This window comes from Pantoea sp. UBA5923 (genome assembly GCF_002431095.1).
Classification (GTDB): domain Bacteria; phylum Pseudomonadota; class Gammaproteobacteria; order Enterobacterales; family Enterobacteriaceae; genus Pantoea; species Pantoea piersonii.
In genome coordinates, this window is sequence record NZ_DJDN01000004.1 from 56,825 (window position 1) to 98,341 (window position 41,517).

At 58.0% G+C, this 41,517-nt stretch carries 33 protein-coding genes, 2 pseudogenes and 1 riboswitch; of the genes and pseudogenes, 12 read left to right on the top strand and 23 right to left on the bottom strand.

The window, feature by feature from the left end:
* Positions 1 to 29: 29 nt before the first annotated feature.
* Positions 30 to 989, bottom strand: a complete 960-nt coding sequence (locus B3797_RS00380; RefSeq protein WP_311790061.1) for a DMT family transporter — start codon at positions 987 to 989, stop codon at positions 30 to 32.
* An 80-nt stretch (positions 990 to 1,069) separates the two neighbouring features.
* On the bottom strand, positions 1,070 to 1,897 hold the full coding sequence (locus tag B3797_RS00385) for an AraC family transcriptional regulator (protein WP_311790076.1): 828 nt from the start codon (positions 1,895 to 1,897) through the stop codon (positions 1,070 to 1,072).
* Positions 1,898 to 2,022: 125 nt separating this feature from the next.
* On the opposite strand from B3797_RS00385, the pseudogene B3797_RS00390 reads away from it, so the two are divergent.
* Positions 2,023 to 2,547, top strand: a pseudogene (locus B3797_RS00390) (isochorismatase family protein).
* A 71-nt stretch (positions 2,548 to 2,618) separates the two neighbouring features.
* Here the strand turns inward: B3797_RS00390 and ssb1 are convergent.
* Positions 2,619 to 3,167, bottom strand: coding sequence for a single-stranded DNA-binding protein SSB1 (gene ssb1, locus B3797_RS00395; RefSeq protein WP_311783324.1), 549 nt, complete (start codon positions 3,165 to 3,167; stop codon positions 2,619 to 2,621).
* Between the two features lie 227 nt (positions 3,168 to 3,394).
* On the opposite strand from ssb1, the gene uvrA reads away from it, so the two are divergent.
* Positions 3,395 to 6,223, top strand: a complete 2,829-nt coding sequence (uvrA, locus tag B3797_RS00400) for an excinuclease ABC subunit UvrA (protein WP_311790062.1) — start codon at positions 3,395 to 3,397, stop codon at positions 6,221 to 6,223.
* A 264-nt stretch (positions 6,224 to 6,487) separates the two neighbouring features.
* Positions 6,488 to 7,552: an NAD(P)-dependent alcohol dehydrogenase gene (locus tag B3797_RS00405; protein WP_311783326.1), complete on the top strand. Its 1,065-nt coding sequence runs from the start codon at positions 6,488 to 6,490 to the stop codon at positions 7,550 to 7,552.
* 38 nt (positions 7,553 to 7,590) lie between these two features.
* Here the strand turns inward: B3797_RS00405 and B3797_RS00410 are convergent, their stop codons facing one another.
* From B3797_RS00410 to dnaB, 6 genes are all read right to left on the bottom strand, one after another.
* Positions 7,591 to 7,926 carry an MmcQ/YjbR family DNA-binding protein gene (locus B3797_RS00410; RefSeq protein ID WP_311790063.1) on the bottom strand — a complete coding sequence of 112 codons (336 nt, stop codon included), beginning with the start codon at positions 7,924 to 7,926 and terminating at the stop codon, positions 7,591 to 7,593.
* Positions 7,923 to 8,345 carry a secondary thiamine-phosphate synthase enzyme YjbQ gene (locus B3797_RS00415; RefSeq protein ID WP_311783328.1) on the bottom strand — a complete coding sequence of 141 codons (423 nt, stop codon included), beginning with the start codon at positions 8,343 to 8,345 and terminating at the stop codon, positions 7,923 to 7,925. Before B3797_RS00415 ends, B3797_RS00410 begins: the two co-directional genes overlap by 4 nt.
* A 254-nt stretch (positions 8,346 to 8,599) precedes the next feature.
* Positions 8,600 to 9,793: an amino acid aminotransferase gene (locus tag B3797_RS00420; RefSeq protein WP_311790064.1), complete on the bottom strand. Its 1,194-nt coding sequence runs from the start codon at positions 9,791 to 9,793 to the stop codon at positions 8,600 to 8,602.
* 48 nt (positions 9,794 to 9,841) lie between these two features.
* Positions 9,842 to 10,456, bottom strand: coding sequence for a YitT family protein (locus B3797_RS00425; RefSeq protein ID WP_120455166.1), 615 nt, complete (start codon positions 10,454 to 10,456; stop codon positions 9,842 to 9,844).
* 241 nt (positions 10,457 to 10,697) lie between these two features.
* On the bottom strand, positions 10,698 to 11,189 hold the full coding sequence (locus B3797_RS00430; protein WP_311783330.1) for an Lrp/AsnC family transcriptional regulator: 492 nt from the start codon (positions 11,187 to 11,189) through the stop codon (positions 10,698 to 10,700).
* Between the two features lie 123 nt (positions 11,190 to 11,312).
* Positions 11,313 to 12,719, bottom strand: a complete 1,407-nt coding sequence (gene dnaB, locus B3797_RS00435; RefSeq protein WP_311790065.1) for a replicative DNA helicase — start codon at positions 12,717 to 12,719, stop codon at positions 11,313 to 11,315.
* A 95-nt stretch (positions 12,720 to 12,814) separates the two neighbouring features.
* Here dnaB and B3797_RS00440 point away from each other — a divergent pair, with 95 nt between their 5' ends.
* Positions 12,815 to 13,798, top strand: a complete 984-nt coding sequence (locus tag B3797_RS00440) for a quinone oxidoreductase (RefSeq protein WP_311783331.1) — start codon at positions 12,815 to 12,817, stop codon at positions 13,796 to 13,798.
* A gap of 190 nt (positions 13,799 to 13,988) precedes the next feature.
* Here the strand turns inward: B3797_RS00440 and pspG are convergent, their stop codons facing one another.
* The 3 genes from pspG to B3797_RS00455 all read right to left on the bottom strand — a co-directional run bounded on the left by pspG (position 13,989) and on the right by B3797_RS00455 (position 16,788).
* Entirely contained in the window at positions 13,989 to 14,255 is a 267-nt protein-coding gene (gene pspG, locus B3797_RS00445; RefSeq protein ID WP_311783332.1) for an envelope stress response protein PspG, read from the bottom strand.
* Between the two features lie 176 nt (positions 14,256 to 14,431).
* Positions 14,432 to 15,427, bottom strand: a complete 996-nt coding sequence (dusA, locus tag B3797_RS00450) for a tRNA dihydrouridine(20/20a) synthase DusA (RefSeq protein WP_311790066.1) — start codon at positions 15,425 to 15,427, stop codon at positions 14,432 to 14,434.
* A 110-nt stretch (positions 15,428 to 15,537) separates the two neighbouring features.
* Positions 15,538 to 16,788 (bottom strand): conjugal transfer protein TraF, encoded by a 1,251-nt coding sequence (locus B3797_RS00455; protein WP_311790067.1) that lies wholly within the window; start codon positions 16,786 to 16,788, stop codon positions 15,538 to 15,540.
* Between the two features lie 445 nt (positions 16,789 to 17,233).
* Here B3797_RS00455 and zur point away from each other — a divergent pair, with 445 nt between their 5' ends.
* Entirely contained in the window at positions 17,234 to 17,755 is a 522-nt protein-coding gene (gene zur / locus B3797_RS00460) for a zinc uptake transcriptional repressor Zur (protein ID WP_311790068.1), read from the top strand.
* A gap of 47 nt (positions 17,756 to 17,802) precedes the next feature.
* Here the strand turns inward: zur and B3797_RS00465 are convergent, their stop codons facing one another.
* The 4 genes and pseudogenes from B3797_RS00465 to B3797_RS00480 all read right to left on the bottom strand — a co-directional run bounded on the left by B3797_RS00465 (position 17,803) and on the right by B3797_RS00480 (position 20,707).
* A complete protein-coding gene (locus B3797_RS00465) occupies positions 17,803 to 18,015 on the bottom strand; it encodes a CsbD family protein (RefSeq protein WP_033749146.1) in 213 nt (70 codons plus the stop codon).
* 180 nt (positions 18,016 to 18,195) lie between these two features.
* Positions 18,196 to 19,495, bottom strand: a pseudogene (gene dinF / locus B3797_RS00470) (MATE family efflux transporter DinF).
* 122 nt (positions 19,496 to 19,617) lie between these two features.
* Entirely contained in the window at positions 19,618 to 20,232 is a 615-nt protein-coding gene (gene lexA, locus B3797_RS00475; protein ID WP_033749144.1) for a transcriptional repressor LexA, read from the bottom strand.
* A 106-nt stretch (positions 20,233 to 20,338) separates the two neighbouring features.
* Positions 20,339 to 20,707: a diacylglycerol kinase gene (locus B3797_RS00480; RefSeq protein ID WP_311790069.1), complete on the bottom strand. Its 369-nt coding sequence runs from the start codon at positions 20,705 to 20,707 to the stop codon at positions 20,339 to 20,341.
* 127 nt (positions 20,708 to 20,834) lie between these two features.
* Here B3797_RS00480 and plsB point away from each other — a divergent pair, with 127 nt between their 5' ends.
* On the top strand, positions 20,835 to 23,258 hold the full coding sequence (plsB, locus tag B3797_RS00485; protein WP_311790077.1) for a glycerol-3-phosphate 1-O-acyltransferase PlsB: 2,424 nt from the start codon (positions 20,835 to 20,837) through the stop codon (positions 23,256 to 23,258).
* A gap of 135 nt (positions 23,259 to 23,393) precedes the next feature.
* Here the strand turns inward: plsB and ubiA are convergent, their stop codons facing one another.
* The 3 genes from ubiA to psiE form a co-directional block, all read right to left on the bottom strand.
* Positions 23,394 to 24,260, bottom strand: coding sequence for a 4-hydroxybenzoate octaprenyltransferase (ubiA, locus tag B3797_RS00490; protein ID WP_311790070.1), 867 nt, complete (start codon positions 24,258 to 24,260; stop codon positions 23,394 to 23,396).
* 30 nt (positions 24,261 to 24,290) lie between these two features.
* Entirely contained in the window at positions 24,291 to 24,803 is a 513-nt protein-coding gene (gene ubiC, locus B3797_RS00495) for a chorismate lyase (RefSeq protein ID WP_311790071.1), read from the bottom strand.
* 69 nt (positions 24,804 to 24,872) lie between these two features.
* The gene (gene psiE / locus B3797_RS00500; RefSeq protein ID WP_120455146.1) at positions 24,873 to 25,283 is read right to left on the bottom strand and encodes a phosphate-starvation-inducible protein PsiE; all 411 of its coding nucleotides are present in this window, start codon (positions 25,281 to 25,283) and stop codon (positions 24,873 to 24,875) included.
* Between the two features lie 289 nt (positions 25,284 to 25,572).
* On the opposite strand from psiE, the gene B3797_RS00505 reads away from it, so the two are divergent.
* Positions 25,573 to 27,198, top strand: coding sequence for a Na/Pi cotransporter family protein (locus B3797_RS00505; protein ID WP_311783338.1), 1,626 nt, complete (start codon positions 25,573 to 25,575; stop codon positions 27,196 to 27,198).
* 26 nt (positions 27,199 to 27,224) lie between these two features.
* Here B3797_RS00505 and panS read toward each other — a convergent pair whose 3' ends face one another.
* Both panS and lysC read right to left on the bottom strand, forming a co-directional pair.
* Complete coding sequence (gene panS, locus B3797_RS00510) at positions 27,225 to 28,142, bottom strand: ketopantoate/pantoate/pantothenate transporter PanS (RefSeq protein ID WP_120455145.1); 918 nt, start codon at positions 28,140 to 28,142, stop codon at positions 27,225 to 27,227.
* Between the two features lie 249 nt (positions 28,143 to 28,391).
* Positions 28,392 to 29,744: a lysine-sensitive aspartokinase 3 gene (gene lysC, locus B3797_RS00515; protein ID WP_120455142.1), complete on the bottom strand. Its 1,353-nt coding sequence runs from the start codon at positions 29,742 to 29,744 to the stop codon at positions 28,392 to 28,394.
* A gap of 110 nt (positions 29,745 to 29,854) precedes the next feature.
* Positions 29,855 to 30,047, bottom strand: a riboswitch (Lysine riboswitch).
* Positions 30,048 to 30,409: 362 nt separating this feature from the next.
* Between lysC and pgi the strand changes: the two genes are divergently transcribed.
* The 5 genes from pgi to B3797_RS00540 all read left to right on the top strand — a co-directional run bounded on the left by pgi (position 30,410) and on the right by B3797_RS00540 (position 36,362).
* On the top strand, positions 30,410 to 32,056 hold the full coding sequence (gene pgi / locus B3797_RS00520; RefSeq protein ID WP_311790072.1) for a glucose-6-phosphate isomerase: 1,647 nt from the start codon (positions 30,410 to 30,412) through the stop codon (positions 32,054 to 32,056).
* 512 nt (positions 32,057 to 32,568) lie between these two features.
* Positions 32,569 to 32,817, top strand: a complete 249-nt coding sequence (yjbE, locus tag B3797_RS00525) for an exopolysaccharide production protein YjbE (protein ID WP_033749135.1) — start codon at positions 32,569 to 32,571, stop codon at positions 32,815 to 32,817.
* A gap of 73 nt (positions 32,818 to 32,890) precedes the next feature.
* The gene (locus B3797_RS00530) at positions 32,891 to 33,538 is read left to right on the top strand and encodes a YjbF family lipoprotein (protein WP_311790073.1); all 648 of its coding nucleotides are present in this window, start codon (positions 32,891 to 32,893) and stop codon (positions 33,536 to 33,538) included.
* The gene (locus B3797_RS00535) at positions 33,535 to 34,272 is read left to right on the top strand and encodes a capsule biosynthesis GfcC D2 domain-containing protein (RefSeq protein WP_311790074.1); all 738 of its coding nucleotides are present in this window, start codon (positions 33,535 to 33,537) and stop codon (positions 34,270 to 34,272) included. The genes B3797_RS00530 and B3797_RS00535 overlap by 4 nt, the downstream gene beginning before the upstream one ends.
* Complete coding sequence (locus tag B3797_RS00540; protein WP_311783341.1) at positions 34,272 to 36,362, top strand: YjbH domain-containing protein; 2,091 nt, start codon at positions 34,272 to 34,274, stop codon at positions 36,360 to 36,362. Before B3797_RS00535 ends, B3797_RS00540 begins: the two co-directional genes overlap by 1 nt.
* Positions 36,363 to 36,557: 195 nt before the next feature.
* Here B3797_RS00540 and metH read toward each other — a convergent pair whose 3' ends face one another.
* Both metH and metA read right to left on the bottom strand, forming a co-directional pair.
* Complete coding sequence (gene metH, locus B3797_RS00545; protein ID WP_311790075.1) at positions 36,558 to 40,241, bottom strand: methionine synthase; 3,684 nt, start codon at positions 40,239 to 40,241, stop codon at positions 36,558 to 36,560.
* Between the two features lie 132 nt (positions 40,242 to 40,373).
* A complete protein-coding gene (metA, locus tag B3797_RS00550) occupies positions 40,374 to 41,303 on the bottom strand; it encodes a homoserine O-acetyltransferase MetA (RefSeq protein WP_311783343.1) in 930 nt (309 codons plus the stop codon).
* Positions 41,304 to 41,517: the final 214 nt, after the last annotated feature.

Sequence of the window (41,517 nt, forward strand, 5' to 3'; positions counted from 1 at the left end):
ACATATTAAATTGCGCGACAGGGTGCCGATTAATGCTCAATTGACGTCAGCAACGGTTCCGGCTTAATACGCATCGCCCAAAGTACGCCGAGGATCAGGCAGAAAATGCCTGTCAGCGTCAGCAGCGGCGGCCAGCTTTGTCGCCAGAGAAAAGTCCACAGCAGGCCTGACAGCGTTTCGAATACGATAAGCGGGCCCATAAATACCGTGGGTAGCCGCTGGCTGGCGGCATTCCAGCAGAGCGTGCCCAGCCAGGAGCAGAGCAGCCCAATCACCAGCATCAGCGGCAGAAAGAGCTGCGGCTGCGGGCCAAACGGCAGCGCGAAGGATGGGCTATGCCACGCCAGCTGCGCGCTTACCCCCGCATACATAACCAGCGCCAGCGGCAGCGTCACAATCCCCTGCGCCGTCGCCCAGGTGGCTGGTTTATGCTGCGGATGGGTGCGCAGCCAGCGCGCGTTGCGCAGCGGATACCAGGTCCAGCACACCACTGCCAGCACCGCCAGCGCAATGCCGCTCAGGTAGCGCATCATATCCCAGCCGCCGCTCTGCCCGCGCAGCTCGGCAATATTTACGCACACCAGACCTGCGCCGATCGCCAGCAGCGCAGGCGTCAGCCGACGCCAGGCCAGGCGTCCTTCAAGATGGCCGTAACAGAGGTTGGCGGTGATCGCCATTACCACCGGCAGCGTGCCGATAATCATGGTGGATACCGGCGCGCCGGTGCGCTGAATCGCGCTGGCGAGAAAGGTGTAATAAAGAAGGTTGCCCACCAGCGAAAGCTTTAGCGCCTCCCGCCAGTCGGCAGAGAGCAGCTTACGCAGACGGTGGCGATCGAGCCAGGCCAGCGGCAGCGCAATCAGGCCAAACGCGACATAGCGTCCGGCAGACTGGAGCGCGCCCGGATAGTCCGGCACCAGCAGCGGCCCGACGAAAATCAGTCCCCACATCAGCCCTGCGGCAAGGGCAAACAACACGCCAGCTAACATCGTCTCTTCCTTTATTAAAGTGCATAAGGAAGTGTGGCGGAAAAAGCGGGGAAAAATCTTGTAGCAGATTGCGGTTCGCCCTAAGCGCCACGCACCTGTTTCTGATAGCGCACCGGCGTAATGCCGTAACGCTGAGCGAAGGCGCGGGTCAGATGCGCCTGGTCGCTCAGGCCGACACTCGCCGCCACGCTGGCCGCCGACAGGCCGCGCGCCAGCAGCTGCTTGGCCTCGTATAACCGATACGCCATCAGCATCTGATGCGGCGTAACGTGAAAATGCGCGCGGAAAGCGCGCAGAAAATGCCACGGCGAGAGCGAGGCCAGCGCCGCCAGCTCCTCCAGCCTGACCGGCTCGGCAAGATTGTCGCGCAGGTAATCGCGTACCTGGTCGAAGCGGTGCCCTTTCTCTTCCTTGCCTCTTTCCGCCATACGCGCCAGCGGCCGCAGCTGCGCCAGCACATCGGCTAACAGGCTTTGCCGCGCCAGCGGGCTATCGGCCTGCCACAGCGCCGCCAGCGTTCGCGATAGCGGCAGCGCCAGCCGCGAGTCGGTGCGCAGCGCTTCGCTAAACCACCAGCCGCCATCGCCGGTGAGCTGCCTCATGTCGTCCGGCTGGATATAGATCATCTGATAACGCCAGCCCTCTTCGCAGGCCGACTCGCCGGTGTGCAGCTCATCCGGATTCATCATCACCAGCGAATGGGTCGGCGCAGTGTACTGTGCGCCGCGATAGCGGAACCGCTGCGCGCCCGACTCGATGGTGCCGATGCCGAAGGCTTCGTGCGTATGCGGCTCGAAGGCATAGCGGGAGATATGCGCCTGATAAAGCTCTACGCCAGGCAGCTCGTCAAACTGGCGAAACTGCGCGCGATCTTTTTCGCAGGGAAAAACAGCCGGAACGCCCTCCACCTCGATCTCCTCGTTAATCAGACAGGCTTTCAGCATGCCAGCGATGGCTGGCGGATTGCAAAACAGTTTTGCCATTTCGCCGCGGCGCGGTGAAACTGAAGCGCAGAACAGAAAAGGAGAAAGCGATGACTCAGCGAGTTGTTGTGGTAGTGGATATGCAAAACGGCGTTTTCGCGACGCCGCGCTTCGATCGGGCCTGATGCGCGGCGCGGATCAATCAGCTGACCGCAGCGGCTGACAGCACTCTCTTTATTACGCACCGCGAAGGCGAGATGCAACCCGGCACGCAGGCGTTTGAACTGCTGCCGGAGCTGCATCAGCCTGCCGGTAGTTTTTACGTCACTAAAACCGCCTGCGACAGCTTCTGGCAAACCGAACTGGCCGCCACGCTGGCGCAGCTGAAAGCCGACGCCTTCGTTATTTGCGGCTGCGCGACCGATTACTGCGTCGACACCACGGTTAAGGTCGGTGCAGGTCTGGGCTATCGCATTACCGTCGCCGCCGATGCGCATACCACGGCGAATCGCACCTGGGTCAGCGCGGAGCAGCTGATTGGGCAGCATAACGAGGTCTGGGCTGGTCTGTCGCTGCCGGGCAATGTGCCGCAGGTGCTCACTACGGCGGAGATAGTGTCAGGCTGGAGTTCTTAGCCGCCTGAACAGAAGACGAAAAAAAGCCCCGCCTGAGCGGGGCCTGAGAGACAGTGCCGACCCAAAGAGGATCAGAACGGAATATCGTCGTCGAAGTCCATCGGCGGTTCGTTGTTGTTGCTCGCCGGGGCGCTCTGCGGCTGAGGACGCGACTGCGCGCCGCCGCTGAACTGATTGCCGCCCTGCGGCTGCTGCGGCTGACCCCAGCCGTTGTTGTTGCCACCGCTCTGACCGCCGCCCATCGGCGCGCCACCAGCGCCAGCGCCCTGCTGACGACCGCCCAGCATCTGCATGGTGCCGCCGACGTTAACCACGACTTCCGTGGTATAGCGATCCTGGCCGCCCTGGTCCTGCCATTTACGGGTGCGCAGCTGGCCTTCGATATAAACCTGAGAACCTTTACGCAGATATTCGCCAGCGACTTCCGCCAGCTTGCCGAACAGCACAACGCGGTGCCACTCGGTGATCTCTTTGTTTTCACCGGTCTGCTTGTCACGCCAGCTTTCCGACGTGGCCAGCGTAATGTTGGCAACCGCGCCACCATTCGGCATGTAGCGCACTTCCGGATCCTGACCCAGATTCCCGACAAGAATCACTTTATTTACGCCACGACTGGCCATGTTGCTCTCTCCCGATGAGTTAATGCTAAGAGTCTAAACGATCAATTCTATCACGTCCTGCTATGCGATTCCCACTTTCGAGCCGGCTCGCAGAAGCGCTCATTTTACACCCAAAATGCAAAAAATACTGGATATTTAATCAGTCTATTTTTTGTGCCATAATACCCTGTTTACGCTAATCGTGTCCGTAAGGGTACGGGGCGTGCTGCTCAATCCGGGAAAGGTGAATGGATAAGATCGAAGTTCGTGGTGCCCGCACCCATAATTTGAAAAACATCAACCTGATCATCCCTCGCGACAAACTCATAGTGGTCACCGGCCTGTCAGGCTCCGGCAAGTCCTCTCTGGCGTTTGATACGCTCTATGCGGAAGGTCAGCGCCGCTACGTAGAGTCGCTCTCTGCCTACGCGCGTCAGTTTCTTTCTCTGATGGAGAAGCCGGACGTCGACCATATTGAAGGTCTGTCGCCCGCTATCTCTATCGAGCAGAAATCCACTTCACACAACCCGCGTTCTACGGTCGGTACCATCACCGAGATCCACGACTATCTGCGTCTGCTGTTCGCCCGCGTCGGCGAGCCGCGCTGTCCGGATCATGACGTGCCGCTGGCGGCGCAGACCGTAAGCCAGATGGTGGACAACGTGCTGGCCCAGGAAGAGGGTCGTCGCCTGATGCTGCTGGCGCCAGTAGTGAAAGACCGTAAGGGCGAACATACCAAAACGCTGGAAAACCTGGCGGCGCAGGGCTATATCCGCGCGCGTATCGACGGCGAAGTGTGCGATCTTTCCGATCCGCCGAAGCTGGAGCTGCAGAAAAAGCACACTATTGAAGTCGTGATCGATCGCTTCAAAGTCCGCGAAGATCTGGCGACCCGTCTCGCTGAATCCTTTGAAACCGCGCTGGATCTCTCCGGCGGGACGGCGATCGTCGCCGATATGGATGACGCGAACGCGGAAGAACTGCTCTTCTCCGCCAACTTTGCCTGCCCGATCTGCGGCTACAGCATGCGCGAACTGGAGCCGCGTCTCTTTTCGTTCAATAACCCGGCTGGTGCCTGCCCTACCTGCGACGGCCTCGGCGTACAGCAATATTTCGATCCCGATCGCGTCGTGCAAAACGGCGAACTCTCTCTGGCTGGCGGCGCGATCCGCGGCTGGGATCGCCGTAATTTCTATTACTTCCAGATGCTGCGTTCGCTGGCCGAGCACCTCGATTTTGACGTCGAAGCGCCGTTCAATACCCTGAGCGATAAAGCGCGCCAGGTGATCCTCTACGGCTCCGGCAAAGAGAACATTGAGTTTAAGTACATCAACGATCGCGGCGACACCTCCGTACGCCGCCATCCGTTTGAAGGCGTGCTGCACAATATGGAACGTCGCTATAAAGAGACGGAATCCACGGCGGTACGCGAGGATCTGGCGAAATTTATCAGCAATCGCGCCTGTGCCACCTGTGACGGCACCCGTCTGCGTCGCGAAGCGCGTCATGTTTTTGTCGAGAACACCAATCTGCCGACCATCTCAGATATGAGCATCGGCCACGCGATGGATTTCTTCCGCAACCTCAAGCTGAGCGGCCAGCGCGCCAAAATCGCTGAAAAGGTGCTGAAGGAGATCGGCGATCGCCTGAGCTTCCTGGTCAACGTCGGCCTGAACTATTTGTCGATGTCACGCTCCGCAGAGACCCTTTCCGGCGGCGAAGCGCAGCGTATCCGTCTGGCGAGCCAGATCGGCGCGGGCCTGGTGGGCGTGATGTATGTGCTGGATGAGCCCTCTATCGGCCTGCACCAGCGCGACAACGAGCGTCTGCTCAGCACGCTGATCCATCTGCGCGATCTCGGCAACACCGTGATTGTGGTCGAACATGACGAAGACGCTATCCGCGCAGCCGACCATGTGATCGATATCGGTCCCGGCGCGGGCGTACACGGCGGCCAGATCGTGGCGGAAGGTACGGTTAACGAGATCATGGCGGTGGAAGAGTCGCTGACCGGCCAGTTCCTCAGCGGCAAGCGGGAAATTGCGGTGCCGAAGGAGCGCGTGAAAGGCGATCCGACGAAGACGCTGAAGCTAAGCGGCGCGCGCGGCAATAACCTTAAAGACGTGACGCTGACGCTGCCGGTCGGTCTGTTTACCTGTATCACCGGCGTCTCCGGCTCAGGTAAATCGACGCTGATTAACGATACGCTGTTCCCGATCGCGCAGCGCCATCTGAATGGCGCAACCACTGGCGAAGCGGCCCCTTATCGTGAGATCAACGGGCTTGAGCACTTCGACAAGGTGATCGATATCGATCAGAGCCCAATCGGCCGTACGCCGCGCTCTAACCCAGCGACCTACACCGGCATCTTTACGCCGGTGCGCGAGCTGTTCGCCGGGGTGCCGGAGGCGCGTTCGCGCGGCTATAATCCGGGCCGCTTCAGCTTTAACGTGCGCGGCGGCCGCTGCGAAGCCTGTCAGGGCGACGGCGTGCTGAAGGTAGAGATGCACTTCCTGCCCGATATCTATGTGCCCTGCGATCAGTGCAAAGGCAAGCGCTATAACCGCGAGACGCTGGAGATCAAATACAAAGGCAAGAGCATCCACGAAGTGCTGGAGATGACCATCGAAGAGGCACGCGAGTTCTTCGACGCGGTTCCGGCGCTGGCGCGTAAGCTGCAGACCCTGATAGATGTGGGTCTCTCCTATATTCGTCTCGGCCAGTCGGCCACCACCCTTTCCGGCGGCGAAGCGCAGCGCGTTAAGCTGGCGCGTGAGCTGTCGAAACGCGGCACCGGCCAGACGCTCTATATCCTGGATGAGCCTACTACCGGCCTGCACTTCGCCGATATCGCCCAGCTGCTGGAAGTGCTGCATCAGCTGCGCGATCAGGGCAACACCATCGTGGTGATTGAGCATAACCTTGACGTGATCAAGACTGCCGACTGGATTGTCGATCTGGGTCCGGAAGGCGGCAGCGGCGGCGGCGAGATCCTTGTCGCAGGCACGCCGGAAACCGTGGCGGAATGTGAAAAATCGCATACCGCGCGCTTCCTGAAGCCGCTGCTGACGAAATAGTTCGCGGTCAGCAAGTGCTACACTGACATTGCGTTAAACCTCTCAGGCCCGCTGCAAGCGGGCCTTTTTCATACTGCATATTCCATCCGATAAAAACAGAATCAGGCAAGATTCAGGCATGTATAGGCATAGCCGGGCTGGCGTTCTGTGACTATCCTTTTAAACGTTCCTCATTGGCGCGCCCCGTTGGCCTCGCCCTCTTGCCGAGCGCCCTGCGCGCCGCACTCATCACTATTCTCACGACACAACGAACCTGGAGACACCATGAATATTACGCACGCCTATGCCGCTCAGGACGCGAAATCCAGACTGGCGCCGTTCGATTACACCCCGCGTGAACTGCGCGCGCATGATGTACAGATTGAAGTGTTGTTCTGTGGCGTTTGTCACTCTGACCTGCACCAGGCCCGCAACGAGTGGAAAAACACCCTTTTTCCGGTCGTGCCGGGACATGAAATCGTTGGCCGCGTTACTGCGGTCGGCAATCACGCCAGCAAATACAAACCAGGCGACCTGGTCGGCGTCGGCTGTATGGTCGACTCCTGCCGCAGCTGTCCGAGCTGTCAGGAAGGGCTGGAGCAATATTGCGAGGTCGGCTTTGTCGGCACCTATAACGGTCAGGATCGCGAAACCGGCGACGTCACCTATGGCGGTTACTCAACGTCGGTCGTTGTCGATGAGAACTTCGTGCTGCGCGTGCCGGAAAACCTGGATCTGGCGGGCGTCGCGCCGCTGCTGTGCGCAGGCATCACTACCTATTCGCCGCTGCGCCACTGGAACGTCGGCCCGGGCAAAAAAGTGGGCATCGTCGGCCTGGGCGGCCTCGGCCATATGGGCGTGAAGATTGCGCACGCGATGGGCGCGCATGTCGTGCTGTTCACCACCTCGCCGTCAAAAATTGAAGATGGCAAGCGCCTGGGCGCGGATGAGGTGGTGGTATCGAAAGATGCGGACCAGATGGCGCAGCACGTTAACAGCTTTGATTTCATCCTGAACACCGTGGCGGCGCAGCACGACCTCAACCCGTTTATCGCCCTGCTGAAGCGCGACGGCAATATGACGCTGGTTGGCGCGCCGGAGCACGATCACCCGGCACCGCAGGTCTTTAACCTGATCATGAAACGCCGCAGCATTGCCGGTTCGCTGATCGGCGGCATCGCCGAAACGCAGGAGATGCTCGATTTCTGCGGCAAACACGGCATCACTTCTGATATCGAAATGATCGCGATGAATCAGATCAACGAAGCCTATGAGCGTATGCTGAAAAGCGACGTGAAATATCGCTTTGTTATTGATATCAATACGCTGCGCGACGAAGCGGCGGCGTAACGGCAACCAGGCGCGCGGCACAACGCCGCGCGCTTCTCTCAGACGCCCGCCGCTCTGGTGGCGTCCGCCTGCTGATAAGAAGCATCCACCAGATAGTAGATTTGCGAATCCTTCAGCGATCCGTCCAGCAGCAGTGTGCTCCAGTGCGTCTTATTGAGGTGCTCGCTGGGGAAGACGTCGCTGTGTTCCTCGCGCAGCAGCTCCGCCAGCGCAGGCGTGGTTTTGAGCGACACCGCCGGATGTCCGTTTACCTCATGCACCATAGCGAACAGTACGCCGCCGCTTTTAATTTGCGTCGCTTTCCAGTCGCTGTGAACGCTCTGCTCCGCGTCCGGTTTGTTCATACAGTAAGTCAGTAGATCTGACGTGTTCATTTCGACTCCCCTTGTAAAGTGGCGACAATGCGCCGCGCGCCGCCGTGAATGCGGTGTTCCCCTAACCAGATACCCTGCCAGGTGCCCAGCATTAGCCTGCCGCGCTGGACCGGCAGCAGCAGCGATACGCCCAGCATGGAGGATTTGATATGCGCAGGCATATCGTCGCGGCCTTCGTAATCATGCTGGTAAGGCGCCTCTTCCGGGACATGGCGCATAAAATGATTTTCCATATCGCTACGCACCGTGGGATCGCAGTTTTCATTCAGCGTCAGTGAGGCGGAGGTGTGCTGCAACAGCAGATGCAGCAGGCCGGTCTGCACCTGCGCCAGCGCCGGGATTTGACTGAGGATCTCTTCGGTGACCAGATGAAAACCGCGGGGTTTCTCACCCAGCGTAAGCGTTTGTTGATGCCACATGCCTTTTTCCTGAATTGGTTACACCGTTTAAGTGTGCAATAAGTCGTGGAAAGGTAAACCTGAAGGCAAAAAAAAACCGCCAGCCTGAGCTGAGGGTTTCAGTTTAGTGAAGGATGGGGTTCGGGCGCAGTGACGCGAAAACTGGCCTCCCTGCCAGATCGACGCCTCTTATCCCTGAGGCGCGCCCGTCACCGGGCTAATGTGCTGCGCTTCTGTTCCTGTTGCGGGACGCTCTACGTGCGTCATCCGCGCGATTACATTACCGCGGCAAACGCCTGTGCCACCTGCTGCACATTATTGCTGTTGAGACCGGCGACGCAGATACGACCGCTGCCCACCAGATAGATGCCGAACTCATTGCGCAACCGCTCGACCTGCTGCGCGCTAAGGCCGGTATAGCTGAACATGCCGCGCTGCTTCAGCAGATAATCGAAGTTTTTGCCAGGCAGCGCGGTGCTGAGCACATCTACCAGCGTTTTACGCATGGCGATAATACGCAGGCGCATCGCCTCCACTTCGGCCAGCCAGTTGGCTTTCAGCGCATCGTCGTTCAGCACGCGCGCCACCACCTGCGCACCGAAGTTCGGCGGGCTGGAGTAGTTGCGGCGCACCGTGGCTTTCAGCTGACCCAGCACGCGCCCGGCTTCGTCGGCGCTGTCGCACACCACAGAAAGGCCGCCAACGCGCTCGCCATACAGCGAGAAGATTTTTGAGAAGGAGTTGCTGACCAGCGCCGGCAGACCCGCTGCGGCGATAGCGCGGATCGCATAGGCATCCGCTTCCATTCCTGCGCCGAAGCCCTGATAGGCGATATCCAGGAACGGGATCAGCTCCTGCGCTTTTAGCACCTCAACGACGCAATCCCACTGCGCGTCAGTCAGATCGGCGCCGGTCGGGTTATGGCAGCAGGGATGCAGCAGCACGATGCTTTGCTTCGGCAGCGCCTGCAGCGCGGCGAGGAAGGCGTCGAACTTGACGCCGTTGGTCTCTGCGTCGTACCACGGGTAGTGGTTAACGTCAAAGCCCGCGCCGGTAAAGATCGCCACATGGTTATCCCAGGTCGGGTCGCTGACCCAGACGCCGGAATTGGGGAAGTAGCGCTTGAGGAAATCTGCGCCTACCTTCAGCGCGCCGGAGCCGCCGAGCGTCTGAATCGAGGCGATACGGCCCGCTTTCAGCATCGGGTGCTCCGCGCCGAACAGCAGCGGCGCAATAGCGCTGCGGTATGCGTTGAGGCCTTCCATCGGCAGATAGAGCGACGCCTGCTGCGGCTCAGCCTTCAGCTGCTCTTCCGCGGCGGCAACCGCCTGGAGCTGAGGAATAATGCCCTGCTCGTCATAGTAGAGGCCGATGCTGAGGTTCACTTTATTTGCGCGCGGATCCTGTTTGAAGGTTTCCATCAGCGACAGAATCGGATCGCCGGCGTAGGCATCAACGTTTTGAAACACGGTGCAGATCTCCATGAGTGGTCGTAAAAAACAGAGGTGTATGCAGCATTAAACCATGTACCGTCCGGGACGATGGTTCATGGCGATAATCAGGTTAAGGATCACTGCGCCCGCTACCGACGCCAGCAGCATCGGTACGCTGACGACAAACAGCGACGCCAGCACAACGCAGGTATCGACGGCCATTTGCAGTTTCCCGGCGCGCAGCCCGATGCGATCCTGAAGCCACAGCGCCAGAATATTAATTCCGCCCAGGCTGGCTTTGTGTCGAAACAACACTATAAACCCAATGCCCATGATCACGTTACCGAACAGTGTCGCATAAAAGGGATTGAGCGCGGAAAAGTGGACGAAGAGCGGATGCAGATGGGTAAACAGCGATACCAGCCCCACCGCGCAGAAGGTTTTCAGCGTAAACTCCCATCCCATGCGGCGCACCGCCAGCCAGTAAAACGGCAGGTTGATGAGGAAAAAGGCGCTGCCGAAAGAGAGCGGCGACAGGTAGCTGATTAAAAAGGCGATGCCGGCGGTACTGCCGGTCAGCGCGCCCGCCTGCTTTAGCATAATGACGCCGAAAGAGACCATCAGCGTGCCGAGCAGTATCGCCAGCGCATCTTCAATGCGCGAATGAGGTATTCGGGTAGGTTCTACGACGTTATCCATGGGTAATCTCATTGCAGTCAAAGCCGAAAAAAAGGTACCGCTTCGATGCAAAAAACGCACCATACCGTCGGCCAGTTGCCGCCTTCGGCAGGTGCCAGTGATTATCCAGTTGATAACTAAGGCGCTTTTGTTGCGTGGTTTTGCGCATGTTTTGCGGTCATTCCGTCAAACCATGCACAAATTCAGAATTCTGTGCGCATCTCTTGCATAAACTGCCGATCCCTTGCACCAAATAAGCACATCATGCACTTTTTTGGCGCATTTTGCGCTCAGGGAGCATCATCAGGCCATTCTCTTTCAAACGACCTAACACTACCGATGTTTTCACATGGGACACGCTTTGATGGCCCGCCACCAGCTGACTTATCAGCGCGCTCAGCGAAGCGAGGTCCGCTACCGCCACTTTCAGCAGATAATCCGCGTCGCCGGTGGTTTTGTACGCGTCGACGATCGCCTCCTCCTGCTCTACCATGCGGTGAAAGCTATCGACATACTCGGCGGTGTGGTTAATTAGCCGTACCTCTATCAGACCGACCATGCCCAGGCCAATCGCATCGGGCGACAGACGCGCGTGATAGCCGAGGATTAAATTCGCCTGTTCAAGATTGATGCGGCGTCGCGAGCATTGCGATGCCGACAGGCCAACTAAATCGCTCAGCTCCTGGTTGGTTAAGCGGCCGTTGGATTGTAATAAGGTCAGTATTTTCAGGTCGTAATCGTCTACGTGAGTCATGCTGCTTCCAGTGCTTAAACATGCGCTGTGATACAGATAACCCGATTAAAGGCGAGGTTGTCCAACACTATTTTCTGATGATGCGAGGCGGCATGCACAGATTGTGCATGCCGAAAAGTATGGCTATTCGTCGTCGTAAGCCGGGCCGGCATAGTTGTCGAAGCGCGACCACTGGCCGTTAAAGGTCAGGCGAACCGTACCGATGGGACCGTTACGCTGCTTACCCAGAATGATTTCGGCGATGCCTTTAAGATCGCTGTTTTCATGGTAAACCTCGTCGCGGTAGATAAACATAATCAGATCGGCGTCCTGCTCGATAGAGCCTGATTCACGCAGGTCGGAGTTAACCGGACGCTTATCGGCGCGCTGCTCCAGCGAGCGGTTCAGCTGCGACAGCGCCACGACCGGCACATTCAGCTCTTTCGCCAGCGCTTTGAGCGAGCGGGAGATTTCGGCGATCTCCAGCGTGCGGTTATCGGAGAGCGACGGCACGCGCATCAGCTGCAGGTAGTCGATCATAATCATGCTCAGCCCGCCGTTCTCGCGGAAAACGCGTCGCGCGCGCGAACGCACTTCAGTCGGCGTCAGGCCGGAAGAGTCGTCGATATACATATTCTTCTTCTCCAGCAGGATACCCATAGTGCCGGAGATACGCGCCCAGTCTTCATCGTCAAGCTGGCCGGTACGGATGCGCGTCTGATCTACGCGCGACAGTGACGCCAGCATACGCATCATGATCTGCTCGCTGGGCATCTCCAGGCTGAAGATCAGCACCGGCTTGTCGTGCAGCATCGCGGCGTTTTCGCACAGGTTCATGGCGAAAGTGGTTTTACCCATCGACGGACGCGCCGCGACGATAATCAGATCTGACGGCTGCAGGCCGGCGGTCTTTTTATTCAGGTCCTGATAGCCGGTATCAACGCCGGTTACGCCGTCGTGCGGCGTCGAGACAAGGGATTCAATGCGCGAAACCGTGGCTTCCAGCACTTCCTGAATATTTTTCGGCCCTTCATCTTTACTGGCGCGCGACTCGGCGATTTTAAAGACGTTGGATTCAGCAAAGTCGAGCAGTTCGTCGCTGTTGCGTCCCTGAGGATCGTAACCGGCGTCGGCGATCTGATTCGCTACCGAGATCATCTCGCGCACTACCGCGCGTTCGCGCACGATGTCCGCATAAGCGCCGATGTTTGCCGCGCTGGGGGTGTTTTTCGCCAGCTCCGCCAGGTAGGCGAATCCGCCCGCCATCTCAAGCTCGCCGCGCATTTCCAGCGACTCCGACAGCGTAATCAGGTCGATGGGCTGGCCCGCTTCCAGCAGACGCTGCATCTCGGAAAAAATCAGACGATGCGAACGGTTAAAAAAATCTTCCGCCACGACGCGCTCGGAGACGTTATCCCAGCGTTCGTTATCCAGCATCAACCCACCCAGCACCGACTGCTCCGCTTCAATCGAATGCGGCGGCATTTTGATACCTTCCAGCTGCCGGTCGGGCGTGTCGTTCGATTTGTTGGTGGGTTTATTTCCTGCCATAGTGAATGCAATACCGATCTTCTGAGGGGACGCGCCAGTATACCTTATGGCGACGCGCCTCTCACGCCTCATATTGAACAATCACAGGAGTAAAAATGGCAAAGCGTATTCAGTTTACCGCGCAGGGCGGGCCTGAGGTATTGCAATGGGTGGACGTCGATCCTGCCGATCCTGCTGAACACGAAGTGCAGGTGGAGAATCGCGCCATCGGCATTAACTTTATTGATACTTACGTGCGCAGCGGACTTTATCCGGTTCCTGCTCTGCCTTCGGGTCTCGGCACCGAAGCGGCGGGCGTGGTAAAGCGCGTCGGCAGCGCGGTAACGCGCTTTAAGCCGGGCGACCGCGTGGTCTATTGCCAGGCGGCGCTGGGCGCCTACAGCGAACTGCACAACGTAGCGGAAGATCGCCTGATGCCGTTGCCGGACGCCATTAGCTTTGAGCAGGCCGCCGCCAGCTTCCTGAAGGGCCTGACCGTACACTACCTGCTGCGCCAGACCTATCAGGTGAAGCCGGACGAAACCTTTCTGTTTCACGCGGCGGCGGGCGGCGTCGGCCTGATCGCCTGCCAGTGGGCGAAAGCGCTCGGCGCGCACCTGATCGGCACCGTCGGATCGGCGGAAAAGGCCAGGCTGGCGAAAGAGGCAGGCGCATGGGCGACCATCAATTACCGTGAAGAGAACATCGCCGAACGCGTTAGCCAACTGACTAACGGCAAAAAAGTGGCGGTGGTGTATGACTCAGTGGGTAAAGATACCTGGGAAGCGTCGCTGGATTCGCTGCGTCGTCAGGGGCTTATGGTGAGTTTTGGTAATGCTTCCGGCCCGGTCACCGGAGTGAATCTGAGCATCCTTAATCAGAAAGGCTCGCTGTTTGTGACGCGCCCATCGCTTTACGGCTACATCACCAACCGCGAAGAGCTGGAGCACGCCAGCAACGATCTCTTCTCGCTGCTGGCCAGCGGCGCAATCAAGGTTGAGGTGCCGGAACAGCAGAAATTCCCGCTGAAAGAGGCGGAGCGGGCGCATCGCTCGCTGGAAAACCGCAGCACGCAAGGCTCCAGCCTGCTGATCCCCTGATCCCAGAATGCAAACGGGGCTTCCCGAAGGAAGCCCCTTTTCTTTTTTATCGTTCGCGCTGGTGTAGGGACAGCGGCGATGAATTCATGTCGACTCAACGGCGATCATCCTGGCAGAAAACATAAGTAAAAAATATGTTTAATTGCAAAACAGGCATAAGCAATCTTTCAGTCTGTGATCGCACCCGCAATTAATAGCCGCGACGGCGCTCTAACCTGCTGATTTTTCGACGTAGCCTGCGGCGTGCACGTTCGCGTCCATCACCAGAAAAGGCGCGATAAACCCAGGCGGCAACCAGCGCCAGCACCAGCCACGGCAACAATTTGATTACAAGCGCAAACAGCCCGCCGACAAACATAACCACCGTGGCCACCACCAGCGCCGCCAGCACGCCGAGCAGCGAGACGCCCGTCACCAGCAGCATCAGAAAAAAGCCCAGCACGAATAAAATTTCCACTCTGTTACTCCTCTTGATAGTTCTTCCCTTTTAATTCAAGAAGCGTGCCAGAACATAAATCATTGATTTATATATAAATAAACCTGCGATAAAGCACTGACCATAGCGAAATTCGCTAATTTATGGCGTAAAAAAAACCAGCACTCAGGCTGGTCTTTTTATGTAGTGAAAAGCCGTCACGCTTCCTGTGGGATCTTATCCGCCACTAGCGCCAGCGCCGCTTCCAGCACGCGTACGTCTGCGCCCGGCTTATGTGCATTCTCGCTCAGATGGCGACGCCACTGACGCGCGCCCGGAATGCCCTGGAATAAACCCAGCATATGACGCGTGACATGGCCCAGATACGTGCCCTTCGCCAGCTCCGCCTCGATATAAGGATACATGCTGCGCACCACCGCCACCGGATCGGGAGCCGGCGCGTCGCGGCCAAACAGCTCGCGGTCGACCTGCGCCAGCAGGCCAGGATTCTGGTAGGCCTCACGCCCCATCATCACGCCGTCGAGATATTGCAGATGGGTTTTCGCCTCTTCCAGCGACTTTACGCCGCCGTTAATGGCGATAGTCAGCTGCGGAAAATCACGCTTCAGCTGGTAGACGCGCGGATAGTCGAGCGGCGGGATCTCGCGGTTCTCTTTAGGGCTCAGGCCGGAGAGCCAGGCTTTACGCGCATGGATAATAAAGGTGTCGCAGCCGCCGCGCTGTGCCACGGTGCCGACAAAGTCAGTCAGAAACGCGTAGCTGTCCTGCTCGTCAATGCCGATACGGGTCTTTACCGTCACCGGAATCGAAACGACCTGACGCATAGCGTCGATACACTCGGCCACCAGCGAGGCTTCCGCCATCAGACAGGCGCCGAACCGACCGTTTTGTACCCGATCGGATGGGCAGCCGACGTTGAGGTTTACCTCATCGTAGCCGCGCTCCTCCGCCAGTTTCGCACACTGCGCCAGCGCCGCCGGGTCGCTGCCGCCGAGCTGCAGCGCAACCGGATGCTCCGCCTCGCTGTAGGCCAGATAGTCGCCCTTGCCGTGAATAATGGCGCCGGTCGTCACCATTTCGGTGTACAGCAGCGCATCGCCGGTCAGCTGGCGATGAAAATACCGACAGTGTCGGTCGGTCCAGTCGAGCATTGGCGCGATGGAAAAACGTTGCGGGGAGAAAGAGTTGCTCATGAAGCGCAGAAAATCCGTTAAGGGTGATGATAATCTGCGCAAGGATAACACATTTACAGGATACCGGGCGACTCTGCATCGCCCGGTTTACAGAGGGCTGGAAACGCTGATCAGAAGTTAAAGCCGAGCTGCATCATTGCGCCCCAGGTGTTGTTATCACCCACCGAGCCAGCCAGATCCAGATGGACCTTGTTGTTAAACGGCGCCAGGCCAAAACCTGCGGTAAAGACGTTTTCATCGTTAGATTTCATATCCGCGCGGTAACCGGCGCGCAGCGCCAGCCAGTCCAGCACGCGATATTCGCCGCCGATCCCGGCGTACTGGCTGCTCTCTTCCGATTTAAAACGCTTCGTTTCGGTCAGATCTACATCCAGCGCAGCGGTAAAGGGACCGCCGGTCCACGACAGGCCAGAGGTCACCAGCGGACGGATCTGGTAGGTATCGCGATAGCCGTTGGTCTCTTTGGTCTTCAGATCGCGCGATACCAGGTTCTGCCCGGTGACGCCCAGCGTCCAGTTGTCACCCAGCGGCGTCGCTAAACCGGCATCGACGTTGAAGCCGGTATTATCGTTGCGGTAGCGGCTGCCGTTGAGGTCGTTTTTATCGTAGTTATAGATGCTGGCGGTGTAGTTATAGAGCCAGGTTTTCTGGATTTTCGGCGTAACGCCTACCGAAACCGGATGGCCCGCCACGTTGAATTCATGCGCCACGGAGATGCCGTAATCGGTTACCAGCGCAGCCAGCCCGTTTGCGCTGGAGCGTAAGTTATTCTGGTCGCCCGGTGCGGGGGTCACAGTGCCGTTCGCCACACCGTCAAGATAGGCGATGTCGCTCTGCGCCACATTAGCGCGCAGATGTACCGTACCGTAGGCCTTGGTGATAAAGGCGAATGGCAGGGTTTCATTGGGTACGGTTACTGCCAGCGCGACGCCCGCTGTGGCGTTAGCCTTATTGCCGCGCAGATCGCGCAGCTGATTCGCTACGTCTTTCGACGCCGTCTTCAGCTGCGGGTAGCCGTTAAAATAATCGCGTAAGGTCAGGCCATTAATCACATCACGATAGCGATCAACGGTATCGCTGATGTCATCGACTTTATCGACCATCTTGTCTTTATCAGTAATCTGCAAGCCCGCAGACGGGAAAATAATGCCGACATTATCGTCCGGCTGCGCGCGCGTCATCAGCGCCGGGTTCGCCAGTACGGCTGAGCTCCACGTAGAGGAAGCGACGCCTGTACCGCCCATCGCATCGTTACGCGCGTCATACCAGGTACCCGCGGCCATTGCGGAAGATGAGATAAAAAGCGCATTTAAAACAACAGGATATAAAAGCGCGGAGCGCCGGGTGGTTTTGTTCGCCATTTGTCTGCCATCACCTTGATCAGGAAAACATTCATCATCGGAATTTGTCGTTAGCGCTATTGTGAACGGCGGCTAACGGTTCATTGCTGTGAATTCAGTCGAAACAGCACTGTTATTCGCCGGATTGGATGTTTTAGCTACAAATCGGCGCTTTTATTATTTAGCGGGGTAATTTAAAAGCGTATTAAGACCAGCAGTTTCTTAAGGCCTCATGAACATTAGTGCTTAACCTGGTGAGTTGTAAAGCGAATCGTTAATTTTGTTGCTTTATATCTCAGTAAGGCTGGCACTGCTAAGCCGTTTTGCGGTATAGCCGGTCGCAGAGCACCCGTTTAATTTGTTGATATTTATAGCAAGCTACGCGCAGAACAGAGATCAACCGCAACTCCAGCGCAAGCGATTTTAGTGTGATAAAATAACATCTCGTTTTTAGCGGAGAAGCACCATGTCGACAATGACGCCCGAGCAAATCATGACCCAGGCTGAGAAACTCTGCCTGCAACGCGGGGTGCGCCTGACCGCGCAGCGCGCCGAAGTGTTACGTCTGATGGCTGCGCAGCATGGATCGATTAGCGCTTATGACCTGCTGGACCAGTTACGCGCCAGCGAGCCGCAGGCGAAACCGCCGACGGTCTATCGCGCGCTCGATTTTTTGCTGGAACAGGGCTTTATTCACCGCGTAGAGTCAAACAACAGCTATGTGATTTGTCATCATTTTGAAGCGCCCGCGCATACCTCGGTGATGCTGGTATGCGATCGCTGCGCGGCGGTAACGGAGAAACAGGCGCAGGGCGTAGAGAAGGTTATTGACGGTCTGGCTGGTGAAGCGCGCTTTGTCCTGCGACATAGCGTGATTGAGGCGCATGGACTTTGTGTGGACTGTGCAGAGGTAGAAGCCTGCATGGAGCACGATAGCTGCGATCATGACCATGAAACAGAAGGAAAAAAACGCGGGAAAAGAGGGTAACCGGCACCTCCCTGTGCCGGGCGTTCAGACAAAAGCTGAACGGGGGATTACCAGCGGTAATCTTTGTTCTGGGTTTCCCAGTCTGAGACTTCTTTCTCTGCCTCATCCTTAGCGTAACCGTAGCGTTCCTGAATTTTGCCGACAAGCTGATCGCGTTTACCTTCGATAACCTGCATATCATCGTCGGTCAGCTTGCCCCATTTTTCTTTGAATTTGCCTTTGAACTGCTTCCAGTTACCACTCGCTTCGTCTTTATTCATTTCAGACCTCCACGTCATCCTTAGTTTTACATACCACCATGTAATGGCAGTACGACAATACAAAGCGCTGCTGTGTCGCGCTGTTGTAAGATAATTATAGTAGACGAATCGGCAGCTACGGGATAATTACAGAATAATCTGTTTAGCGAAGCGTAGATTAGCTGCGAGCTCAGAGACTAATTAGCAGTTAAACCAGTGGTTTAGACGCCATTCACGCCGCCAGATCAGCCACAGCGAAACGCCGCGCAGCGCGAGAAAGACCGTCACCGCCAGCCATAAACCATGGTTGCCCAGCCAGGGCAAGGTCAGCAGCGTCACGAAATAGCCGAGCGCGGCAACCGCCATGCTGTTGCGCATTTCACGCCCGCGCGTTGCGCCGATAAACAGACCGTCCAGCAGATAGCACCACACCCCCGCCAGCGGCAGGATGATTTGCCAGAAAAGATAGCGATCCACCTGCTGCCGCAGCGAGTCCAGCGAGGTGAGCGCCGCCACGATAGCTTCGCCGCTCGCCGCGTAAATCAGCGCGAACGCCAGCGCCACCATTCCCGCCTGACGACAGGCGGCGTGCCATACAGCCAGCAGCCTGTTGCCGTCGCGCGCGCCGTAGGCTTCGCCAGAGACAGCTTCCACCGCGTAGGCGAAACCGTCGAGCGCATAGGCTGTAAAGGTGATAAACATCAGCAGAACGGCGTTAGCGGCGACGATCTCCGGCCCCAGACGCGCGCCAATCAGGGTGAGCGAAGCAAAGCAGAGCTGTAGCAGCAGCGAGCGCAGCATGATGTCGCGATTGAGGCGCAGCAGACGGCTAATATCGCCGCGCCAGCTCTGTTTCAGCATCGCCATAGAGATGCCGCGTATTTTCAGTACGCGCCACACCATCGCCAGCCCTACCGCCAGCGTGACATATTCCGCCACCGCCGTTGCGGTCGCCGCGCCCGCGACGCCCCACTTCAGCCCCGGCACCAGCCAGAGATCGAGCAGGATATTTACCGCGTTGCCCACCACCAGCAGCACGACCGGCGCGCGGGCATACTGCACGCCCAGCAGCCAGCCGAGGATCACCATGTTCGCCAGCGTCGCCGGCGCGCTAAGCCAGCGGATATGAATAAAGAGCGCAGCCTGCTCCAGCACCTGTGGATTGCCGCCCGCCAGCCGACTCGCCAGCGAACTTAACGGATCGCGCAGCAGCACAAACAGCCCGCCAGCAATCAGCGCCATCAGCAGCGGCTGCGTCAACGCGCGCGCCATAGGCCTGAGCGGTAAAGCCCGTGGTGCTCATGCGAAGAAACAGGAAAAGCATAAAGACGAAGCTGGTGGCGGTGGTGCCAATCGCCACGCCGCCAAGGTAAACCGGGCTGTTGAGATGGCCGATAACGGCGGTATCCACCAGGCCGAGCAGCGGAACGGTAATGTTAGAAAGGATCATCGGCAGCGCCAGCCGCCAGAGGTGTCGGTCGTCTGTAGAGAAGAGACGCATCAGCCGGTCCATGCCTGAAAACGTAAAACAGAAAGGAGCGGCGTTAACCGCACTGAGAGCGCTTTAACAGCTTATCGTACAGACGCCTGACGGAAGCGATGCAGGCGTCTGAAGGCAACCGGTCAGAGCCACTCGCCGTTGCGCACCACGCCCACCGCCAGACCTTCAACGGTCAGCGACTGCGTGCGGGTATCGACGATAATCGGCTCGAAATCGTTGTTTTCCGGCAGCAGATGCACCACGGTGCCCTGCTTCTTCCAGCGCTTTACCGTGACCTCGTCATCGATGCGCGCCACTACGACCTGGCCGTTACGCACATCCTGCGTTTTATGCACCGCCAGCAGATCGCCATCCATAATGCCGATATCTTTCATCGACATACCCGCGACGCGCAGCAGGAAATCAGCAGAAGGCTTAAACAGGTCAGGATCGACTTTGTAATGCGTTTCAATATGTTCCTGCGCCAGCAGCGGTTCACCAGCGGCGACGCGGCCGATCAACGGCAGCCCGTTGGACTCTTCCTCTTCCATCAGCAGGCGAATGCCGCGTGATGCGCCGGAGACAATCTCGATGACGCCTTTACGCGCCAGCGCTTTCAGATGCTCTTCGGCGGCGTTGGGGGAACGGAACCCCAGCTGCGAGGCGATTTCCGCACGCGTTGGCGGCATGCCCGTCTGGTTAATATGGTCGCGAATCAGGTCATAAACCTGTTGCTGCCTGGTGGTTAATGCTTTCATCCCGCCCCCTGGTTGTTTATACAGTCGCTGTGAGTATATACAGGTATTGGCGAAATGAAAACCAAAACCCAGGGAAATAACAGCCATTTGGGCAATTGTGGAAAGCCTACCGCAAATGGGACCAAAGCAGCGCGATCCAGACAAACAGCGCCAGTATGATAGCCAGCAAGACGGCGGCTGAGCCCATGTCTTTCGCCCGTCCGGCCAGCGGATGACGCTCCTGGCCAATACGGTCAACTACCGCTTCAATCGCGCTGTTAAGGATCTCGACGATTATCACCAGCACCACCGATCCGATCATCAGGATGCGCGCGACGGTATCGACATCCAGCCAGCAGGCGATGATGACGGCGATGATAGCGGCCGAGGCTTCCTGACGAAACGCGGCCTCATGCTGCCAGGCGGCGCGCAGACCTTGCCATGAGTAGCCTGCCGCTTTCACAATCCTGAGCAAACCGGTGGTATTACTTGCCATTGCGAGGGAACCCTTTTAGTTGTTTGACGTCAATGTCTGGGCCAGGTGCGTTTGGCACCACACAGATCTTCGCAGCACTTTCTGATATGCTTGCGGCGCTTTGCTAACAAGAGGCTTCATGTTGTCTATGTCAGGTTGGCGTAAACTCTATTATAAATTGTTGAATTTACCACTTTCCGTTCTGGTAAAAACTAAGGCTATTCCGGCCGATCCCGTTTCCGAACATGGACTCGATCCGACGCGGCCGATTATGTACGTGCTGCCATACGATTCCAAGGCGGATTTGCTGACGCTGCGTCAGCAGTGTCTGAAGCATAATTTGCCCGATCCGCTGGTGCCGCTGGAAATTGACGGCACGCTGCTGCCGCGCCATGTGTTTATTCACAATGGCCCGCGCGTGTTCCCCGCTTTCGGGCCGAACACGGAATCGGTGAAAATCTTCCACGAGTATCTCGATCTGCACCGCAACAATCCACATCTGGATATCCAGATGCTGCCGGTTTCGGTGATGTTTGGCCGCGCGCCTGGTCGTGAAGTTCAGGGCGATGATACGCCGCACCTGCGCGAGCTTAACGGCGTAGAGAAGTTTTTCGCTATCGTCTGGCACGGCCGCGACAGCTTTGTCCGCTTCTCCCCGACCGTTTCGCTGCGCTGGATGGCGACGCAACACGGCACCGATAAATCTATTGCGCAGAAACTGGCGCGCGTGGCGCGCATTCACTTTGCGCGTCAGCGGTTAGCGGCGGTCGGCCCGCGTCTGCCGGCGCGACAGGATCTCTTCAACAAGCTGCTGCAGTCCAAAGCGATTGAAAAAGCGGTGGAAGAAGAAGCGCGCAGTAAAAAGCTCTCTCATGAGAAGGCGCAGCAGAACGCTGTCGAGATGATGGAAGAGATCGCCGCGGACTTCTCCTATGAGGCGATCCGCGTGACCGATCGCGTGATGGGCTGGCTCTGGAGCCGTCTCTATCAGGGCATCAACGTCAATGGCGGCGAGCGCGTGCGCCAGCTGGCGGAAGATGGCCATGAGATTGTCTATGTGCCCTGCCATCGCAGCCACATGGATTATCTGCTGCTCTCCTATGTGCTTTATCATCAGGGCCTGGTGCCGCCGCATATCGCCGCAGGCATCAACCTTAACTTCTGGCCCGCCGGGCCGATTTTCCGCCGCCTGGGCGCATTCTTTATTCGTCGCACCTTTAAAGGCAACAAACTCTACGCCACCGTGTTCCGCGAATATCTCGGCGAGCTGTTTAGCCGCGGCTATTCGGTCGAGTATTTCGTTGAGGGTGGGCGCTCACGTACCGGTCGTCTGCTCGACCCCAAAACCGGCACGCTGGCGATGACGCTGCAGGCGATGCTGCGCGGCGGCAAACGTCCGATTACGCTGGTGCCAATCTATATCGGCTATGAGCACGTTATGGAAGTGGGCACTTACGCCAAAGAGCTACGCGGCGCGGCGAAAGAGAAAGAAGGCTTTATGCAGATGGTGCGCGGCCTGCGTAAGCTGCGCAATCTGGGTCAGGGCTACGTTAACTTCGGCGAACCGCTGCCGCTGGTGAACTACCTGAACAAGCAGGTGCCGGAGTGGCGCGACGCTATCGACCCGATTGAACCGCAGCGCCCCAGCTGGCTGACGCCGACGGTGAACGATATCGCGGCGCGCCTGATGGTGCGCATCAACGAAGCGGGCGCCGCCAACGCCATGAACCTGTGCGTTACCGCGCTGCTCGCCTCACGCCAGCGTTCGCTGACGCGCGAGCAGCTGATTGAGCAGCTTGAGTGCTACATCGAGCTGCTGCGTAACGTGCCCTATTCTCCGGAATCGACGGTGCCGCCGCTTTCAGCGGAAGAGCTGCTGAACCATGCCATGAGCATGAATAAGTTCGAAACCGAACAGGATAATATCGGCGACATCATCATCCTGCCGCGCGAGCAGGCGGTGCTGATGACCTATTACCGCAACAATATTCACCATATGCTGGTGATGCCGTCGCTGATTGCCGCCATTATTCAGCAGCATCCAAACCTGAGCGAAGCAGAACTGCTGCGTCAGGTTCGTCTGATCTACCCGATGCTGAAAAGCGAACTGTTCCTGCGCTGGGAGATCGACGCGCTGCCGGCGCTGCTGAGCGCGCTGTGTCAGGAGCTGGCGCGTCAGGGCCTGATTACCATGCAGGATGGACAGCTGCGCCACACCGCGGCGCGCTACCGCACGCTACAGCTGCTGGCTGCAGGCATCCGCGAGACGCTGCAGCGTTACGCCATTACTTTCTCTATCCTCAGCGCGAAGCCGACCATTAACCGCGGCACGCTGGAGAAAGAGAGCCGTATGCTGGCACAGCGTCTTTCGGTGCTACACGGCATTAACGCGCCGGAGTTTTTCGATAAGGCGGTATTTACTACGCTGGTGCTGACGCTGCGTGACGAGGGCTATATCAGCGATACCGGCGATGCCGACGTCGAGCGCACTCAGGCCGCCTGGCATATTCTGGCCGACCTGGTGACCAGCGATGTGCGGTTAACTATCGAAAGCGCGGTCGCGCATGAGTAAATAGCCACAGGCAGATAAAGCAAAGGGCGACAGAGATGTCGCCCTTTTTTTCAGGCAGCTGATGAGTCCAGTCGGCGGGAGAGAGGGCACCTTGCCAGCAAACTCGAAGGGCGACAAATTGTCGCCCTTTTGCTTTTAAAACAGCTGGCTGAACGGCGGCGTATTCAGCACCACGCCGATAAAGATCACCAGCCCGACATAGTTATTGTTGAGAAATCCTTGAAAACAGGCGTCGCGCTCACGATGAACAATAAGCTTTTGCTGGTAAACAAACAGTACGGCAGCGCCCAGCAGCGACCAGTAAAACAGCGCGTTAAGCTGCATCAGCGAACCGACCAGCGCCAGCAAACCCAGGGTTGCGAGTTGCAGCAGACCGATAATCAGCTTGTCATAACGACCAAACAGAATCGCCGTCGATTTGACGCCAATTTTAATATCGTCGTCGCGATCCACCATCGCGTATTGCGTATCATAAGCGACAGTCCAGCAGATATTGGCCAGAAACACCAGCCAGCACTCTAGTGGTAAGGACTTACTAACTGCTGCCCAGGCCATAGGAATCGCCCAGCCGAACGCCGCGCCTAACACCACCTGCGGCAGATGGGTATAGCGCTTCATAAAGGGATAAGACCACGCCAGCGCCAGACCGCCCAGCGAAAGCAGGATGGTCATCAGGTTCATGGTGAGAACCAGCGCGAACGCCAGCAACCCCAGCAGCACAAACAGGATTTTCGCCTCTTTCTCACTCACCGCGCCGCTGGGCAGCGGACGACCGGCGGTACGCTTCACGAAACCGTCTACCTTGCGATCGGCAAAGTCATTGATGACGCAGCCCGCCGCGCGCATCACAAAAACGCCGAGCACAAACACCACCAGTACCCGGAACGGTGGAACGCCCATATCCGACAGCCACAGCGCCCATAGCGTCGGCCACAGCAGCAGCAGCGTGCCGATCGGTTTATCAATACGCATCAGGCGGCTATAGGCCTGAAACTTGCTCATCTCTACGCTCTTTTGCACGTTAAATCTTCCTCAGGCCAGGTCGCGATAGAGCGGCGAGGCAGGTAAAAACAGTTCCGTCAGCAGCAGCGGCTTGCCCGACAGCCGCAGCCGCGAGCGCCGTCCCCAGAGCGCGCCGATGCTGCCGGGTTCGATAAAGTCGCGGCTTAAGGTCGAAGAAGAGAAGAGATAGCGGCCAAGGGGGCGCGTTCCCAGCTGTTGAAGCATCTGCTCCGGGCCGTTGAGCGTGCTCTCCGGCACCAGCGTGCGGCCAATCAGCCAGGGCTCGCCGTCACCGCACAGCACGATCTCGCGCAGCCAGAAGCGCGTATCGCCCGGCAGAAGCGCCCTTTCATCGGTAAGCTCATCGGCGTTAATAAAGCCTTCGCGCATCGGCCGCACCGTCACTTCCTGACAGTGCTGCTCGAAACGGCGCGTCATGGAGTCCTCTTCCATCAGCCAGTCCAGCAGCGGCGCGGTCAGCGTCGGATGCGTGGATGGCAGCCAGTTGAGCGCGCGTAATAAGCTGAGCGCCTCTTGCGACATATCACCACTCCCGTCAATTTTGAGGGCAACAGTGTAGCGCAGAGGCGCGGCGGGCACACCTGGCGACGTTTATTCGCGCTTCAGGCGGTTGCTGTTGGCCAGCCACAGCGTCACGACCAGGATCAGAATGGCGCCGGAGTAGCAGAGCGTATCGAAGGGATTTTTATGATCGACAATAATCAGTCGAATGATCGCCGTAATGCCGATATAGACAAAATAGCGCAGCGGAAAGTGATAGCCCGACTGGAAGTACTTTACGATCAGGGCGATAAATTCGAAGTAGAGGAAATAGATCACAATTCCCTCAATCAGCAGATAGGATGACGCCTGTTCGCCGGTGTTCAGCAGCACGTTGGCAAGGTGCAGCGTCTCTTTGCCAAGAAACACTGCCAGGATAACCGCCAGCGCCAGCAGCCCCAGATTCAGCACCCATTGCAGCGCCAGTGCGATGTACTGACCGCCGGTAGGTTTAACGTTCATGACTGGCCTCTATAATGGCTTTCCGTAAAAGATCGCCATCATGCTGTAATGTGATGCAGATCACAAGATACCCTGCTCTGCCCTCGTTGCCGCTGCGATTAAGAAGCCTGTATTAATCAGCCGCTTGTCTCAGAGAACTGGTCTACAGTTAAAGAGTCGGCAGCGTGCGCAGGTTGCTTAAAACTCAGGAAAAATTGCGCCCCGCCCGACGGCTCTCTTTGCAGACTGCTCTTTCCGTCAGGCTGGCTCTCTGCTGCTTTTTAGCCTGACGGTTATGGAGTGGCATGACGTGTTGACCCTGCTCAATCTTCTCTCTGCCGTCGCCCTGCTGGTCTGGGGCACCCATATCGTGCGCTCCGGCATTATGCGCGTCTTTGGCGCCGATCTGCGCCGCGTGCTCAGCCGCAGCATTGAAAAGAAACCTATGGCGTTTCTGGCGGGCATCGGCGTGACAACGCTAGTGCAGAGCAGTAATGCCACCACGCTGCTGGTTACCTCTTTCGTGGCGCAGAAGCTGATGAGCCTGACACCTGCGCTGGTGGTGGTGCTGGGCGCCGACGTCGGCACCGCCATCATGGCGCGTATTCTGACCTTCGATCTCTCCTGGCTGTCGCCGCTGTTTATCTTTTTCGGCGTCATCTTCTTTCTGTCGCGCAAGCAGACGCGCGTCGGGCAGATGGGCCGAGCCAGTATTGGACTGGGGCTGATTCTGCTGGCGCTGCAGCTGATCGTCAGCGCCGCCAGACCTATTACCCAGGCGGCGGGCGTGCAGGTGCTCTTCTCCAGCCTGACCGGCGATATCATGCTGGATGCGCTGATCGGCGCGCTGTTCGCCATTATCAGCTACTCCAGCCTGGCGGCGGTGCTGATTACCGCTACGCTGACCGCCGCAGGCGTTATCTCGTTTAAAGTGGCGCTTTGTCTGGTCATCGGCGCTAATCTCGGCAGCGGTCTGCTGGCGATGCTCAACGCCAGCGGCTCCAATGCCGCAGGCAAGCGGGTGGCGCTCGGCAGCCTGTTGTTTAAGCTGCTCGGCTCGCTGGCGATGCTGCCCTTTGTCAATCTGCTGGCGCCCTGGCTGGATAAGATGCCGGTCAATGACGAAGAGCTGGTGATCTTCTTCCACGTCTTTTACAACCTGATCCGCTGCCTGGTTATGGTGCCCTTCGCCGAACCGATGGCGCGGCTCTGTACTCGCCTGATCAATGATGATGCTGAAGCGGATATGACGCTCAAACCGCGCCATCTTGACCGCAGCGCGCTGGATACGCCCGCGCTGGCGCTGGTCAACGCCGCGCGCGAGGCGCTGCGCATCGGCGACGTGCTGGAAATGATGCTGGAGGCGTTCAGCAAGGTGGTACACGGCGAAGTACGTGAAGAGCGTACGGTGCGGCGGCTGGATGATGATGTGGACGTGCTCTATACCGCCATCAAGCTCTACCTGGCGCGTATGCCGAAAGAGGATCTGTCGGAAGAGGATTCGCGCCGCTGGGGCGAAATTATCGAAATGTCGTTAAATCTGGAGCAGGCGGGCGACATTATTGAGCGCATGAGCGCCGACGTCGCGGATAAGGCGCTGATGCCGCGCCGCGCTTTCTCCCCGGAAGGCATACAGGAGTTAGAGACGCTGCATGAACAGCTGCTGGCGAACCTGCGCCTCAGCCTGTCGGTGTTTCTTTCCCGCGACATCACCAGCGCGAAACGGCTGCGCCGCGCTAAACATCGCTTCCGCATTCTTATTCGCCGCTTCTCGCATGCGCATGTCGAGCGGCTGCATCAGAAGAACGTCCAGAGCATTGAGACCAGCTCGCTGCATCTGGGGCTGCTGGGGGATATGAAGCGCCTTAATTCACTGCTGTGCAGCGTGGCCTATACGGTGCTGGAGCAGCCAGAGGACGAGCGGGACTATGAGTGAAACGGGGGCGCGCGGCCCCCGCTGAATTACTTCTTGTCGATCGGTTTGCCTGACCAGTATCCAGCCAGCAGCGAACCGGAAAGGTTATGCCAGACGGAAAAGAGCGCGCCCGGCAGCGCGGCCAGCGGCGAGAAGTAGAGTTTGCCCAGCGTCGCCGCCAGACCGGAGTTCTGCATCCCTACCTCCAGCGCCAGCGTGCGGCAGGTCGACTCGTCAAAGCCGAACAGCTTGCCGCCCCAGTAGCCGCCCAGCAGACCGATGGCGTTGTGCAGCACCACGGCGGCGATGACCACCAGCCCGACCGATCCGATAAAACCCTGGCTGCCCGCCACCACGGCGCTGATGATCAAAAGAATGCAGATCATAGAGAAAGCGGGCAGGTAAGGTTCCACGCGGCGCACCAGACCGGTAAGGCTGTGGTGAATGATCAACCCCAGGCCAATCGGGATCACCACGATCTTCACAATGCTGAGCAGCATGCCCACGACATCCACCTGAATATGCGTATCGACATAGAAACGCGTCAGCAGCGGCGTGGCGAAAACGCCCACCAGCGCGGAAACCGAGGAGATAGTCACCGAAAGCGCGACGTCGCCCTTCGCCAGATAGATCATCACGTTCGAGGCGGTGCCGCTGGCCACGCTACCCACCAGAATCATGCCCGCAGAGAGATCGGGCGGCATGTGGAACAGCTTCGCCAGCCCCCAGGCGGCGAGCGGCATCACCAGATAGTGCAAAAAGGTGCCAGCGATAACCGGCGCCGGGCGCACCAGCACGCGCTTAAAATCGTCGATATTAAGCGTTACGCCCATGCTAAACATAATCAGCATCAGCAGCCAGGTGACCCATGGCCCGATGCCGAGAAAGACGCCGGGCGAATACCAGGCGGCGGCGGAGAGCAACACGGCCCAGAGCGGGAACAGACGGGTTAATTTGGCGAGCATAGCCGGACTTCCTTCTTCGAATGTTGTGTTTTTAAGCAGATGCCACAGAGAAACGCGACGCAGGAACGGGTGCGTCGGCGGACCGGGATCATAACATTTCGTTATCGGAGCGTAAGGCGGAGTAAGGGCCAGAAAGGAAAATGCGGATCGACTGCTGCCGATCCGCAAGATAGTGCCGGAGATACGCTGGCTTATGCGCTAAAAGGCGGTGGATCGCACCAGAGAGATCCGATCCCGCCGGGCGGATCCTTATTCGAACAGGTTTTTATGCAGCGCGCGCACTACGCTTTCCGCATCTTCTCCCGGCACCAGGAAGCAGAGATTGTAGCTGCTGGCGCCGTAGCAAATCAGACGCAGGTTAAAGGGCTCCAGCGTGCCGAAGACCTCTTTGCCGACGCCGCGCGCTCTGGAAAGGTTGTTGCCGATCAGCGCCACCAGCGCCAGATTCTCTTCCACCTCGACGCGGCAGAGCGACGAAAGCTCCGTCAGCAGCGCCTGGGTCAGCAGGCTGTCGCCGGTTGAGGTCGAGCCGGTAGTGTCGAGCGTCAGCGCCACGCTCACTTCCGAGGTGGTGATCAGATCGACGGAAATATTATGGCGCGCCAGAATCGTGAACACTTCAACGAGGAAACCACGCGAGTGCAGCATGTTCAGGCTATGTAGCGTCAGCAACGTCTGGCGACGACGCAGCGCCAGCGCGCGGAACAGCGGCGGGTTGGCAGTTTCGCGATGGACGCGCGTGCCGCCAGCGGCCGGATCTTTACTGGAGCCAACAAAAACCGGGATGTCGCTGCGCACCGCCGGCAGCAGCGTCGCCGGATGCAGCACTTTTGCGCCGAAGATCGCCATCTCGGTCGCCTCTTCGAAGGTAATATCGTCGATACGCTTGGCGGACGGGACAACGCGCGGATCGGTGGTATAGATACCTGCCACGTCGGTCCAGATATCCACGCGCGCCGCTTTCAGCGCCTCGCCCAGCAGTGCAGCGGTATAGTCGCTGCCGCCGCGTCCCAGCGTGGTAGTGCGGCCCTTCTGCTCGCTGCCGATAAAGCCCTGGGTGATCACCAGCGACTGATCCAGACGCGGCTTCAGCAGCGCGGCGGCCTGCTCGGCCAGCGTCGCGATCTCCGGCTCGGCGCGGCCGAAACGGTCATTGGTGCGCATCACTTTACGCACGTCGAACCACTCTGCCTCGACCTGACGCTCGCGCAGGATCTCCACGAACAGCAGCGTAGACATCAGCTCGCCGTGGCTGACCAGTTCGTCGGTAAGAGCGTTAGAGGTCGCCAGCGAGGCGGCGTCGGAAAGCATGGTGATGTTTTCGATCATGCGGTCGATTTCATCACGGATAACGGCGGGATTTTGCAGACGCTCGACAATCGCATACTGGATGCGGCGGATCTCGTCCAGCAGGTAAGCGCGCTGCGCCTGCTCCTGGCCTTCCGCCAGCGAGACCAGCAGGTTGGTCACGCCCGCTGATGCGGAGAGCACCACCAGACGCGTGTCAGCATTGGCCAGCACCACATCGGCGCTGCGGTTCATAGCATCGAAATCGGCAACGCTGGTGCCGCCAAATTTCGCCACGATCAGAGTTTGAGACATGTACGACCTCGTGTCAGGTTATCTTCTCCCGCGTGTATGGGACGGGAGACATTGTATCAGCCTTGGCACAAGGGAAGAGCAGAATTGGGCAGACAAGATCAGGAGACGAGTCACCCAGAAGCACTTCACCTTGCGAAGCGACCGACTGTGGACGCCTCTGGTGACAACCCAGGGGATTCAGCCCCTGCAGCCGACAGGCAACACTCCGTGTGTTGACCACCTCGGCGTCGCTCCCCCTGATGTGTTATCCCCGGATACGGTTCCTCCAACACACTGCCTGGGCGACGCGCCTCTTCTGGCTTGCGCACAGGTGCGCAAGTAGCCGCATAAAAATACCGGGTCATAAGCTTGCTGTCTACGTCTGTCAGCGATTTGCTGCGCTCTGAGCGTTAAATGGCCTGCCCGGCACCAGTTTATTCTGATTCGGCACAAGGTTCAGACGCTAAGTTAGCGGCACAATACGCGCCGCCTGGTCTGAAAATCCCCGCGGCAACAGGCTGAAGCGGCGCGCGCTTTCAGGCGCGGAGATTGCTGACGCCAGGCGCAAAGGTGATAACGCCGACAAAATTTTTCCTTTCAGTGGATACAGTTGTCATACTGAAACGCTATATGGGTGTGGTTACCCACGATGGAATGACGGTTCTTAAATCAACAAGAGTGTTGCCATGAAAAATATCAATCCGACCCAAACCGCAGCCTGGAAAGCGCTGCAACAGCATTTTGAGCAGATGAAATCGGTGACTATCGCCGAGCTGTTCGCTCAAGATGCCGATCGTTTTGCTAAATTCTCCGCCACCTTTGACGACCAGATGCTGGTGGATTTCTCGAAAAACCGCATCACCCAGGAAACGCTGGACAAGCTGCAGGCGCTGGCGAAAGAGACCGACCTGAGCGGCGCCATTAAATCGATGTTCTCCGGTGAGAAGATCAACCGCACCGAAGATCGCGCCGTACTGCACGTTGCGCTGCGCAACCGCAGCAACACGCCGATTCTGGTAGACGGCAAAGATGTGATGCCGGAAGTGAACGCGGTGCTGGAGAAGATGAAGCACTTCTCAGAGCGCATTATCGGCGGCGAGTGGAAAGGCTATACCGGCAAAGCGATCACTGACGTGGTGAATATCGGCATCGGCGGTTCGGATCTCGGCCCGTTTATGGTGACGGAGGCGCTGCGCCCTTATAAGAACCACCTGAATATGCACTTCGTCTCTAACGTAGACGGCACGCATATCGCAGAAACCCTGAAAGATCTCAGCCCGGAAACCACGCTGTTTTTAGTGGCGTCAAAAACCTTTACCACCCAGGAAACCATGACCAACGCCCATAGCGCGCGCGACTGGTTCCTGAAAACCGCTGGCGATCAGCAGCATGTCGCGAAGCACTTCGCCGCGCTCTCCACCAATGCGAAAGCGGTGGGCGAATTTGGCATCGACACCGCCAATATGTTTGAGTTCTGGGACTGGGTCGGCGGACGCTACTCGCTGTGGTCGGCCATCGGCCTGTCGATTATCCTCTCTATCGGCTTCGACAACTTCGAACAGCTGCTGAGCGGCGCGCATGCGATGGACCAGCACTTCTCCACGATGCCAGCCGAGCAGAACCTGCCGGTGCTGCTGGCGCTGATTGGCATCTGGTACAACAACTTCTTCGGCGCCGAGACCGAAGCGATCCTGCCCTACGATCAGTACATGCACCGCTTCGCGGCCTACTTCCAGCAGGGCAATATGGAATCTAACGGTAAGTACGTCGATCGCGACGGCAATCCGGTGGATTACCAGACCGGCCCAATTATCTGGGGCGAGCCGGGCACCAATGGTCAGCACGCGTTTTATCAGCTGATCCATCAGGGCACCAAGCTGGTTCCCTGCGACTTTATCGCGCCGGCTATCACCCATAACGCGCTGGCGGACCATCACCAGAAGCTGCTCTCTAACTTCTTCGCCCAGACCGAAGCGCTGGCGTTCGGCAAGTCACGCGACGTGGTAGAGAAAGAGTTTACCGATGCCGGTAAATCCGCTGAGTCGGTCGCGCACATTGTGCCGTTCAAGGTGTTCGAAGGTAACCGCCCGACTAACTCAATCCTGCTGCGCGAGATTACGCCCTATAGCCTCGGCGCGCTGATTGCGCTCTACGAGCATAAGATCTTCACTCAGGGCGCTATCCTGAATATCTTCACCTTCGATCAGTGGGGCGTAGAGTTAGGCAAACAGCTGGCTAACCGTATTCTGCCTGAGCTGGAAAACAGCGCAGAGATTAACAGCCACGACAGTTCCACTAATGGCTTAATTAATCGCTATAAGTCCTGGCGTTAATTAGCGCTGAATCTCTTTATGGCGGCCATGCGGCCGCCTTTTTATTGCCGCAGCGAAGAAAATAAACGCTTTTTCGTCGATAATATGCGCAAGCCAGACGGGATAATTCTTAAATTGAGTTGAGATTGCTCTGAAGATGCAGTTAAAAACCCCGCCCTTCTCGCGTTTAAAATGGCCCTTATTTCCTCTTCACCTTTTCCCTTGCCGCTGTTTTTCAAAGGAATTTTATTTTTAGCTCGCTAGGCAAAATCTGATAATAGCGTTTCCGTCCCATTTATTACTAAAAAAGTAAAAAACGCTTTGCATTTAATTCCATGACAGCAATTAATTCCGTCCTGCCGTAAATATTGCGAAGAAAAAAGGGGTTATCGCTGTTTAGTCTCCTTTTTAGCCAAAAACTAACACCCTTTCCCACCGCTTTTTCCCACGCTGAACTCTGGTAATTTGTTGCCCTATACTGAACGCGCCCGAAATGGGTACATCCTTCATTCACTCAATGCAGGACAAGCTGTATGAAAAAAATCATGGTTGCCGGAGCAGCCGTACTATACGTCGCAGCGCATTCCGTGGCTTTTGCCGCCCCGGAAGAAGCGGGTGCCGCAGCGGGCGCGCAGGCGGGAGCAATCTCCGCCGGTACCTCAACCGCTGTCGGTATCGGCGCGCTCGGCGCATTAGTCGGTGTCGGCATCGCTGCCTCTGGCGGTGGTGACGGTGCGAATACCGGTACAACAACCACGACCACAACGAGCACCACTCGTTGATGTAGCACCTTTAAACATAACCACACAGTCGTGTGGTTATTTTTTGCTTTGGCTTCTTTTACAGGGACACACAGTGCGCCAACTTCCTTTTTTGCTGGCTTGCCTGCTGCTGCAGGCCTGCACGCAGACGCAAAAAGGGCTGGAACAGACCGTCATGATGGCGGTGTCTGGCCCCGATGACGTAGTTAAAACCGACCAGCAGATCGCCGATCTGCCCTATGCCAGCCTCTATGCCCGTATTAATGAAGGCCCGCAGATTTTCGTCGTGCTGGGCTATAACGAAAACGGCCAGCAGAAGTGGATTACTCAGGATAACGCCATGCTGGTGACCCGCCACGGCCGCCTGGTGAAAACCCTGGGCCTGCCGGATAACCTGCAGCAGGTCAGTAATCTGCCGCAGGATCCGCTGGCGGACGCGCTGCATCTGCGCGACGGCGCTAACTGGACGCGTATCGTGCAGTGGACCGAAAACGGCAAGACGCGCGCCGCTGCCGTAAGTTCCCGCTTCGCGCGCGGCACTGATGAGGTGCTGACGCTGGCGGGCCGCCGCGTCGCCTGTCGCGTCTGGACCGAGCAGGCGCGCATCGCAGCCACCGGCCGCGCCTGGGAAAACACCTTCTGGATCGATAACAGCAGCGGCGAAGTGGTGCAGGCGCGCCAGATGCTGGCTGCGGACGACTTCCCTGTTGCTACTACCCTTCTGAAGCCGGCGAAATCATGAAAACAACACTCTCTTTGCTGGCCGGGCTGATGCTGGCCGGCAGCAGCGCCGCGTGGGCGGCGGGACAGGTGACGGTGCATACCGCGCAGGGCAGCGCCACGCTCGACAACGTACAGAACCTGGCGCAGCTGGTGACGCAGCCTGCGCTTATCGACAAAGCCTGGTGGGACGGCGCGGTAATCGCCGAACGAAACGCCAGCGCCATCACCCAGCGACAGCAGCAGCAAACGCTGGCAGATCTCCGCGCCTGGCAGGCGCAAAGCAGCGGCGATCGCGCCGCCGCCATCGGTGAAGTCGCGCGCCAGCTCAGCGCGATCGCGGTAACGGGCCGCCAGTTCGTCTCGCTCGATCCTGACTGGATCCGTCTGCATTCCGACGCCAACCGTCGTCTTGAGGGCCGTTACGATCTCTGGCTGACGCCGCAGTCCGACAGCGTATGGGTGCTGGGCGCGCTAAGCGGCGCAGGCAAGGTCAGCTGGCAGCCTGGCCAGACGGTACGCGGCTATCTGGCGGGACACGAGCATCTTTCCGGCGCGGAAAACAGCTACGCCACGGTGATCTCACCCGCCGGTGAGACGCAGCGCGTGCCGGTGGCTTACTGGAACCAGCGTCATACGGAGGTCGCGCCCGGCAGCATTATCTGGCTTGGCTTCTCCTCATGGAGCCTGCCTGCTGCGCATGACGATTTGAACCAGCGCATGATTTCTGTTCTGACTCACCGGGTGCCAGAGTGATGAATAAACGACTTCTTTTCAGCCTGCTGGCTGTTTCCGTGGCCGCCGCATGCCAGGCGCAGGCCGATACCTTTCCCGATCCGGTGGGGCCGTCGCAGTCAGATTTCGGCGGCGTCGGTCTGCTGCAGGTGCCGACTGCGCGTATGGCACGCGAGGGTGAGTTCAGCCTTAACTTTCGCGACAACGATCAGTACCGCTACTACTCCGCCTCGCTGCAGCTCTTGCCCTGGCTGGAGACCACGGTGCGTTATACCGACGTCCGCACGCGTCGCTACAGCGCCGTAGAGAGTTTCAGCGGCAACCAGAGCTACAAAGACAAGGCATTCGACCTCAAGCTGCGCCTGCTGAAAGAGAGCTACTGGCTGCCGGAAATCGCTTTCGGCACGCGCGATCTCGGCGGCACCGGCCTGTTCGACAGCGAATATCTGGTGGCGAGCAAAGCCTGGGGGCCTTTCGACTTTACGCTCGGACTCGGCTGGGGCTACCTCGGCAACAGCGGCACAGTTAAAAACCCTTTCTGCTCCTACAGCGACAGCTACTGTCAGCGTCCCGGCGTGGGCGAAGCCGGCTCGATCAACGGCTCGCAGATGTTTCACGGCCCGTCGGCGCTTTTCGGCGGCGTAGAGTATCAGACGCCGTGGCAGCCGCTGCGCCTTAAGCTGGAGTATGAAGGCAACAACTATCAGGATGATTTCGCTGGCAGGCTCGACCAGCGCAGCAAGGTCAACGTCGGCGCGATTTACCGCGTCACCGACTGGGCTGATATCAACGCCAGCTATGAGCGCGGCAATACCTTTATGTTCGGCGTGACGGTGCGCACCAACTTCAACGATCTGCATCAGGCGCATATCGACAGCGCGAAGCCCGATTACCGCCCTCATCCGCAGGAGCGCATGCTGGAGCCGACCGTTGTCGCCAGCCAGCTGACCGACCTGAAGTACAACGCCGGGCTGAACGGGCCGCGCATTCAGACCAGGGGCAGCACGCTGTTTGTCTCTGGCGAGCAGACTAAATATCGTGATACGCGTGAAGGGGTCGATCGCGCCAACCGCATCATCATGAATAATCTGCCGGCAGGCATCGAGACCATCGAGGTCACCGAGTCGCGCTTCAATATGCCGCAGGTAACGACGCGCACCGACGTAAGCAGCCTGCGCAATCAGCTGGAAGGGTATCCGCTCGGCCAGGAGCAGCCGCTGCGCCAGACGCGTGAGAACCCGGTCGATGCGGGCGAGACCGAGCAGGGATTCTTTATTCGTAAAGAGCGGCTCAACTACAGCCTGTCGCCGGTGCTGAACCAGTCGGTCGGCGGACCGGAAAGTTTTTATATGTATCAGGTCGGCGTGATGGGCAACCTGGATTACTGGTTTACCGATCATCTGCTGGTGGGCGGCAGCCTGTTCGGCAACCTCGCCAATAACTACGACAAGTTCAACTATAACGGCGCGCCCGCCGACTCCACCCTGCCGCGCGTGCGTACTCATATCCGCGACTATGTCGAGAACAACGTCTACGTAAACGATCTGCAGGCCAACTACATGGGCTACCTCGGCAACGGCTTTTACGGCCAGATGTACGGCGGTTACCTTGAGACGATGTATGGCGGCGTCGGCGGCGAGCTGCTCTACCGTCCGGTCGACAGCAACTGGGCCTTTGGCGTTGACGCCAACTATGTGCGCCAGCGCGACTGGGACAACATGATGCAGTTCACCAACTACAAGGCGCCGACTGGCCATGTTACGGCTTACTGGCGGCCGTGGTTTATGCAGGATCTGCTGGTGAAGGCGAGCGTCGGACAATATCTGGCGAAGGACAAGGGCGTCACGCTTGACGTTTCGAAGCGCTTCGACAGCGGCGTAATGGTTGGCGTCTATGCCACCAAAACCAACGTGTCGTCAGAGCAGTATGGCGAAGGGGATTTCACCAAAGGTTTCTATCTGTCGATTCCACTGGATCTCTTTACCGTTACGCCGACGCGCGGCCGCGCGCAGGTCAACTGGGTGCCGCTGACGCGTGACGGCGGACAGATGCTGGGCCGTAAGTATCAGCTTTATGACCTGACGTCCGATCGCGACGCGCGCTTTAACTAAGCAGGCAGAGGGCACCGCAGCTAAAGCGGCTGAAAGGAGCAGAACGCGCCAGGGCTAAAACGCCAGGCGCGTTTTGAACAACGCAGCGCGCTGGCCCGTTCAGGGACGCACCTCAGAGATGAGGTGCATCTCTGCGCGGAGCGAGCAGGAATACCTTTGCGATCGGCTACCGTCACCCGCTTCCAGCACCCTTTTTTAATCCGCGTCATACCCCAGGTTCGGCGCCAGCCAACGCTCTACCTCGCTTACCGCCATACCTTTACGCGCCGCGTAATCTTCCACCTGATCGCGCTGTATCTGCGCCACTGCGAAATAGCGGCTGTCGGGATGACTGAAGTACCAGCCTGAAACCGACGCGCCAGGCCACATGGCGAAGGATTCGGTGAGCTTCATGCCGGTATGGGTTTCCACATCCAGCAGCTGCCAGATGGCCGCTTTCTCGGTATGCTCCGGGCAGGCCGGATAGCCCGGCGCAGGACGAATGCCCTGATAATTTTCGCGGATCAGCTCATCGTTGCTCAGGTTCTCATGGGCGGCGAAGCCCCAGATCACCTTACGCACCCGCTCGTGCAGATACTCGGCGAAGGCTTCGGCCAGACGGTCGGCCACCGCTTTAACCATGATCTTGTTGTAATCGTCGTGCTGCGCGTCATACGCCTCCGCCAGCGCATCCTCCTCAAGGCCGCCGGTCACGGCGAAAGCGCCCAGATAGTCCGCCTTGCCGCTCGACTTCGGCGCGACATAATCCGCCAGACAGTAGTTGGGGAAATCGGTTTTCTCCGTCTGCTGACGCAGATGATGGCTGACGGCAATCACCTCGCGGCGGCTCTCATCGCGGTAAACCTCAATATCGTCCCCGACGCGGTTGGCCGGGAAGATGCCTACCACACCGCGCGGCGTCAGCGTTTTTTGCGCGCTGAGGCTGTCCAGCATAGCGTTAGCGTCGGCAAACAGACGCTTCGCCTCTTCGCCTACCACTTCATCTTCAAGAATGCGCGGATATTTGCCCGCCAGCGACCAGGTCATAAAGAACGGCGTCCAGTCGATGTAGTTGCGCAGCGTATCGATGCCGACCGATATTTCGCTGACGCCGAGACGATGCGCCGGCGGCGGCGTATAGCTTTCCCAGTCGATAGGGACTGCGTTATCGCGCGCCACCTGTAGCGAAACCGGCGGCGTGCGCGGTTTTTTACGCGCGTGCTGAATACGTACGGTGTCGTACTCTTTACGCGTACGCGCCACGAAGTCCTCTTTCAGCGTCGGCGACAGCAGCGATGACACCACGCCGACGGTGCGCGAGGCGTTCTGCACGTAAACCGTCGGGCCGCTGTAGTTCTGCTCAATCTTCACGGCGGTATGCGCCTTCGAGGTCGTCGCGCCGCCAATCAGCAACGGTATCGTAAAGCCCTGACGCTCCATCTCTTTGGCGACGTTGACCATCTCATCCAGCGACGGCGTGATCAGACCCGACAGCCCGATAATATCCGCCTTCTGCTCTATGGCGGTTTTCAGGATCTTGTCGCTCGGCACCATCACGCCGAGGTCGATAATCTCGTAGTTATTACACTGCAACACGACGCCGACAATATTCTTACCGATGTCATGCACGTCGCCTTTGACCGTGGCCAGCACGATTTTGCCGTTGCTGTGGCCCGCCTCTTTGCTGGCCTGAATATAGGGCTCAAGGTAAGCCACCGCCTGCTTCATGACGCGCGCCGACTTTACTACCTGCGGCAGGAACATCTTTCCTTCGCCGAACAGGTCGCCCACCACATTCATTCCCGCCATTAACGGGCCTTCAATCACCTCAATTGGACGCGCTGATGCCTGACGCGCCTCTTCGGTATCCTGCTCGATAAATTCGGTGATGCCTTTAACCAGCGAGTACTCCAGACGCTTCACCACGTCCCAGCTACGCCATTCCGCCTGCTGCTTATCCTCTGCGCCGTCGCCTTTGCTGGCGCGATATTTCTCCGCCAGCTCAAGCAGACGCTCGGTGCCGTCAGCGCGGCGATTGAGAATCACATCCTCTACCGCGTCGCGCAGTTCGGCAGGCAGATCGTCATAAATCGCCAGCTGCCCGGCGTTGACGATCCCCATATCCATACCGTTGCGGATAGCGTAATAGAGGAACACGGCGTGAATGGCTTCGCGCACCGGATCGTTGCCGCGGAAGGAGAAGGAGACGTTAGAGACGCCGCCGGAGATCATCGCATGCGGCAGTTCGCGCTTGATATCTTCGCAGGCACCGATAAAGTCCATCGCGTAGTTGTTGTGCTCGTCGATACCGGTGGCGACCGCAAAGATATTCGGGTCGAAGATAATATCTTCCGGCGGAAAGCCGACCTGCTCGGTAAGGATTTTATAGGCGCGGCGGCAAATCTCGATTTTGCGCGCGCGCGTATCCGCCTGGCCCGTCTCGTCAAAGGCCATTACCACCATCGCCGCGCCGTAGCGGCGTACCAGCCGCGCATGGTGGATAAAGATCTCCTCGCCCTCTTTCATCGAGATCGAGTTAACGATGCCTTTGCCCTGAATGCACTGCAGACCTTTCTCGATCACTTCCCATTTTGAGGAGTCGATCATAATGGGCACGCGCGCAATATCTGGCTCGCCGGCGATCAGGTTAAGGAAACGCACCATCGCCGCTTCGGCGTCGAGCATTCCCTCATCCATATTGATATCGATAACCTGCGCGCCGCTCTGTACCTGCTGCAGCGCGACTTCCAGCGCTTCGTTGTACTTCTCTTCTTTGATCAGTCGCTTGAACTTAGCCGAGCCGGTGACGTTGGTGCGTTCGCCTACATTGACGAACAGCGTCTCGCTGCTGATATTGAGCGGCTCAAGCCCGGAGAGGCGGCAGGCAACCGGAAGCTCAGGCAGTTTGCGCGGCGCAACGCCTGCGACAATATCCGCCATCGCCTTAATATGCTGCGGCGTGGTGCCGCAGCAGCCGCCGATAATGTTGAGGAAACCGGCGCGCGCCCATTCGCCAATCTGGTCGGCCATCACGTCGGCATCAAGATCGTATTCACCAAAGGCATTGGGCAGTCCGGCATTAGGGTGCGCCGTGACGTAGCATTCGGCGATACGCGACATCTCTGCCACATACTGGCGCAGCTCATCCGGGCCAAGGGCGCAGTTGAGGCCAAACGACAACGGTTCGGCGTGGCGCAGCGAGTTGTAGAAGGCTTCCGTTGTCTGGCCGGAGAGCGTGCGGCCTGAGGCATCGGTAATCGTACCGGAGATCATCAGCGGCAGGTTGACGCCCAGCGCTTCCATCTCGGTCTGCACAGCGAAGATCGCCGCTTTGGCGTTTAGCGTATCGAATACCGTTTCGATCATGATGATATCCGCGCCGCCCTCAACCAGCGCGCGTGTCGATTCGCGATACGCCTCTACCAGCTGGTTGAAGGTGACGTTGCGGTAAGCGGGATCGTTCACGTCTGGCGAGATCGAACAGGTGCGGTTGGTTGGGCCAAGCACGCCAGCGACGTAGCGCGGACGATGCGGCGTTTTCGCCGTCCATTCGTCACAGCAGGCGCGCGCCAGCCGGGCGGCTTCGTAGTTGATCTCCGCCGAGAGCGCTTCCATCTGGTAATCCGCCATGGCGATCGTGGTGGCGTTGAAGGTATTGGTTTCCAGAATATCCGCGCCCGCTTCCAGATAAGCGAGGTGGATCTCGCGGATCACCTCGGGCTTGCTGAGCACCAGAAGATCGTTGTTGCCTTTAAGATCGCAGGGCCAGTCGCCGAAACGACTGCCGCGAAAATCGTGCTCGTCCAGTTTATAACTCTGGATCATGGTGCCCATGCCGCCATCCAGCACCATGATGCGTTGCGCGAGCTGCTGATGCAGCGCTTCGATTCTGTTGCTCACTCTTGCCTCATTCAGCTCAGTCTGCTGGCTAAAATACCAGCGCGTCATACTGGCATAACTTTCATAAGGGAGGAAGCCGCGACGAATACGCGGCTGGGACGTAAAACTTATGCGAGCGATCCTGCTGCGGGATTACTCCAGCGTAGGGTTCATGCGGCGCAGATCGAATGGCGTAATCTGGTAAACATAATAGTTTAGCCAGTTGGAGAACAGCAGGTTGCCGTGGCTGCGCCAGGTCGCGCGCGGCGGCAGTTCCGGATTGTCCTGGGGGAAATAGTTAAAAGGCACTTCCGGCTGCAGGCCCGCCTCGTAATCCCGGTGGTATTCGCCTGACAGAGTGAGCGCGTCATATTCAGGATGGCCGGTAACAAAAACCAGACGTTTGTCTTTACTGGCCATCAGATAGGCGCCGGTCTGCTCAGATTCGGCGAACAGCTCCAGGTCGGTATAATCCGCGATCAGCTGCGTCGGGAAATCAGCATAGCGTGAATGCGGCGCGAGAAAGTTATCGTCAAAGCCGCGCGTCAGCAGCGCGTGGGGATGCAAAATATGATGTTCATACACGCCCGACAGTTTGTTCTGACGCGTCTGCTTGGGAATGCCGTAAAGAATATTCAGCGCCGCCTGCACTGCCCAGCAGACAAAAAGCGTTGAGGTCACATGCTCTTTCGCCCAGTGCAGCACGCGCTGGATCTGCGGCCAGTAAGCGACATCGTTAAAATCTACCAGGCCAAGCGGCGCGCCGGTGACAATCAGTCCGTCAAAATTATCGTGCTGAATATCATCAAAGTTGCAGTAAAAGTTGTTGAGATGCTCCATCGGAGTGTTGCGCGATTCGCGGCTGTCGATACGCAGCAGCTGAATGTCGATCTGTAAGGGCGAGTTGGAGAGCAGTCGCAAAAACTGGTTTTCCGTCTCGATCTTTTTCGGCATCAGATTGAGCACCAAAACTTTTAACGGACGGATTTCCTGAACACTGGCGCGCGATGAGGTCATCACAAAGACGTTCTCATTGCGCAAGAAATTTACTGCCGGTAATTCGTCGGGAACCCTGATTGGCATGTGCGGCTTTCCTCTTTACAACCGTATATACGTTTAGACATCCAGATGCCTAACCATAACCTGGCGATATGATGATGTCGAGTCTTCATGCGATAAATGAAAATGTTTCAGCTAAAAACGGCAAACAAAGCGTAAGAGGCAAAGATCAGGCGATAAAAAGGCAGGTTAAAGCAAATTTAAGGGTAAATTTCAGCGATCGACAGACGTAAAAAAG

Excerpts from the sequence above, each read along its gene's own strand:
- yjbE (WP_033749135.1), top strand. The coding sequence starts at position 32,569 with ATGAAAAAAATCATGGTTGCCGGAGCAGCCGTACTATACGTCGCAGCG.
- ubiA (WP_311790070.1), bottom strand. The coding sequence starts at position 24,260 with ATGAGCAAGTTTCAGGCCTATAGCCGCCTGATGCGTATTGATAAACCG.
- B3797_RS00540 (WP_311783341.1), top strand. The coding sequence starts at position 34,272 with ATGAATAAACGACTTCTTTTCAGCCTGCTGGCTGTTTCCGTGGCCGCC.
- B3797_RS00455 (WP_311790067.1), bottom strand. The coding sequence starts at position 16,788 with ATGGCGAACAAAACCACCCGGCGCTCCGCGCTTTTATATCCTGTTGTT.
- dusA (WP_311790066.1), bottom strand. The coding sequence starts at position 15,427 with ATGAGCAACTCTTTCTCCCCGCAACGTTTTTCCATCGCGCCAATGCTC.
- lexA (WP_033749144.1), bottom strand. The coding sequence starts at position 20,232 with ATGAAAGCATTAACCACCAGGCAGCAACAGGTTTATGACCTGATTCGC.
- dnaB (WP_311790065.1), bottom strand. The coding sequence starts at position 12,719 with ATGGCAGGAAATAAACCCACCAACAAATCGAACGACACGCCCGACCGG.
- B3797_RS00410 (WP_311790063.1), bottom strand. The coding sequence starts at position 7,926 with ATGAACACGTCAGATCTACTGACTTACTGTATGAACAAACCGGACGCG.
- B3797_RS00415 (WP_311783328.1), bottom strand. The coding sequence starts at position 8,345 with ATGTGGCATCAACAAACGCTTACGCTGGGTGAGAAACCCCGCGGTTTT.
- B3797_RS00380 (WP_311790061.1), bottom strand. The coding sequence starts at position 989 with ATGTTAGCTGGCGTGTTGTTTGCCCTTGCCGCAGGGCTGATGTGGGGA.
- lysC (WP_120455142.1), bottom strand. The coding sequence starts at position 29,744 with ATGTCTCAAACTCTGATCGTGGCGAAATTTGGCGGCACCAGCGTTGCC.
- psiE (WP_120455146.1), bottom strand. The coding sequence starts at position 25,283 with ATGAACGTTAAACCTACCGGCGGTCAGTACATCGCACTGGCGCTGCAA.
- B3797_RS00425 (WP_120455166.1), bottom strand. The coding sequence starts at position 10,456 with ATGGATAACGTCGTAGAACCTACCCGAATACCTCATTCGCGCATTGAA.
- B3797_RS00430 (WP_311783330.1), bottom strand. The coding sequence starts at position 11,189 with ATGACTCACGTAGACGATTACGACCTGAAAATACTGACCTTATTACAA.
- B3797_RS00465 (WP_033749146.1), bottom strand. The coding sequence starts at position 18,015 with ATGAATAAAGACGAAGCGAGTGGTAACTGGAAGCAGTTCAAAGGCAAA.
- panS (WP_120455145.1), bottom strand. The coding sequence starts at position 28,142 with ATGCTCGCCAAATTAACCCGTCTGTTCCCGCTCTGGGCCGTGTTGCTC.
- B3797_RS00440 (WP_311783331.1), top strand. The coding sequence starts at position 12,815 with ATGGCAAAGCGTATTCAGTTTACCGCGCAGGGCGGGCCTGAGGTATTG.
- zur (WP_311790068.1), top strand. The coding sequence starts at position 17,234 with ATGTCGACAATGACGCCCGAGCAAATCATGACCCAGGCTGAGAAACTC.
- B3797_RS00535 (WP_311790074.1), top strand. The coding sequence starts at position 33,535 with ATGAAAACAACACTCTCTTTGCTGGCCGGGCTGATGCTGGCCGGCAGC.
- metA (WP_311783343.1), bottom strand. The coding sequence starts at position 41,303 with ATGCCAATCAGGGTTCCCGACGAATTACCGGCAGTAAATTTCTTGCGC.
- B3797_RS00480 (WP_311790069.1), bottom strand. The coding sequence starts at position 20,707 with ATGGCAAGTAATACCACCGGTTTGCTCAGGATTGTGAAAGCGGCAGGC.
- B3797_RS00405 (WP_311783326.1), top strand. The coding sequence starts at position 6,488 with ATGAATATTACGCACGCCTATGCCGCTCAGGACGCGAAATCCAGACTG.
- ubiC (WP_311790071.1), bottom strand. The coding sequence starts at position 24,803 with ATGTCGCAAGAGGCGCTCAGCTTATTACGCGCGCTCAACTGGCTGCCA.
- plsB (WP_311790077.1), top strand. The coding sequence starts at position 20,835 with ATGTCAGGTTGGCGTAAACTCTATTATAAATTGTTGAATTTACCACTT.
- pgi (WP_311790072.1), top strand. The coding sequence starts at position 30,410 with ATGAAAAATATCAATCCGACCCAAACCGCAGCCTGGAAAGCGCTGCAA.
- ssb1 (WP_311783324.1), bottom strand. The coding sequence starts at position 3,167 with ATGGCCAGTCGTGGCGTAAATAAAGTGATTCTTGTCGGGAATCTGGGT.
- uvrA (WP_311790062.1), top strand. The coding sequence starts at position 3,395 with ATGGATAAGATCGAAGTTCGTGGTGCCCGCACCCATAATTTGAAAAAC.